Below are 57671 nucleotides of genomic sequence, written 5' to 3'. Positions count from 1 at the left end.
CGGGCGAGTCCCCCACCACCACGGACGCCGAGAAGTCGGCCCTGATCACGGCGGTGCGCGAGGCGATCGGCACCCGCGCCACGATCGTCGCCGGCGTCGGCACCCCCGACACGGCCCACACCGCCGAACTGGCCCGTGCGGCCGAACAGGCCGGCGCCGACGGCCTCCTGGTCGTCGCCCCGTACTACAACTGCCCCCCGCAGGACGCGATCGAGGCGCACTTCCTCGAGATCGCGACCGCCACCGGCCTCCCCCTGGCCCTGTACGACATCCCCGCCCGCACTGGCAGCCGCATCGAGCCGGAGACCCTGCTCCGGCTCGCCGAACACCCCCGGATCATGGCGGTGAAGGACTGCTCGTACGACTTCCTGTCGGCGCAGAAGCTGATGTCCCGCACCGACCTCGCCTACTACGCGGGCTGCGACGAGCACATCCTCGCCCTGTACGCGGTCGGCGGCGCGGGCTGTGTCAGTACGGTCGCGGGCGTGGCCCCGGACCTCGTCCGCGCCGTCCTGGACGCCTTCGACGCGGGTGAGACGGCCCGCGCCACGCGTCTGCAGCACCGGGTGACGCCGCTGATCGAGGCGATGATGGCGAACGGCCTCCCCGGCACGGTCACGGCCAAGGCCCTGCTCGCCGATCTGGGCCTCCCCGCGGGCCCGGTGCGCCCGCCGCTGCGGCCGGCCGGCTCCCGCACGACGGAGGAACTCCGCCGGACCTACGACCTGGTGACGGCCTGACACCGAGCGGGCCGGGCCCCCACCGGGTGGGTCCGGCCCGCCGGGTCGGTATCCCGGCCGCCACGCCCGTCACCGCGTACGGGCATGACGGGCGGGTCAGTTGTGGCTGTGCAGTACCTCGTTGAGGCCGCCCCAGACCGCGTTGTTCGGGCGGGCCTCGACCGTGCCGGTGACGGAGTTGCGGCGGAACAGGATGTGGGAGGCGCCGGACAGCTCCCGGGCCTTGACGACCTCGCCGTCGGGCATGGTGACCCGGGTGCCGGCGGTGACGTACAGACCGGCCTCGACCACGCACTCGTCACCGAGGGCGATACCGACGCCCGCCTCGGCGCCGATCAGGCAGCGCTCGCCGACGGAGATGCGCACATTGCCGCCGCCGGACAGGGTGCCCATGGTGGAGGCGCCGCCCCCGATGTCGGAGCCGTCACCGATGACGACACCGGCCGAGATGCGGCCCTCGACCATCGACGTGCCGAGCGTGCCGGCGTTGAAGTTGACGAAGCCCTCGTGCATGACGGTGGTGCCCTCGGCGAGATGTGCGCCGAGCCGCACCCGGTCGGCGTCGGCGATACGGACGCCCTTGGGGGCGACGTAGTCCGTCATGCGGGGGAACTTGTCGACGGACGTCACGGCGAGGTGCAGGCCCTCGGCGCGGGCGTTCAGCCGCACCTTCTCGACGTCGTCCACGGCGACCGGACCGAGCGAGGTCCAGGCGACGTTGGCGAGGTGGGCGAAGATGCCGTCCAGGTTCTGGCCGTGCGGCTTGACCAGACGGTGCGAGAGCAGGTGCAGGCGCAGATAGACGTCGTGCGCGTCGACCGGCTTCTCGTCCAGCGAGGAGATGACCGTGCGGACCGCGACGACCTCGACGCCCCGGCGGGAATCCGGCCCGACCGCCGCGGTGGCGCCGCCGCCCAGCAGTTCGGCGGCCCGCTCGGCGGAAAGCCGCTCGGTACCGGAGGGTCCGGGCCCGGCGACGAGTTCGGGGGCGGGGAACCAGGTGTCGAGGACGGTGCCGTCGGCGGCGAGGGTGGCGAGGCCGGCGGCCACCGCACCGGTGGTGCTCTGAGCAGTCGTGTCGGTCATAAGGGCAACCTAACGGCCCGGCGGCCACGGACGCGAACCGGTCCCCGGGCATCTCACGTGCCGGGCGAGCCCTCCACCGGGGCACTCGCGCGGGGACCGCCGCCGGGAGCACCGCACCCGGCCGGAGGACACCTCCCGGCACCGGCGCCGGCCCCGCGGGCGGGCGACGGTCGCCGGGCCGCTCACCCGTCCCACGGCCCGCTCCCCGGCCGCGCCGGACGCGCCCGCCGTCACTCCGCCGGGATCACCCGCCCCAGCACCTCCCGGGCATACGCCTCGTCGTACGGCGTGTCGGTCAGCAGTGCCTGGAGACAGATGCCGTCCACCAGCGCGACCAGTGCCCGCGCCGTGACCGGGTCGGTGCGGCGGGACAGCTGCCCGGCCACGCCCTCGCACCACTCGGCGGCGACGGGGCGCAGGGCGGGGCGGCGCAGGGCGGCGAGATACAGCTCGTACTCCAGCTCGACCCCAGTGCGTTCACCGGCGAGCCATTCGCCCATCAGCGCCGCGAGTTCGGTCGCCAGATCGGCGCGCGGGTCCTCGAGGCCGCCCCGCGCCGCGACCACCTTGGCGAAGCCCTCGTTGGCCTGCCGCAGTGCGGCGACCATCAGGTCGTCGAGCGTCCTGAAGTGGTACGTGGTGGAGCCGAGCGGCACGTCCGCCTCGGCGGCGACGCTGCGGTGACTGAGTCCGGCGATGCCGGCGCGGCCCACGACCCGGATCGCCGCGTCGATGATCCGCTGCCGCCGCCCGGGGTCGTGGCGCCGGGCCATCAGTGCGCGCCGCCCAGGTTGAGCACCACGACGCCGATGATGATGAGCGCGATCCCGGCGGCCTTGGCGGTGGTCAGTCCCTCCCCCAGGAACGCCACGCCGATGGTGGCGATGACGGCGGTGCCCACCCCCGCCCAGATGGCGTAGGCCGTACCGACGGCGACGGTACGGAGCGTCTGGGCGAGGAGGGCGAAGGAGACGATATAGCCGAGCACGGTCAGCAGCGAGGGCCCGAGCCTGCTGAAGCCGTCGCTGTACTTCATGGCGGTGGTGGCGCACACCTCGGCGGCGATGGCCCCGGCGAGCAGCAGGTATCCCATATGTACGAGCGTACACAGCGCAGGGGTGCCCGCACGCGAGAACGGCGACGCCCCGGGGGGGGGCGTCGCCGTTCTCGCGTGCGTGGACGAAGCGGCTGTCAGACGTTGAAGCCCAATGCGCGAAGCTGCTCGCGGCCGTCGTCGGTGATCTTGTCCGGTCCCCACGGCGGCATCCAGACCCAGTTGATGCGCAGTTCGTTGACCAGTCCGTCCGTGGCGGACTTCGCCTGGTCCTCGATGACATCCGTCAGCGGGCAGGCCGCCGAGGTCAGGGTCATGTCGACGGTCGCCACATTGGAGTCGTCGACGTGAATGCCGTAGATCAGGCCGAGGTTGACGACATCGATGCCCAGCTCTGGGTCGACGACGTCCATCAGGGCCTCCCGGAGCTCCTCCTCCGAGGCCGGCTTCATCTCCACGGTCTCGCTCATGCCGTTGTCCTTTCGGCGTCGGCGCCCAGCGCCTGGGCCGTCGCGTCCTTCCACGCCATCCAGCTGAGGAGGGCGCACTTCACCCGGGCCGGATACTTGGACACCCCGGCGAACGCGACCGCGTCCTCCAGGATCTCCTCCATCGCGTCGTCGGGCTCGATCTTCCCCTTGGACTGCATCAGCTCCAGGAAGGTCCCCTGGATCCGCTGCGCCTCGGCGAGGTCCTTGCCGACCAGCAGATCGTTCAGCACCGAGGCCGAGGCCTGGCTGATGGAACAGCCCTGCCCCTCGTAGCTGACGTCGCTGATCTTCGTACCGTCGTACTTCACGCGCAGCGTGATCTCGTCACCGCACGTCGGGTTGACGTGGTGCACCTCGGCGTCGCCGTCCCTCAGACCACGCCCGTGCGGGTTCTTGTAGTGGTCCAGGATGACGTCCTGGTACAGGGAGTCCAGCTTCACGCTCAGCCCCTCATCCGAAGAAGTTCCGTACGTACTCCAGGCCGTCGACCAGTGCGTCGATCTCGGCCGGCGTGGAGTACAGATAGAACGACGCTCGCGTGGTCGCGGGAATTCCGTACCGCAGGCAGACAGGCCGCGCGCAGTGGTGGCCGACCCGGACCGCGATGCCCTGCTCGTCGAGGACCTGGCCCACGTCGTGCGGGTGTATGTCACCGAGCGTGAACGAGATCGCGGCGCCGCGGTCCTCGGCCGTGGCCGGGCCGATGATGCGCAGGTCCGGGACCTCGGTGAGCCGCTTCACCGCGTACTCGGTGATGGCGTGCTCATGGGCGAGGACCTTGTCCATGCCGATGGCCGACAGGTAGTCGATCGCCGCGCCGAGACCGACCGCCTGGGCGATCGGCGGGGTGCCCGCCTCGAACTTGTGCGGGGCCGGCGCATAGGTCGACGAGCTCATCGACACGGTCTCGATCATCTCGCCGCCGCCGAGGAACGGGGGAAGATCCTCCAGCAGCTCCTGGCGGCCCCAGAGGACGCCGATGCCGGTCGGACCGCACATCTTGTGGCCGGTGAAGGCCACGAAGTCGGCCTGGAGGGCCTGGACGTCCAGCGGCATGTGCGGCGCGGCCTGGGAGGCGTCGATGCAGACGAGCGCGCCGACCTCCTGGGCGCGGCGCACGATCGCCTCGACCGGGTTGACCGTGCCCAGGATGTTGGACACCAGCACGAAGGAGACGATCTTCGTCTTCTCGGTGATGACCTCGTCGATGTTCGACAGGTCGAGCCGGCCGTCGTCGGTCAGCCCGAACCACCTCAGCTTCGCGCCCGTGCGCTGCGCGAGCAGCTGCCACGGCACGATGTTGGAGTGGTGCTCCATCTCCGTGATGACGATCTCGGTCTCGTGGTCCACCCGGTACGGCTCGTCGGCCCAGCCGAGCATGTTGGCCACGAGGTTGAGCGACTCGGAGGCGTTCTTGGTGAAGATCACCTCGTCGCGCGAGGGAGCGTTGACGAACTCCGCGACCTTGTCGCGCGCGCCCTCGTACAGCGCCGTGGCCTCCTCGGCGAGCACATGCACACCGCGGTGGACGTTGGCGTTGTAGCGCTCGTAGTACTGGGCGAGTGCGTCCAGTACCTGGCGCGGCTTCTGCGAGGTCGCCGCGTTGTCCAGGTACACGAGCTTCTGGCCGTCGTGGACCTGGCGGTCCAGGATGGGGAAGTCCTTGCGGATCGCCTCTGTATCGAGGAGGCCCGGCAGCTGTGTCACTCGGATGCGCCACCCTTCACGTATGCCTCGTAGCCCTCGTTCTCCAGCTTGTCGGCGAGCTCGGGACCACCCGACTCGACGATGCGGCCGTTCGCGAACACGTGGACGTGGTCGGGCTTGATGTAGCGCAGGATGCGCGTGTAATGCGTGATCAGCAGAGTGCCGACCTCGCCGGCCTCGCGGACGCGGTTGACGCCCTCGGAGACGACTCGCAGGGCGTCGACGTCCAGCCCGGAGTCGGTCTCGTCGAGGACCGCGATCCTCGGCTTGAGCAGCTCGAGCTGAAGGATCTCGTGACGCTTCTTCTCACCGCCGGAGAAGCCCTCGTTGACGTTGCGCTCGGCGAAGGCGGGGTCCATGCTGAGGCGCTCCATGGCCTCCTTGACCTCCTTCACCCAGGTGCGCAGTTTCGGGGCCTCGCCGCGGACGGCGGTGGCGGAGGTGCGCAGGAAGTTGGAGACCGAGACGCCGGGGACCTCGACCGGGTACTGCATGGCGAGGAACAGGCCGGCGCGGGCGCGCTCGTCGACGGCCATCTGCAGGACGTCCTCGCCGTCGAGGGTGACGGTGCCGCCGGAGACGGTGTACTTGGGGTGACCGGCGAGCGCGTAGGCGAGGGTCGACTTGCCGGAGCCGTTGGGGCCCATGATGGCGTGCGTCTCGCCCTGCTTCACGGTGAGGTCGACGCCCTTGAGGATCTCCTTCGTGGCGTTGTCGGCCTCGACGGTGACGTGCAGGTCTCGGATTTCAAGCGTTGCCATGGGTGCCTCAGGACTCCTGGGTGACGGAGACGAGCACGTCGTCCCCTTCGATCTTTACGGGGTATACGGGGACGGGGCGCGTCGCCGGGGGGCTGTCGGGCTTGCCGGAACGGAGGTCGAAGCGCGAGCCGTGCAGCCAGCACTCGATGTGGCAGTCGTCGACCTCGCCCTCCGAGAGGGAGACGTTCGCGTGCGAGCAGATGTCGTTGATCGCGAACACCTCCCCGCAGGTCTGCACTATGGAGACCGGCGTGCCGTCGAGTTCCACCCGCTTGGGGGTGTCCTCCTCCAGCTCGCTGAGCCCGCAGACGCGTTGGAAGGTCATCCGACCGCCGCCTCCAGCTCCTCGTCGATCTTGGCGATCAGACGCTCCTCGATGTCCGGGACGCCGATCTGCTGGACGAGTTCGGCGAAGAAGCCGCGGACCACCAGACGCCGGGCGTCCTGCTCGGGGATACCGCGGGCCATCAGGTAGAAGAGCTGCTCGTCGTCGAAGCGGCCGGTCGCGGAGGCGTGTCCGGCGCCGACGATCTCGCCGGTCTCGATCTCCAGGTTGGGCACGGAGTCGACACGGGCGCCGTCGGTGAGCACCAGGTTGCGGTTCATCTCGTAGGTGTCGGTGCCCTCGGCCTTGGCCTCGATCAGCACGTCACCGATCCACACGGCGTGCGCGTCGTCGCCCTGGAGCGCGCCCTTGTAGACGACGTGGGACTTGCAGTGCGGGACGTTGTGGTCGACCAGCAGGCGGTGCTCCTGGTGCTGCCCCCGGTCGGTGAAGTACAGGCCGAACAGCTCGGCCTCGCCGCCCGGGCCGGCGTAGGTCACGCGCGGGTGGAGGCGTACGACGTCGCCGCCGAAGGTGACGACGACCGACTTGAAGGTGGCGTCGCGGCCGACCAGCGCGTTGTGCTGGGCGACGTGCACCGCCTTGTCGTCCCAGTCCTGGACGGAGACGACGGTCAGCTTGGCGCCGTCGCCGAGGACGAAGTCGACGTTCGCGGCGAGCACCGCGTCACCGGTGTGGTCGATCACCACGAGGGCCTCGGCGAAGGCGCCGAGCTCGACCAGCTGGTGACCGTAGGCGGCGCCGCCCTCGCCGTGCACCGTGATGCGGACCGGCTCGGTGAGGACGGTCTCCTTCGGCACGGTCACGACCGAGGCCCGCTCGAAGCCGGAGTACGCCTGGGCGGCGACCCGGTCCACCGGGGTGCCGGCGCGGCCGAGCCGCGCGTCGTCGCGGCCGACGGTCTCGACGACGACGCCCTCGGGCGCCTCGACGGCGACCTTGACGCCCTCGCCGGTGACGGTGGCGGTGCCGTCGTGCAGCCCGCGCAGCCGCTCCAGCGGGGTGAACCGCCACTCCTCCTCACGGCCGTGGGGGACGGCGAAGTCCGCCACGTCGAAGGACGGGGGCGCGCTCATACGGGTGGCGACGGTCGACTCGGCGGCCACCGCGATCGAGCCGGCGGTGGTGGAGCCCACCGGTGGGGGTCCCCCCGCCGGAGCGTAGCCGGAGGTGGGGGAGTTCTGAGCCTCAGCCATGGCTGTCGTAGTGCTCGCTTTCCTTTACGTAAGGGGCCTTGACGGAACGGCGGGGCGGGGTGGCCGGTGGCCACCCCGGGCCGGTGTCAGCCGACCGCGCCTTCCATCTGCAGCTCGATCAGCCGGTTGAGCTCGAGCGCGTACTCCATCGGCAGTTCCTTGGCGATCGGCTCGACGAAGCCGCGCACGATCATCGCCATCGCCTCGAACTCGCTCAGACCGCGGCTCATCAGGTAGAAGAGCTGGTCCTCGGAGACCTTGGAGACGGTCGCCTCGTGGCCCATGGACACGTCGTCCTCGCGGACGTCCACATAGGGGTAGGTGTCCGAGCGGGAGATGGTGTCGACGAGCAGCGCGTCGCAGAGCACGTTGGACTTGGAGCCCGGGGCGCCCTCGCCGATCTCGATCAGACCGCGGTAGGAGGTACGGCCACCGCCGCGCGCCACCGACTTGGAGACGATGTTGGACGAGGTGTTCGGGGCCATGTGGACCATCTTGGCGCCCGCGTCCTGGTGCTGGCCCTCGCCGGCGAAGGCGATGGACAGCGTCTCGCCCTTGGCGTGCTCGCCCATGAGGTAGACGGCCGGGTACTTCATCGTCACCTTGGAGCCGATGTTGCCGTCGACCCACTCCATGGTCGCGCCCTCGTAGGCCACGGCGCGCTTGGTGACCAGGTTGTAGACGTTGTTCGACCAGTTCTGGATGGTCGTGTAGCGGCAGCGGGCGTTCTTCTTGACGATGATCTCGACGACCGCGGAGTGCAGCGAGTCCGACTTGTAGATCGGGGCGGTACAGCCCTCGACGTAGTGCACGTAGGCACCCTCGTCGACGATGATCAGGGTCCGCTCGAACTGGCCCATGTTCTCGGTGTTGATCCGGAAGTAGGCCTGGAGCGGGATCTCGACGTGCACGCCCGGCGGGACGTAGATGAACGAGCCGCCGGACCACACCGCGGAGTTCAGCGACGCGAACTTGTTGTCGCCGACCGGGATGACCGTGCCGAAGTACTCCTTGAAGAGCTCCGGGTGCTCCTTCAGGGCCGTGTCGGTGTCCAGGAAGATGACGCCCTGCTCCTCCAGGTCCTCACGGATCTGGTGGTAGACGACCTCCGACTCGTACTGGGCGGCGACACCGGCGACGAGGCGGTTCTTCTCGGCCTCGGGGATGCCCAGCCTGTCGTAGGTGTTCTTGATGTCCTCGGGCAGGTCCTCCCAGGACTCCGCCTGCTTCTCCGTGGAGCGCACGAAGTACTTGATGTTGTCGAAGTCGATGCCGGAGAGGTCGGAGCCCCAGTTCGGCATGGGCTTCTTCTCGAACAGGCGCAGGCCCTTGAGACGGAGCTTGGTCATCCACTCCGGCTCGTCCTTCTTCGCGGAGATGTCCCGGACGACGTCCTCGTTCAGGCCACGTCGCGCCGACGCACCGGCCTCGTCACGGTCGGCCCAGCCGTATTCGTAGGTGCCCAGACCCTCCAGCTCGGGGTGGGCAGTCTCCGTGGGGAGAGTCATGCGGGGTTCCTCCCGGACGTGCTTTCAGATGCGTGGTGGGAAATCTTGGGGATGAACGTCGTGCAGACGCCGTCGCCGTGCGCGATCGTCGCGAGCCGCTGTACATGTGTACCGAGGAGCTCGGCGAAGAATTCCGTCTCGGCCTCGCACAGCTGCGGGAACTGTTCGGCGGCGTGGGCGACCGGGCAGTGGTGCTGGCAGAGCTGTTCGCCGACCGGTGCGGTGCGCGCGGTGGCAGCGTACCCGTCCGCGCTCAGGGCCTTGGCCAGCGCTTCTGCCCGCTCCTCGGGAGCCACGCCCTCGACCGCCCTTCGGTAGGTCTCGGCCTGGGCGGCGATCCTGGCGCGGGCGAAGGCCGCGATCGCCTCGTCACCGCCCTCCCGCTGGCCGATCCAGCGCAGGGCGTCCACGGCCAGCGTGTCGTAGGACTGGTCGAACGCGTCCCGTCCACCGTCGGTCAGGGCGAACACCTTGGCCGGGCGCCCGCGCGTGCGGGCCCCGTAGACCCGGCGCTCACGGGCCTCCACGACGTTGTCCGCGGTCAGCGTGTCCAGGTGCCGGCGTACGGCCGCCTGGGTGAGACCGAGGCGCTGGGCCAGCTCGGCGACGGTCGACGGGCCGTGGTCCAGGATGGAGCGGGCGACACGGTTGCGGGTGGACCGCTCACCGGTAGCCAGCTCCTCACGGGAAGCCTCGCCGACGTTTTTCACAACGCCATTGTTGCGTAATTCATCGAAGACCGGCAAGCCGCGCCCGGACGGCCCGAGGTGCGCTGCGTCACTTAGGTGACCCTAATCCGACCTGCGGAAACGATCTTTGATCGATCAAATCGGTGGCGCCCGACAGCGACTTCCTGGAGACTCCCGCACCATGCCCACACCCGCTCCGACCGGCCCTCTCGTCACCCGCGACACCCTCACCGCACAGATGCGCGAGCTCGGCGTCCGGCCGGGTGAGACCCTCCTCGCGCACTCCTCGCTCAGTTCCCTCGGCTGGGTCAACGGCGGACCGGTCACGGTGGTCCGCGCGCTCCTCGACGCGCTGGGCCCGGACGGCACGCTGGTGGTGCCCACGCAGACCAGCCATCTCTCCGACCCCGCGCTGTGGCAGGCCCCGCCCGTCCCCGAGGAGTGGTGGGAGACCATCCGGGCCACCATGCCCGCGTACGACCCGCCGACCACGCCCTCGCGCGGGGTCGGCGTGATCCCGGAGACCGTACGGACCTGGCCGGGCGCGCTGCGCAGCGCGCACCCCCAGACGTCGTTCGCGGCGGTGGGACCCCACGCTGCGGAGATCGTCGCCGGCCACGCGCCCGACTGCCGGCTGGGCTGGGGGTACCTCCCACGCCCTTGAGGCAGTGGGGGAGCAGCCCGCTGGCGAAGCTGGAGCGGCTCGGCGCACGCGTGCTGCTGCTCGGCGCCGGATACGACGCCTGCACCGCCTTCCATCTCGCCGAGTACCGCATCCCGTCCCCGCGGGTGGAGGTCGGCCGTCCCGGCCCGCAGGGCTGGGAGACGGTAACCGAGGTGTCCATCTCCTCCGAGGGCTTCGCCGAACTGGGCCACGACTTCGAACGCGACCGTCCCGTGGTCCGCGGCACGGTGGGGGCGGCCGAGGCGCGGTTGTTCCCGGTGGCGCGGGCGGTGGCCTACGCCGAGGGCTGGCTGGCGACGCACCGCCCCCGCGAGGAGGAGTTCCCGCACCCGGCGCTCTGAGGACCGGGCCGCCTCCCTAGACTCGTGTCCCATGCGAAGTGAGCCCGTGGTCCAGGTGCAGGCCCTGGTGAAGCGCTACGGCACGAAGACCGCGGTGGACGGCCTCGACCTGGTGGCCGGGCAGGGTGTGACCGCCGTGCTCGGCCCCAACGGGGCCGGCAAGACGACCACGGTCGAGACCTGCGAGGGATACCGGCGGCCGGACTCCGGCACGGTACGCGTGCTGGGCCTCGACCCGGTACGGGAGTCGGCGGCGCTGCGGCCCCGCGTCGGCGTGATGCTCCAGTCCGGCGGCGTCTACTCGGGCGCGCGGGCCGACGAGATGCTCCGGCACATGGCGAAGCTGCACGCGCATCCGCTGGACGTGGACGCGCTGATCGAGCGCCTGGGGCTCGGCTCCTGCGGCCGGACCTCCTACCGGCGGCTCTCCGGCGGCCAGCAGCAACGGCTCGCGCTGGCGATGGCCGTGGTCGGACGCCCCGAGCTGGTGTTCCTGGACGAGCCGACCGCCGGCCTCGACCCGCAGGCCCGCCACGCCACCTGGGACCTGGTACGGGACCTGCGCGACGACGGTGTGTCCGTCATCCTCACCACCCACTACATGGACGAGGCCGAGCAGCTCGCCGACGACGTGGCGGTCATCGACGCCGGCCGGGTCATCGCCCAGGGCTCCCCCGAGGAGCTGTGCCGGGGCGGCGCCGAGAACACGCTCCGCTTCTCCGGGCGGCCGGGCCTGGACGTGGTCTCGCTGCTGAAGGCCCTGCCCGACGGCTGCACGGCCGCCGAGGTGACCTCGGGCTCGTACCGTGTCGTCGGCGACGTCGACCCGCAACTGCTCGCCACGGTGACGTCCTGGTGCGCGCAGCACGGCGTGATGCCGGACCGGATCTCCGTCGAGCGGCACACCCTGGAAGACGTCTTTCTGGAACTGACCGGCAAGGAGTTGCGCGCATGATCCCGGCACGGACGGACAACGGCCGGGGGTCCGGGGGGCGCCCCCCGGGCAGACACAGCCTGGAACCGACCGGCAAGGAGTTGCGCGCGTGACCGCGACCGGCACCTACTCACCGAAGCCGGGCGCGGCGCCCCTGACCCGCATGATCACCGCCCAGGCCGTGCTCGAGACGAAGATGCTGCTGCGCAACGGCGAGCAGCTGCTGCTGACCGTGATCATCCCCACCCTGCTGCTGGTGCTCTTCGGCACCGTGGACGTGGTGGACCTCGGTGAGGGCGAGGCGGTGGACTTCCTCACCCCCGGCATCCTCGCCCTCGCGGTGATGTCGACGGCGTTCACCGGGCAGGCCATCGCGACCGGCTTCGAGCGCCGCTACGGCGTGCTCAAACGGCTGGCCGCCTCGCCCCTTCCCCGCTGGGGCCTGATGACCGCGAAGACGCTGTCGGTGCTGGTCACCGAGGTGCTCCAGGTACTGCTCGTGACGGTGATCGCGCTCGCGCTCGGCTGGTCCCCGCAGGGCGACCCGCTGTCCGTGTTCCTGCTGCTCCTGCTGGGCACGGCCGCCTTCTCCGGGCTCGGTCTGCTGATGGCCGGCACCCTCAAGGCCGAGGCGACGCTCGCCGCCGCCAACCTGGTCTTCCTGCTGCTGCTCGTCGGCGGCGGGGTCGTCGTACCGCTGGACAAATTCCCGGACGCGGCCCAGGACGTGCTCGGTCTGCTGCCGATCTCGGCGCTCTCGGAAGGGCTGCGGGACGTGCTCCAGCACGGGGCCGGAATGCCGTGGGGCAACCTCGCCATCCTTGCCGTCTGGGCGGTCGCGGGACTCGCGGCGGCCGGGAAGTTCTTCCGCTGGGAGTGAGCCGGAATGCCCCGTACCGACCCTCGTGAAAGCGTGCACAAGCGGCGCCTTACGATGGGCGGGTGCCAAACGTGACCCGCGCCGACGCCCCGGCGGCCGCGCGCAACCCGCTCGCCTTCATCGCCGCACGCTGGACCCCGGATCCCCGGACCGTCCGCCGGGCGGCCCTCGCCGCACTCGTCATGGCAGTGATCATCGTGGTCACCGGTGGGGCCGTCCGGCTCACCGGCTCCGGCCTGGGCTGCCCGACCTGGCCCAAGTGCACCGACGACTCGATCACCAACACCAGCGAGATGGGCATCCACGGCGTCATCGAGTTCGGCAACCGCCTGCTGACGTACGTGCTGTGCGCGGCCGTCGGCTGGGCGATCGTCGCAGCCCGCTCCCAGAAGCCGTACCGGCGCAGCCTGACCCGGCTGGGCTGGGCCCAGTTCTGGGTCGTCATGGGCAACGCGATCCTCGGCGGCATCGTGGTCCTCGTCGGTCTGAACCCGTACACGGTCGCGGCGCACTTCCTGCTGTCCTCGGCGCTGATCGCGGTCGCGACGGTGATGTGGCAGCGCACCCGCGAGGGCGACGGCGCACCCCGGCCGCTGGTCGGCAAGGCCGTGCGGCAGCTGGTGTGGTTCCTGGTGGCCGCCTCCGGACTGCTGATCACGGTCGGCACGGTGGTTACCGGCGCGGGCCCGCACGCGGGTGACTCCAGCGAGGTCGCGCGGATGCCGCTGGACTGGGAGACGGTCAGCAAGCTGCACGCCGTGCTGGCGTGGATCGTGGTGACGCTGACGTTCGCCCTGTGGTTCGTCCTCAAGGCGGTCGACGCCCCCAAGGCCCCGCTGGCCCGCACCCGCGAGCTGTTCCTGATCCTGCTCGCCCAGGGCTTGGTGGGCTACGTCCAGTACTTCACCGACCTCCCCGAGGTCCTGGTCGGCCTGCACATGTTCGGCTCGTGCGTGATGTGGATCTGGGTCCTCCTGGTGCTGCTGTCCCTGCGTGAACGCCCGACGGCGACGGCCGCCCTCGACGCGCCCGAGCCGCCCGCTCAGGAGCCCGCCACGAGCCCGTCGATCGCCGGCCCGAGGTAGTCCCGGGTCAGCCGGACCCGGCGCAGGACCCACTCCCCGGCGGGCGCTGTGGCCCCGTCGTGGCGCCGCCTCCTGATGTCCGCGACGGCCTCGCCGGGCGCGCCGAGGCCGGGCAGTACCTCCAGGGCCTCCCGCTTGGAGATCAGACGACCCTCACGCAGCGTGACGGTGGCGCGGGCGATGGTCAGCAGACCGAGGTCGACCCACACGTCCTGCGTCCAGTCGGCGACCCCAGCCCGTACACCCTGCCCGCGTTGCCCGAGGCGATCAGACCCGCCACCCGCTGGGCGTCGTCCAGTGACCACGCCCCCTCCGTGACCCAGGCACCGAGCACCCGGCCGAGTGCCTCGCGGAACAGGTGGGCGCCGACGACGTGCAGCTCGGGCAGGCCGCGGGCGCCGGTGGAGAAGAGGATCTTGCCGAAGGGTGCGAGTTCCAGGATCTCCGCCAGGACGGCCGCGGCACCGGCGCCGGTGCGCAGCAGGGCGGCGCCGCAGTCGGCGTAGACGTGCGGGAAGACACCGGCGAGATGCGCGGCGTGGCGGTGGTACGGGTAGCCGTGCAGCAGGACGAGGTCGGTGCCGAGGCCCGCGGTGGCCCGGACGAAGCCGGTGAGCAGGACGGGGTCGCCGCGGTCGATGCGGGCGCCGGGCGCGCCGAGCCCGGCGTGCAGCTGGAGGGGCCGGCCCGAGGCGACCGCGATCCACAGCAGATGCCTGAGGAGCACCGGGTCGCTCAGCTCGTCCCCGGCCCGGCGCCCGGCCAGCCAGCGCCCCGCCGCGCCGCGTACCTCCCCCGCTCCGGGCGGTTCGGGAGCGAGTGACAGCCCGTGCCGCAGTCCGGCGACGGAGGTGAAGGCGACCGCGTGCGCGGCGGCGCCGTGCACGGACTCGGCGAGGTTGGCGAGGAAGGACGCGACGGTGCCGGAGGTGTCGGCGACCTGTTCGGCGAGCTGCTCCAGGCGGACGATCTCGTGCGCGTCCGCGTCGGCCGCCCGGCCCAGCTCGGTGGGCCCGGTGAGGTCGTCGGGCAGGCCGGTGTCGACGAGGTAGGCGGTGATGCCGCTGCCCCGCAGCAGCAGCCGTCCGGCCTCGCTCGTGCCCAGTTCACGCCGCCGGGCGAGGTACCGGGCGGGCGGACAGTGCGGCTCCAGGCCGAGCAGGGGCGGGCACCAGCGGCGTACGGCGAACCCGGTCTGGGTGTCGAAGAGGGTGGTGCCGGGGGCGGGCGGTCCCTCGGTACGGGCCAGCTGGGCCTCGAAGGTACCGAGGCCCAGCTCCGTACGGAGCACTCCGTGGCAATGCTGGTCCACGAGGGACGGCGGTTCGATCATCTCGGGACGCTCCCCGGGTGGACGCTGTCACTGCCTACACGTCCTAACGGGTGAACCGGTGAGTAGGTGTTGCCCGAGGTGGGTTCAGCCCTGGGAGGGGCCGCCGACCTGGATGCCCGCCATCCTGCTCCACTCGTACGGGCCCGTCCTCACCTTCGCCGCGAACTCGCCGTCGAAGTCCTCGTAGACGGTGATGCCCGCCTTCTCCACGGCCTTTCGGGCGATCTCCGTCGAGGGGGCGAAGACGTCGCCCCACGCGCCGTCCTCGCCGACCAGGACGATCCGGGCGCCGCGCTGTCCGAGGTACGCGACCTGTCCCTCGGCACCGCCGTGCGCCTTGGCGAAGCCGCCGATCTGCCGGGCGAGCCGGGCCGCCTTCTTCTCGGCCTTCGGGTCCACCTGCTGCGTGTCTGCCATGACCAGGATGCTACCGACGGGTAGATCAAACGGCGACGGGCGGGGTCCGTGGCCTTGACCACGTACGCCGCCCGCGGGGGCGTCCGGGCGGCGTCAGCGCAGGAACGGGTCCACCGCGACGGCGACGAAGAGCAGCGACACATAGGTGATGGACCAGTGGAACAGGCGCATCTCCTTGAGCTTGCCGCCCGTCACCTCGGCCTTCGCGCGGTTCAGCAGCGCGTGGGCCTCCCACAGCCACCAGCCGCCCGCCGCGAGGGCGACGGCCGTGTAGAACCAGCCGGTGTAGCCGAGCGGGGTGAGCAGCAGCGACACCGCGACCATGACCCAGCTGTAGATCACGATCTGCTTGGCGACCGCCTTGTTGCCGGCGACGACCGGCAGCATCGGCACGCCGACGCGCGCGTAGTCGTCCCTCACCTTCATGGACAGCGGCCAGTAGTGCGGCGGCGTCCAGAAGAAGATGACGAGGAAGAGGATGACCGGGGCCCACGCCATCGAGTTGGTGACGGCGGACCAGCCGATCAGCACCGGCATGCAGCCGGCGATGCCGCCCCACACGATGTTCTGCGCCGTACGCCGCTTGAGGATCATCGTGTAGACGACGACGTAGAAGAGGAGCGCGCTGAGGGAGAGCCAGGCCGAGAGCCAGTTGACGGTGAGGCCGAACAGCAGCGTCGAGACGACCGCCAGGGAGATGCCGAAGACCAGGCACTCGCGCGGGCTGACCATGCCGGTCACCAGCGGACGCTGCGAGGTGCGGTCCATCAGCGCGTCGATGTCGCGGTCGATGTACATGTTCAGCGAGTTGGCGCCGCCCGCGGACAGGTAGCCGCCGAGGCAGGTCAGCAGCACCAGCTTCAGATCGGGCACGCCCCGTTCCGCCAGGAACATCACCGGGACGGTGGTGATGAGCAGCAGTTCGATGATCCGCGGTTTGGTGAGGGCCACGAAGGCCATCAGACGGGCCCCGAACGGCCGATGTGCGGTGCTCTGACTGCTACCCAGCACTCCCGCTGGACGGGATTCAACGGCCGTCACGTACACCCCTACAGAGACATCCCAGCAAGCCTCCCCAGGTGAAGTGGGGGTAAAGGCTCGCGCGTACCACGCCACTGTAGACGTTGCCCAGACCCGGACATTCGCGGGGGTCGGCTCGTGTTGTGCGGCGCCCTCCGAGGTGCGTCTCCCGGCTCGATTGAGCACCCGGATGAGCGGCTCCGTATTCATCTGCCGAATGCGGAAACTTTCGAGCCGGAAGGCGGATCGGATGAGGTGCCCGCACTCTGGAATGACCTGGAAAAACGCATGTCCCACGGGGGTAGGCTCGACCACGCCGGTGGGTCGCCACCGGTATCCGAATCCATGTGGAGAGGAGCCCTGACTCAGGGTGAGCACACAGCCGACCACCACAGACCTCGAGTGGACCGAGTTGGACCAGCGGGCCGTCGACACCGCCCGCGTCCTGGCCGCCGATGCCGTACAGAAGGTCGGTAACGGCCATCCGGGTACGGCGATGAGCCTCGCGCCTGCCGCTTACACCCTCTTCCAGAAGGTGATGCGGCACGACCCGGCGGACGCCGACTGGGTCGGGCGCGACCGTTTCGTACTGTCCGCCGGGCACTCGTCCCTGACCCTGTACACGCAGCTGTACCTGGCCGGTTTCGGCCTGGAGCTGGACGACCTGAAGGCGTTCCGCACCTGGGGTTCGAAGACGCCGGGCCACCCGGAGTACGGCCACACCACGGGTGTGGAGACGACGACCGGCCCGCTGGGCCAGGGTGTCGCGAACGCGGTGGGCATGGCGATGGCCGCCCGCTACGAGCGCGGGCTGTTCGACCCGGAGGCCGCCGAGGGGGAGTCCCCCTTCGACCACTACATCTACTGCGTCGCCGGTGACGGCTGCCTCCAGGAGGGCATCTCCGCCGAGGCGTCCTCGATGGCGGGGCACCAGAAGCTGGGCAACCTGGTCCTGCTGTGGGACGACAACCACATCTCGATCGAGGGTGACACCGAGACGGCCGTCTCCGAGGACACCTGCAAGCGGTACGAGTCGTACGGCTGGCATGTGCAGCGGGTCGCCCCGAAGCCGGACGGCGACCTGGACCCGCACGCGCTCCACGACGCGATCGAGGCGGCCAGGAAGGTCACGGACAAGCCGTCCTTCATCGCCATGCGCTCGATCATCGCCTGGCCCGCCCCGAACGCGCAGAACACCGAGGCCGCGCACGGTTCGGCGCTCGGCGACGACGAGGTGGCGGCCACCAAGCGGGTACTGGGCTTCGACCCCGAGCAGACGTTCGAGGTCTCCGACGAGGTCATCGGCCACACCCGCAAGGCACTGGAGCGGGGCCAGGCGGCCCGCGCGGTGTGGGAGAAGTCCTACCAGCAGTGGCGGGACAACAACCCCGAGCGCGCCGCCGAGTACGACCGGATCGCCGCGGGCGAGCTGCCCAAGGGCTGGCAGGACTCGATCCCGGTGTTCGAGCCGGGCAAGGGTGTCGCCACCCGTGCCGCGTCCGGCAAGGTGCTCCAGGCGCTCGGCGCGGTGGTCCCGGAGCTGTGGGGCGGCTCGGCCGACCTCGCGGGCTCCAACAACACCACGATCGACAAGACGTCGTCGTTCCTCCCGGCCGGCAACCCGCTGCCCGAGGCGGACCCGTACGGCCGCACGATCCACTTCGGCATCCGCGAGCACGCCATGGCCGCGGAGATGAACGGCATCGCGCTGCACGGCAACACCCGTGTCTACGGCGGCACCTTCCTGGTGTTCTCCGACTACATGCGCAACGCGGTACGGCTGTCGGCGCTGATGCACCTGCCGGTGACGTACGTGTGGACGCACGACTCCATCGGTCTGGGCGAGGACGGCCCGACGCACCAGCCGGTCGAGCACCTGGCCGCGCTGCGCGCCATCCCGGGCCTGAACGTGGTCCGCCCGGCGGACGCCAACGAGACCGCGATCGCCTGGCGGGAGATCCTCACCCGCTGGACGAAGGAGTTCGGCAAGGGCGCCCCGCACGGTCTGGCGCTGACCCGCCAGGGTGTGCCGACGTACGAGCCGAACGAGGACGCGGCTAAGGGCGGCTACGTCCTGTTCGAGGCGGAGGGCGGCGACGCCCAGGTCGTTCTCATCGCCACCGGCTCCGAGGTGCATGTCGCCGTCGGGGCGCGCGAGCGGCTCCAGGCGGACGGTGTTCCCACGCGCGTGGTGTCGATGCCGTCCGTGGAGTGGTTCGAGGAGCAGGACCAGGGGTACCGGGACAGCGTCCTGCCGCCCTCCGTGACGGCGCGTGTGGCCGTCGAGGCGGGGATCGGCCTCACCTGGCACAAGTACGTCGGGGACGCCGGCCGGATCGTGTCCCTGGAGCACTTCGGTGCCTCCGCCGACGGCAAGGTGCTGTTCGAGGAGTTCGGTTTCACCGCCGAGAACGTGGCCGCCGTGGCCCGGGAATCGCTGGCCTCGGCCCAGCGCTGACGCTCACATACGACACGTAGGAGATGGAATTTCCATGACAGACGCACTGAAGCGCCTTTCCGAGGAAGGCGTGGCGATCTGGCTGGACGACCTGTCGCGCAAGCGGATCACGTCCGGCAACCTCGCCGAGCTGATGGATCAGCAGCACGTCGTGGGCGTCACCACCAACCCGACGATCTTCCAGAAGGCGATCTCCGAGGGCCACGGCTACGACGCGCAGCTGGCCGACCTCGCCGCCCGCAAGGTCACCGTCGAAGAGGCCATCCGCATGATCACCACGGCGGACGTCCGTGACGCCGCCGACATCCTGCGTCCGGTCTTCGACGCCACCGACGGGCAGGACGGCCGGGTCTCGATCGAGGTCGACCCGCGTCTGGCGCACGACACCCGTGCGACGGTCGCCGAGGCCAAGCAGCTGGCCTGGCTGGTGGACCGGCCCAACACGCTGATCAAGATCCCGGCGACCGAGGCCGGCATCCCGGCCATCGCCGAGACCATCGGCCTGGGCATCAGCGTCAACGTCACGCTGATCTTCTCCCTGGAGCGCTACCGCAAGGTCATGGACGCGTTCCTGACCGGCCTGGAGAAGGCCAAGGAGCGTGGCCTCGACCTGTCGAAGATCCACTCCGTGGCGTCCTTCTTCGTGTCCCGCGTGGACACCGAGATCGACAAGCGGATCGACGCGCTCGGCACCGACGAGGCCAAGGCGCTGCGCGGCAAGGCCGCCGTCGCCAACGCGCGGCTGGCCTACCAGGCGTACGAGGAGGTGTTCGCCTCGGACCGCTGGAGCGCGCTGGAGCGTGAGGGCGCCAACAAGCAGCGTCCGCTGTGGGCGTCGACCGGTGTGAAGGACAAGGCGTACAAGGCCACGATGTACGTCGACGAACTGGTGGCACCGAACACGGTGAACACCATGCCGGAGGCGACGCTGTACGCCACCGAGGAGCAGGGCGAGATCCGGGGCGACGCCGTCTCCGGCACCTACGAGCAGGCGCGCGCCGACCTCGACGCGATCGAGGCGCTCGGCATCGCGTACGACGACGTGGTGCGGCTTCTGGAGGACGAGGGCGTCGACAAGTTCGAGGCCTCCTGGAACGACCTGCTGAAGTCGACCGAGGCCGAACTGCAGCGCCTCGCCCCCTCGGAGGGCTGAAACCTTGTCGAGCAGCAATCCGCTGCGTGACCCGGCGGACCGACGGCTCCCGCGTATCGCGGGGCCGTCGGGCCTGGTCATCTTCGGCGTCACGGGCGACCTGTCGCGGAAGAAGCTCATGCCGGCCGTGTACGACCTGGCCAACCGGGGGCTGCTGCCCCCGGGCTTCTCGCTGGTGGGCTTCGCCCGCCGGGAGTGGGCGCACGAGGACTTCGCGCAGGAGGTCCACGACGCGGTCAAGGAGCATGCCCGGACCCCCTTCCGCGAGGAGGTCTGGCAGCAGCTCATCCAGGGCATGCGTTTCGTGCAGGGCACCTTCGACGACGACGAGTCGTTCGAGCGGCTGCGGGACACGATCGACGAGCTGGACAAGGCCCAGGGCACGGGCGGCAACTTCGCCTTCTACCTGTCGGTGCCGCCGCGTTCGTTCCCGGTGGTCATCCAGCAGCTGAAGAAGCACGGGCTGGCCGACCAGACCCACGGTTCCTGGCGGCGCGCGGTCATCGAGAAGCCGTTCGGCCACGACCTGAAGTCGGCCGAGGAGCTGAACGCGATCGTCCACGAGGTGTTCGCCCCGGACCAGGTCTTCCGGATCGACCACTACCTGGGCAAGGAGACCGTCCAGAACATCCTGGCGCTGCGCTTCGCCAACACCATGTTCGAGCCGATATGGAACCGGTCGTTCGTCGACCATGTGCAGATCACCATGGCCGAGGACATCGGCATCGGCGGACGGGCCGGCTACTACGACGGCATCGGCGCGGCCCGCGACGTGATCCAGAACCACCTCCTGCAGCTGATGGCGCTGACCGCGATGGAGGAGCCGGCCTCCTTCGGCGCGGACGCGCTGGCCGCGGAGAAGACCAAGGTGCTCGGTGCCGTACGGCTGCCGAAGGACCTGGGCCGGGACACCGTGCGCGGGCAGTACGCGGCCGGCTGGCAGGGCGGCGCCAAGGCGGTCGGGTATCTGGAGGAGGAGGGCATCGACCCCTCCTCGAAGACCGACACCTACGCGGCGATCCGCCTGGGCATCGACAACCGCCGCTGGGCGGGCGTCCCCTTCTACCTGCGCACCGGGAAGCGGCTGGGCCGCCGGGTCACCGAGATCGCGGTGGTCTTCCAGCGGGCGCCGCACTCCCCCTTCGACTCCAGTGCCACCGAGGAACTGGGCTCGAACGCGATCGTCATCCGTGTCCAGCCCGACGAGGGCGTCACCGTCCGCTTCGGTTCCAAGGTGCCGGGCACGTCGATGGAGATCCGGGACGTGTCGATGGACTTCGCCTACGGCGAGTCGTTCACGGAGTCCAGCCCGGAGGCGTACGAGCGCCTCATCCTCGACGTCCTGCTCGGCGACTCCAACCTCTTCCCGCGCACGGAGGAGGTCGAGCTGTCCTGGAAGATCCTCGACCCGATCGAGGAGTACTGGGACACCCACGGCAGACCGGCCCAGTACCCGGCCGGTACGTGGGGGCCGGTCGAGGCGGACGAAATGCTCGAGCGAGACGGACGGAGCTGGCGCCGGCCATGAAGACGGATCTCACGGACACCACGGCCAGCAAGATCAACAAGGCGCTGGTGAAGGCCCGCCGCGCCATCGGCACCCCCGCCGTCGGCATGGTGCTCACGCTGGTCATCGTGACGGACGAGGAGAACGCCTACGACGCGTTGAAGGCGGCGAGCGACGCCTCGCACGAGCATCCCTCGCGCACGCTGGTCGTCGTCAAGCGGGTCTCCCGCTCGCTCCGTGACCGCACCCGGTCCCGCCTCGACGCCGAGGTCCTGGTCGGCGCGGACGCCGGCACCGGCGAAACCGTCGTCCTGCGCCTCTACGGCGAGGTCGTCGACCACGCCCAGTCGGTGGTGCTGCCGCTGCTGCTGCCGGACGCCCCGGTGGTGGTGTGGTGGCCGGTCAACGCCCCGCTGGATCCGGCACAGGACCCGCTGGGCGCGCTGGCCCAACGCAGGGTGACCGACACCTACACCTGCGAGAAGCCGGTGGAGGAGCTCGCCGCCCGCGCCGCCGCCTACACCCCGGGCGACACGGACCTGTCGTGGACCCGCATCACGCCCTGGCGTTCGATGCTGGCCGCGGCGCTGGACCAGGTCGCCTGCGAGGTGCAGGGCGTGGAGGTGGAGGGCGAGGAGTTCAACCCGAGCTGTGAGCTGCTGGCGATGTGGCTCGCGGACCGGCTGGACGTCCCCGTCAGGCGCTCGCACTCCGGCGGCCCGGGGCTCACGGCGGTGCGGCTGGACACCGACTGCGGCCCGATCGCGCTGGACCGCGCCGACGGCTCACTGGCGACCCTGTCCATACAGGGCCAGCCCGAGCGCGCGGTGGCACTCAAGCGCCGGGAGACGGCGGAGCTGATCGCGGAGGAGCTGCGCCGCCTCGACCCGGACGACACCTACGCCTCGGCCCTGCGCTACGGGGTGGAACGCCTGAAGCCGGCGGACGGGGACGGCGCACCGGCCAAAGGAGAACGGGAGGGGATCCTTACCCCGATCGAGTCGGCTGCGAAAGTTCCCGCGTCCCAGGCGACGGCGCAGGCACCGGTGAAGAGGGCGGCGGCGAAGTGAGTACGACACCGCAGGTGGTCGTGCACCGGGACAAGGAGCTGATGGCGCGGGCGGCCGCGGCCCGCCTGATCACCAGGATCGTGGACGCGCAGGCCTCCCGGGGCTCGGCGTCCGTGGTCCTGACCGGCGGTCGCAACGGCAACGGCCTGCTGGCCGCGCTGGCCGCCGCCCCGGCCCGGGACGCGATCGACTGGTCCCGGCTGGACCTGTGGTGGGGCGATGAACGCTTCCTGCCGGAGGGCGACCCGGACCGCAATGTCACCCAGGCCCGTGAGGCGCTGCTCGACGCGGTGCCGCTGGACCCGGAGCGCGTGCACGCCATGCCCGCGTCGGACGGCCCGCACGGCACGGACGTGGACGCGGCGGCGGCCGCCTACGCGGAGGAACTGGCCGCGGCGGGCGACCCGGTGCCGGCCTTCGACGTCCTGATGCTGGGCGTGGGCCCGGACACCCATGTGGCCTCCCTCTTCCCGGAGCACCCCGCGGTCCGGGAGACGGAACGCACGGTGGTCGGCGTCCACGGCGCCCCCAAGCCGCCACCGACCCGCGTCACCCTCACCCTCCCTGCGATCCGGTCGGCCCGGGAGGTCTGGCTCCTGGCCGCGGGCGAGGACAAGGCGGAGGCGGCGGCGATCGCCCTGTCGGGAGCCGGCGAGGTCCAGGCCCCGGCAGCGGGAGCCCAGGGCCGGTCCCGCACCCTCTGGCTCCTGGACGCGGCAGCGGCCTCCCAACTCCCCCGCGCGCTCTACCCCCCTGCGACACCCTGAACAGGCCCGTCCGGCGTTCGAGGACGAGGCCCGCAGAACAAGCCCGTCCGGCGTTCGAGGACGAGGCCCGCAGAACAAGCCCGTCCGGCGTTCGAGGACGAGGCCCGCAGAACAAGCCCGTCCGGCGTTTGAGGACGAGGCCCGAAGGGCCGGCAAGGGGGCGTCCGGGGGGCGCAGCCCCCGGGGACGGGAAGGGAAGGGGCGGCGGGGGCGAAATCCCCCACCGCCCCGCCCCCTACTTCACCGACCCCGCCATGACCCCCTGCACGAAGTGCCGCTGGAACGCGAAGAACACGACCACCGGCACGATCAGCGACAGGAACGCCCCCGGCGCGAGCACATCGATATTGCTCCCGAACTGCCGGATCTGCGACTGCAGTTGCACCGTCAACGGCTGCGAGGAACTGTCCGCGAACAGGAGCGCGACCAGCATGTCGTTCCACACCCACAGGAACTGGAAGATCGCCAGGGAGGCGATCGCCGGCCGCCCCACCGGCAGCACCAGCCGGGTGAAGATCCGCCACTCGCTCCCCCCGTCCATCCGCGCCGCCTCCAGCATCTCCTTCGGCATCTCGGCGAAGTAGTTCCGCAGCAGGAACACCGCGAACGGCAGCCCGTAGGCCACATGGAAGAGCACGACGCCGGGAATCGTCCCGAACAGCCCCAGCTGCCCGAAGAGTTTGGCGACCGGCAGCAGCCCGATCTGCACGGGCACGACCAACAGCGCGACGACGACGAGGAACACGGCGTCGCGCCCCGGGAAGTCCAGCCAGGCGAAGGCATATCCGGCGAGCGCCGCCACCACCACGACCAGCACGGTCGTCGGCACCGAGATCAGCACGGTGTTCCAGAACGCCTGGGTGATGCCCGAGTTCTCCAACAGCGCCGAGTAGTTGTCGAAGGACAGCTGCCCCGGGCCGGTGAACACGGTCCACCACCCGCCCTTCGCCGTGTCCTCCGCCGACCGCAGCGAGGAGAGGAACAGACCCGCCAGCGGAGTCATCCACACCAGCCCGATGACCACCAGGAACGCCTGCACCACCGCGTTGCCCAGCGCACGCCGCACCGCGTTCATCGCTCACTCCTTCGGAAACGGCGGACGTTGAACACCATGGCCGGGATGACCAGGAGCAGCAGCAGGACACCGAGCGCGCTGCCCAGCCCCTGGTCGTTGCCGCCGCCGAAGGACACCAGCCACATCTGCGTCGCGAGCACGGTCGCGTCCTCCTGCACGGGCCCCGGCGCGATGATGTAGACGAGGTCGAAGACCTTCATCACGTTGATCACCAGGGTCACGAAGACGACGGTGAGGACCGGGCCCAGCAGCGGAACGGTGATCCGGCGGAAGATCTGCCACTCGTTGGCACCGTCCATGCGGGCCGCCTCCAGCGCGTCCCGGGGCAGGGCAGCGAGCCCCGCGCCGATCAGCACCATCGCGAACCCGGTCCAGATCCACAGGTACGCCCCGATGATCGCGGGTGTGACCAGCGCCGGACCGAGCCACGAGATCCCGTCGTAGGGCGCGGCGAAGTTCGACGACGGGAGTTTCAGGGCGTAGGAGCCGCTGTCCAGCCCCGTGAAGCGGAACGAGCCGTCGGCCGCGGTGGTCGTCCGTGCGACCGTGCCCCCGTCGCGCACCGCTTCGACGGTGACTCCGGGCAGTCCGCTCTCCTCCCGGTCCACCACGCCCGGCTCGCCTCCCCCGCCGGGCGTGAAGTCGAGGTACACCACACCGCGCACCTCGTCGGCGCCGGCCTTCCCGGCCGCCGCCGCGGAGGCGGGTCCGGCGTCGCCCGGCAGGTCCTTGGGGGCGACCCCGACCAGCCCCAGCACGGCCGTCGTCCCCCCGGGCGAGACCTCCGCCCCGGTGACGTACGACCCGTCCGCCCCCTTGGTCAGCCCCTCGCCCTCCCGCGCGCGGGCGGTCGGATACGAGGAACTGCCCTCGAAGACGTCGTGGACGGAGACGGCGGCGGCGTTGAGCACGCCCTTGTCCGGGTCCTCGTCGTAGGCGAGCCGGAAGATGATGCCGGCCGCGAGGAAGGACACCGCCATCGGCATGAACAGCAGCAGCTTGAAGGCGGTGGCCCAGCGGACCTTCTCCACCAGGACGGCCAGGATCAGACCAAGACCGGTCAGCAGCGTCGGCGCGACCACGACCCAGACGGCGGTGTTGCGGACGGCCTTGAGCGTGGTCGGGTCCCGGAACATCTCGGCGTAGTTCCCGCCGCCGACGAACTCGTTGCCGGAGGCGTCGAAGAAGCTGCGGCCGATGGAGAACAGCACCGGGTACACCACCAGCGCGCCCAGCAGCAGCAGCGCGGGGAAGGCGAACAGCAGGGCGATGACCCGCCCCCGGCGGCGCAGGCGCCTGCCGCGCGCGCCGCCGGGGTGCACCGGTGCCGGAGGACTCTCGTCTTTCAGCAGTGTGGCGGTCATGGCCGTCAGTTCCCGTACGCCTTGGCGGCGGCCTTCTCGAGCTCGGCCGCGGTCTTCGCCGGGTCGGCCGGGTCGCGCAGGAAGTCCTGGAGGATCTTCCACTCACCTGCGCCCTTGGTGCCGCCGAAGGCTGCGGGCGCCTGGTCGGACATGTCGAAGCGGACCGAGTCGCCGGCCTCGATCAGGGACTTGGCGGTGGCGCGGGTGACGTCGTCGCCGTAGGAGGAGGGGTCGAGCTTGCTGTTCGGGGAGAGGAAGCCGCCCGCCCCGGCCCACACGGCGGCGGCCTCGGGGGTGGCCAGGTACTCCAGGAGCGCCATGCCGGCCTTGCTGTTCTTGCCGTCCTTCAGGACGACGGCCGCGTCGCCGCCGCTGACCACGGGCGCCTTGCCGTCACCGACCGCCGGGAAGGGGAAGAAGTTGGCGTCGGTGCCGATGGTCCTGCCGAACTGGTCCTTGGCGACGCCGGCGACGAAGTCGCCCTCGTAGACCATGGCGGCCTCGGCCTCGGGGCCGAAGACCTTCTCCACCGAGCCGGGGAAGTCGGTGTTGAGGGCGCCCTTCTGGCCGCCCGCGATCAGCTGCTTGTCCTTGAAGAGCGTGCCGAGGGTGGTGAGCGCCTCGACCACCGTCGGGTCGGTCCACTTGATCTCGTGCGCGGCGAGGGCGTCGTACTTCTCGGGTCCGGCCTGGGAGAGGTAGACGTTCTCGAACCAGTCGGTGAGGGTCCAGCCGTCCTGTCCGGCGACGGAGAAGGCGGCGAGTCCGGAGTCGGAGACGGTTCGTCCGTCCTTCAGCATGGCGTCGAAGGTCTTCGGCGGGGTGACGCCGGCCTGTTCGAGGGCCTCGGGGCTGTACCAGACGGTCGACTTGTGGGCGGCCTTGAAGTAGAGGCCGTACAGGGTGCCGTCGACGCTGCCGTAGTTCCGCCAGACCTCGGCGAAGTTGTCACCGACGGTGGACTCGACCTTCTTGTCCAGCGGCTTGAGCCAGCCCTGCTCCGCGAACTGCTTGAGCACGCCGACCTGCGGGACCATGACGACGTCGGGGGCGTTGCCGCCCTCGATCTTGCTGCCCACGACGGTGGAGACGTTGTCGCCGGTGGAGACGAACTGGGTCTTGGCACCGGTCTTCTCGGTGAAGGCGTCCAGCACCTTCTGGAAGTTCTTCTGCTCGCTGCCGGACCAGACACCGGCCACGGTGACGGTCTGGCCGTCGAGCGACTTGTCGCCGCCGCCGGCCGCGACGGGGTCGCCGCCGCCGCAGGCGGTCGCGCCGAGCGCGAGGACGAGGGCGGTGCATCCGGTGAGCAGGGTGGTACGTCGTCGCATCATCATCGATGTCCCTTCGGGATACGGGAGTTGCACGGGCGTTGCCGGACTTGCTGTCAGGAGCCGTCGATCCACCAGGCGGCGGTGGATCCGGGAAGCACCCCGGGCGGGCAGGGGCCGCTGGCGAGCAGCGGGGTGCCGGGGACCGGAGCGGGTACGGGAGCGGACGTGAAGTTGACGGCGCAGACGAGGTCGTCGGCGCGGGTGAAGGCCAGGACCCCGGGCTGGGTGTCCAGCCAGCGCAGCGTTCCCTCGCCCAGCTGGGGCAGTGCCCCGCGCAGTTGCAGACCGTCGCGGTAGAGGTGCCAGGAGGAGCGGGTGTCGGCGAGGGCGCGATGGGTGGCGTACTCGGCGAAGTACTCCGGCTGCGGCAGCCAGGGTTTGGCGCCCTCGGCGCCCGAGGTGAAGCCGAACGGAGAGGCATGCCCCGACCAGGGCAGCGGCACCCGGCAGCCGTCCCGTATCCGCGCACGGCTGCCGGTGCGGCGGAAGATCGGGTCGGTGAGCACGTCGTCGGGCAGGTCGACGACCTCGGGCAGGCCCAGTTCCTCGCCCTGGTAGATGTACGCGGCTCCGGGCAGCGCCAGCATCAGCAGCGCGGCGGCGCGGGCGCGGACGGCACCGAGGCCGCTGCCCTCGGGGGCGGGCTCGCCGTAGCGGGTGACGGTGCGGACCTGGTCGTGGTTGTTGAGCACCCAGGTGACGGTCGAGCCGGTGCCGGCGATGTCCTCCATGGCCTCGGAGATGACCTTGCGGAAGGCGTCGGCGTTCCAGGGCGCGCCGAGCAGATCGAAGAAGAATGCCTGGTGGAGCTCGTCCGGGCGGACGTACCGGGCGTGCTCGCGGGCGGTGGGCACGGAGACCTCGCCGACCAGGAGGCGTTCGCGGCCGTCGCGGGCGGTGTACTCCTCGCACACGGCGCGCCAGTGCCGCCACACGTCGTGCACCTCGGGCTGGTTCCAGGCCAGCGGGTTGACCGAGTCGCGGGTGCGGGCGTCGGCCTCCGGGTCCGGGGAGTCGGGCAGCTCGGGGTGTTTGAACAGACCGGCGGCGACATCGATACGGAAGCCGTCGACGCCCCGGTCCAGCCAGAAACGGAGGGTGCGGTCGAAGTCGGCGGCGACCTGGGCGTCGCGCCAGTTCCAGTCCGGCTGCTCGGGGGTGAACATGTGCAGGTACCACTGGCCGGGGCTGCCGTCGGGCTCGGTGACACGGGTCCAGGCGGGTCCGCCGAACATGGCGTGCCAGTTGTTGGGCGGCTCGGCGCCGTCCGGTCCGCGGCCCTCCGCGAAGTGGAACCGGGCGCGTTCGGGGCTGCCGGGGGCCGCGGCGAGGGCCGCGCGGAACCAGGGGTGCTCGCTGGAGCAGTGGTTGGGGACGATGTCCAGCAGGACCTTGATGCCGAGCCTGCGGGCGGCGGCCGTCAGCAGGTCGAACTCGGCGAGATCGCCGAAGACCGGGTCGACGTCTCGGTAGTCGGCCACGTCGTAGCCGTGGTCGTGCTGCGGCGAGGGGTAGAAGGGGCTCAGCCAGATCCCGTCCACGCCGAGCTTCTTCAGGTACGGCAGTCCCGCTCTGACTCCGGCGAGATCGCCGATGCCGTCACCGGTGCTGTCCAGAAAGCTGCGGACGTACACCTGGTAGATCACCGCGTCGCGCCACCAGTGGTGCCTGTTCACCCCATCGACCTGTCTGTGAGGACCGTTGTTCGTTATGCATGCATGTTAGGTAGCGGTGTCGAGAGGGTGTCAATGAAGTTGCGTAAGCTACCGAGCGGTTGGGGCGAACGAACCGGGACATACTCACGCAGATCGCGCACAGTTGAGACGTCCGCGTTACTTAACAAGTAACTAGGAGGGCCGGAATCGGCCTACCGCGAGGAGACCGCGGCGAGCTCGCCCGCCAGTCGGCGCACCGCGGCCTCGGGCGTCTGCCGCCCGGTCATCGCGTCGTGCACCACCGCCTGCACCACCAGGCTCACCTGGTCGTAGTGCGGGCTCTTGGGGCGCGGAGCGGCGGAGCGCACGCTCTCGCGCAGGGTCGGCAGATACGGGAACCGCCGGATCAGCGCCGGATCCTCGTACACGTCGGCCCGTACGGGCGGCAGCGCGCCGCGCGTGAGCACCTGGCGCTGGACGCGCTCGCTGGTGAGGTACGCGATCAGACGCGCGGCGGAGTCGGGGTGCCGGGCATGGCTGCTGACGGCCAGGTTGGAGCCGCCGAGGACGCTGGTGCCCGGGCCGTCCGGTCCCGGCAGCGGTACGGCGCCGACCCTGCCCGCGACCGCGGAGCCGGGGGCGGACGCGGCGACGTAGGCGTAGGGCCAGTTGCGCAGGAAGAGCAGCCGGCCGTTCTGGAAGGCCTGTTTGGACTCCTCCTCCTTGTACGCCAGCGCCTCCTCGGGGATCCAGCCCTCGCGGACACCGCGGGCCAGGAAGCCGATGCCCTCCCTGGCCGCCCGGGAGTTCACGGTGACCCGCTCCCCCTCGTCACCGAGGATGGTGCCGCCCGCCGAGTAGACGGCCTCGGCCGCGTTCACGGTCAGCCCCTCGTAGGGGAGGAACTGGCCCGCATAGCCGTCGAGACCGTACGCCGGGGCGAGGGTCTTCGCGGCCCGTTCCAGCTCGGCCCAGGTGCGCGGCGGCGGGACGCCCGCCGCGGCGAGGACGTCCTTGCGGTACAGGAGCAGCCCGGCGTTGGTGACGTACGGGACGGCGTACAGCCGGTCGCCGTAGGTCGCCGTGGCCACGACCGGGGGCAGGAAGGTGCCGAGCGGGAAGCGGTCGCGGGGCAGCGGGCGTATCCAGCCCGCCGCGGCGAACTCCGAGGTCCAGCTGACGTCGATGTTGAGCACGTCGAACCGGCCGCGCTCACCGCCGCGCAGGTCCGTGATCATCTGCGCGCGGGTCTCGTCGGCGGAGTCGGGCAGTTCGACGAGGGTGACCCGCTCCCCGGGGTGGGTGCGGTTCCAGCCGTCGAGCACCGAACCGAGGTAGCCGGTGAGATCACCGGCGGTGGCCAGGGTGAGCGGTCCGCGACCGCCCCCGCCGGCCTCGTCGGCCCGCGCGCCGGAGGCGACGTAACCGGTCAGGACGACGACCAGGACGAGAAGGCCCCTACCCGCGGCATGGATCCACCGCATAGGTTCCTCCCTGTACACCCGGCCCCCGGACACCATCGTCCGGGATTCAGAGGCCATGTATACCTGTTAGGTATGCGCGATACTAGGTCCCGCGGCACATTATCCGGCAACGCGCGAGGAGGAGAGCACGAGTGCGGCTTGCCCTCCTGGCGCTGCTCGCCCGCGGCCCCGCCCACGGCTACGAGCTGAAGCAGGACCTTGAGCAACTGCTGGGCGCCGCGTACCCTCAGCCGAACGTCGGCCAGATCTACGTCACCCTCGGCCGCCTCGAGAAGACCGGACTGATCGAGGGCGAGGACGTCGCGCAGTCGAGCCGGCCCAACAAGAAGGTCTACCACCTCACCGACGCCGGGCGGGAGGCGCTGCGCGCCTGGTACGAGGAGACGGCGGACGAGCCGCGGGTGCGGGACGAGTTCTTCATGAAACTGGCTCTGGCCCCGCAGACCGGTCTCGCCGACCAGATCACCCTGATCAACAGGCAGCGGCGACAGTACCTGAACACCATGCGGCAGCTGTCGAAGCTGGCCGCCGCCGAGGACCGGAACAACCGCATCTCCCACCTGCTGATCGAGGGCGCCATGCTGCATCTGCAGGCCGACCTCGACTGGCTGGAGCGGTGCCAGGAAGAGCTGGAGGAACTTCAGTGAGCGAGAGCACCGCTGAAGTGCTGCGCGCCGAGGGCCTGGTCAAGACGCACCACGGCGAGGGCGCCCCGGCGCAGGCCGTGCGCGGGGTCGATCTGCGGGTGACCCGGGGCGAGTTCGTGGCGATCACCGGCCCGTCCGGCGCCGGCAAGTCGACGCTGCTGCATCTGCTCGGCGGGCTCCAGCGGCCGGACTCCGGCAGCCTCTGGCTGGACGGTGAGCGCACCGACGGCTACAGCGAGGCCCGCTGGGCCGTGGAGCGGCGCCGGCGCATCGGGATCGTCTTCCAGTTCTTCAACCTCGTCTCCGATCTGTCGGTCGCCGACAACGTGGAGCTGCCCGCCCTGCTCGCCGGGGTGCCACCGAGGAAGGCCCGCGCCGGGCGGGAGGAACTCCTCGCCGAGCTGGGTCTCGAAGGCAAGGAACGGAGCATGCCGGGCGAGCTGTCCGGCGGTGAGCAGCAGCGGGTCGCGCTGGCCCGGGCGCTGGTCAACCATCCGCCGCTGCTGCTGGCCGACGAGCCCGCGGGCAGCCTGGACAGCAAGGGCACCCGCGAGGTGATGCGGCTGCTGTCCCGCTTCCACCGGCGCGGCCAGACCATCCTGCTGGTCACGCACGACGCCCGGCTGGCGAGCGCCGCGGACCGGGTGATCAGCTTCTTCGACGGCCGGATCGTCGACGACGCGGAGCTCGGCGACGGCACACCGCCGCGCCGGGCCGGGACCTCGGGTGTGCTGGAGCTCAGGGACTGACATGCGCCGCCACGACCGTCCTTCGAGGGGCTGACCGCCGGTGCGAGCCACTCTGCGCTGGGCGCACTCCGATCTGCGGACGCACCGCGGTGAGGCGCTGTTCCTGGTCCTCGCCACCGCGGGCATCGTCGCGTCCCTGCTGCTGGCCGCGGCCCTGTTCGGATACGCCACGAACCCCTGGCAGCGGGTCTTCACCCAGGCGCACGGCGCCCACGTCACGCTGCACACCACCGCCTCCGCCGACGCCGGGAGGCTGGCCGGTCTGGACGGTGTGGAATCCGTCGCCGGCCCCTACCCGACGGCCTCGCTCACCCTCGCCTCGCAGGGCGGCCGCGCCTCCGTGGAACTGCGCGGCACCTCCACCGAGCCGCGGGTGGGCCGGCCGCTGGTCACCGCCGGGCACTGGCTGGACCCGGCCACCCCGAACGGAGTGGTGCTGGAGAGCCGGCTCGCCCGCGCGCTGCTGACGGCCCCCGGCGACACGCTCACCGTGCCCGGCACCGCGCGAAGGCTGACCGTGGTGGGCATCGCCGAAAGCGCCGAACCGCGCTACCGGCCGGGTGAGCGGACCGGCCTGGTGTGGGCCCTGCCGTCCGCTGTGACGGACCCGGGCGGCCAGGTGGTGGGTCTGCGCCTGACCGACCCGGGCGACACCGGGTACGCGGTGCAGCGGGCGGTGACCGAACTGGGCGCCGGGGCGATCGGCGAGGTGGCCACCTGGCAGCAGGCGCGCGCCGAGGCACAGGGCGACAACCGGCTGCTCGGCCAGGTGCTGGGACTGTTCGGGCTGGGCGCGCTGGTCGCCGCCGGGTTCGCCGTGCACGGGGCGATCGCCACCCGGATCCGGGGGCACCTGCGCGACCTGTCCATCCTCAAGGCGATCGGCTTCACGCCCGGCCAGGTCGTCCGTGTCTTCCTGGTCCAGCACCTGGTCTACGCCCTGCTCGGGGCCGTGGCCGCCGCCGCGCTCACCGAGGCGCTGGGCAGCGCGGTGCCGGGCCGGCTCGGCGACGCGGTCGCCGTGTGGCAGGGGCTCCCCGGGCACACCGTGGCCCTGTTCACGGTGCCGGTCGGGGCCGTGCTGTTCATCGGCGCGACCACCGGCCTCGCCGCCTGGCGGGCGGGCCGGGTGCCGCCGGTGCCGGTACCGCGGCCGGCGGCGTCCCCGGCAGGCCGGCTGAGCGGTGTGGCCCGGCGGGCGCTGGGAGCGCGGGTGCCGCCGGCGCTGGTCCTGGGCTTGCACAAGGCGTTCACCCGCCGGCCGCGCTCGCTGGGCGCGGTGGGCAGGCTGGCCCTGCCGCTGCTGCTGATCGTCGTGGCACTGAGCGCCTGGACCACCATCGACCGCTTCCACAGCAGCCCCGAGCGGATGGGGCTGCCCACCGCGCTCGGGGTCCGCGCGGACGCCTCACTGGGCGACCGGGAGGCACGCGCCCTGCTGGAGCGCGATCCCCAGGTCGCCGCGGCCTACCCGGGCGTCGAGGTGGCCGCACTGGTTCCCGGCCAGACCGCCACCATCGCCCTGCGCGGACTCGGCACCCACCGGGAGCCGTACCCGTTCACGCTGGCCGAGGGCCGTGCCGCGCGGGGGCCGGACGAGGCGGTGGCCGGGCAGGGGCTGCTCGACCTGCTGCATGTCCGGGTGGGCGACTGGGTGCGGATGACCGTCGGCGACCAGCCGCAGATCCTGCACATCGTCGGCCGCAGCATCGAGCCGGAGAACGCCGGCCGGGTCATCTCCACCTCGCTCGACACCCTGCGCGCCAACGACCCGGACCTGCGGCCGAGTCTCTACCAGCTGCGGCTGGAGCCCGGCGCCGACCCGGACGCGGTCGCCGCCCGGCTGGCCTCGGCGGGCCGCGGCCACCTGGACGTGCACACCGTGGCCAATCCGGCGGACGGGCTGTCCCCGCTGCGCGCGGTGGTGCTCGGGCTGATCGTGGTCCTCGCGCTGATCGGGCTGATCGAACTGCTGACGGCCATCGGCGGCACGGTCCGTGAGGGCGAACGCGATCTGCTCGCGCTCAAGGCCGTCGGACTCTCCCCCCGTCAGATCACCGCCGTCACGGTCACGGCCACCGCCGGTACGGCCCTGGCGGCCGTGCTGCTCGCCATGGCCCTGGGACTGCCGCTGGCGCACTGGCTGATCGACGAGCAGGGGAGATCGAGCGGTATCGGCGCCGGGATCGCCCAGGGGCCCTCCCCCGTACTCCTGCTGCTGCTCGGAACGGCCGCGGTGCTGGGCGCGGCCGCCCTCGCCGCCCTCCCGGCCGCACGCGCGGCCCGCCGCCGCCTCGCCGACACCCTGAGCGCGGTCGCCTGAGCCTTTCCGGGGGCGTACGGCCACGTGCTTCTTTCGCCCCCGCCGCCCCTCCCCGTCCCAACCCTGGGGCTCCGCCCCAGACCCCGCTCCTCAAACGCCGGAGGGGCTGACTTCAGCCCCTCCGGCGTTTGAGGAGCGGGGGTCCGGGGGCAGCGCCCCCGGGGACGGGAACGGGAAGGGGCGGCGGGGGCGCACATCGCCGCCCGCCACCCGCTCACCGCCGCCCGCGCAGCTCCCGGTAGGTGGCGACCAGGGCCTTGGTGGAGGCATCCAGCCCCGGAACATCGGCACCCTCGGTGAGCGCCGGCTCGACCCGCTTGGCCAGGACCTTGCCCAGCTCCACCCCCCACTGGTCGAAGGAGTCGATGTTCCAGATCGCGCCCTGGACGAACACCTTGTGCTCGTACAGCGCGACGAGCTGACCGAGCACGGACGGCGTGAGCTCGCGCGCGAGGATCGTGGTGGTGGGGTGGTCGCCCTTGAACGTCTTGTGCGGGACGAGTTCCTCCGGCACCCCTTCGCCGCGCACCTCGTCCGGGGTCTTGCCGAAGGCGAGAGCCTGCGTCTGGGCGAAGAAGTTGGCCATCAACAGGTCGTGCTGTGCCTTGAGTTCGTCGCTCAGCTCGGCAACGGGCTCGGCGAAGCCGATGAAGTCGGCCGGGATCAGCTTCGTCCCCTGGTGGATCAACTGGTAGTAGGCATGCTGCCCGTTGGTCCCCGGGGTTCCCCAGACGACCGGGCCGGTCTGCCAGTCCACCTCGCGTCCGTCCCGGCCGACGTACTTGCCGTTGGACTCCATGTCGAGCTGCTGGAGGTAGGCGGTGAACTTCGACAGGTAGTGCGAGTACGGCAGCACCGCATGCGACTGCGCGTCGTGGAAGTTGCCGTACCAGACGCCCAGCAGACCGAGCAGCAGCGGCACGTTGGACTCGGCGGGGGCGCTGCGGAAGTGCTCGTCGACGACGCGGAATCCGTCGAGCATCTCCCGGAAGCGGTCCGGGCCGATGGCGATCATCAGCGAGAGGCCGATCGCGGAGTCGTAGGAGTAGCGGCCGCCCACCCAGTCCCAGAACTCGAACATGTTCGCCGTGTCGATGCCGAAGTCCGCGACCTTCTCGGCGTTGGTCGACAGGGCGACGAAGTGCTTGGCCACCGCCTCCTCGTCGCCCAGCGCGCCCAGCAGCCAGGTCCGCGCGGAGGTGGCGTTGGTGACCGTCTCGATGGTGGTGAAGGTCTTGGACGCGACGATGAACAGCGTCTCGGCCGGGTCCAGGTCCCGGGTCGCCTCGTGCAGGTCGGCACCGTCCACGTTGGACACGAAGCGGACCACGAGGTCACGGTCGGTCCAGGCGCGCAGCACCTCGTACGCCATGGCGGGGCCCAGGTCGGAGCCGCCGATGCCGATGTTGACGACGTTGCGGATGCGCTTGCCGGTGTGACCGGTCCACTCGCCGGAGCGGACCCGGCCGGCGAAGTCGGCCATCTTGTCGAGGACGGCGTGCACGGCCGGTACGACGTTCTCCCCGTCGACCTCGATCACCGCGTCCGGGGCGGCGCGGAGCGCGGTGTGCAGCACCGCCCGGTCCTCGGTGGTGTTGATCTTCTCGCCGCGGAACATGGCGTCGCGCAGCCCGAACACGTCGGTGGCGGCGGCCAAATCCCGCAGCATCCGCAGGGTCTCGTCGGTGACCAGGTGCTTGGAGTAGTCGACGTACAGGTCACCGACCCGGAGGGTGTACCCGGTGCCGCGGCCGGGGTCGGCGGCGAACAGCTCGCGCAGCCGCACCTCGCCGAGCTCCTCACGGTGCTTGGCCAGTGCGGTCCACTCGGGCGTCTGGTTGAGCCTCGGACGGCCGTCTGCGTTCATCTCGGACTTCTGCCTTCTTCCTTGGGTGTCCCCGCTGTGCCGGCTGTTCCCAACCTAGTTGATCAGCGGCGAAGAAGGCCGGAGGAGTCCGGAGTGCGAACGGCTCCGCCAAGAGGCCGGGGCCCGTCCCGCAGGTCCTGGGTGTGCCCGGCCGGTCAGGCCCTAGATCTCGCCCCGCAGCTTGGCGAGCGCCTCGGCGAGGATCGCCTCGCCGTCCGCGTCACTGCGGCGCTCCCGCACATAGGCGAGGTGGGTCTTGTAGGGCTCGGTGCGCGGCGGGTCCGGGGGGCTGTCGCGGTCCTGCCCGGCCGGAAAGCCGCAGCGGGGGCAGTCCCAGGTATCGGGCACCTGCGCGTCGCTCGCGAAGCTCGGCTGTGTCTCGTGCCCGTTGGAGCACCAGAAGGAGACGCGCAGCCGCGGCGCGGACTCGCCGCGCTCGGCCTCGCCCATCGGCCCCGCCCCGACCCGGCTTCCCCGGATCGCGTTGCCACTTGCCACGGTCGTAACTCCCTGCGTAATGGTGCCGCGAAGCGAGTCGGCCTTCCGCTTCGCCGCGGGCGGCTCAGTCTACGTAAGGCCCAACGCACGTCCAGTGACAGGAGTTACCTTCCCGCATCCAGACGTAGGCCCCATGATAGGCCGCGCTCAGCGGCGCGTACCGAACATGGGGCCTTACGTGGAAATGCGAGCGGAATTCGCCCTCGGGTCAGTTGTTCACCTTCATGGTGATGCCGAGCACGACGATGCACGCGAACCAGAGCAGACCGACCACGACGGTGATCCGGTCGAGGTTGCGCTCGGCGACCGAGGAGCCGCCGACGGAGGACTGCATACCACCACCGAACATGTCGGAGAGGCCGCCGCCCTTCCCCTTGTGCATCAGCACCAGCAGCATCAGCAGCAGGCTGAAGACGATCAGGGCGATGGAGAACCCCATAACCACGGCTGGACCAACTTCCTCGGATTCGGATGGACGACGCGGGGCCCAGCACACTGCTGGACCCCGCAAGGGTACGACGAATCGCCGTTACCGCATACTCACTGGTCGCGGAATCGGACGATCTTGACGAACTCGTCGGCGTCCAGCGACGCGCCGCCCACCAGGGCACCGTCGATGTCGGCCTTCGCCATGATCTCGGCGACGTTGCCGGACTTGACCGAGCCGCCGTACTGGATGCGGACCTGGTCGGCCAGCTCCTGGCTGTAGAGCTCGGCGATCTTTCCGCGGATGGCGGCGCAGACCTCCTGGGCGTCGTCGGCGCCGCAGACCTTGCCGGTGCCGATGGCCCACACCGGCTCGTAGGCGATCACGATCGTCTCGGCCTGCTCGGCCGGGAGGTCCTTCAGACCGCCCTCGACCTGGGCGAGGGTGTGGGCGACGTGGTTGCCCGCCTCGCGGACCTCCAGTTCCTCGCCGACGCAGAGGATGGGGGTGATGCCGTGCTTGTAGGCGGCCTTCACCTTGGCGTTCACGGTCTCGTCGGTCTCGGCGTGGTACTGGCGGCGCTCGGAGTGGCCGACGGCCACGTAGGCGCACTTCAGCTTGGCCAGCATGGGACCGGAGATCTCGCCGGTGTAGGCACCGCCGTCGTGCGCCGAGATGTCCTGGGCGCCGTACTTGATCTTCAGCTTGTCGCCGTCGACCAGCGTCTGCACGGAGCGCAGGTCGGTGAAGGGCGGCAGGACGGCGACCTCGACGGCCTCGTAATCCTTGTCGGCCAGGGCGAAGGCGAGCTTCTGTACGTGGGCGATGGCCTCGAGGTGGTTGAGGTTCATCTTCCAGTTGCCCGCCATCAGCGGCGTGCGGCTGCCTTTTTCCGTTGCGGTCATGTGAGGGTCAGTCCTCCAGTGCGGCGAGGCCGGGGAGCGTCTTGCCCTCGAGGTATTCGAGGGAGGCGCCGCCTCCGGTCGAGATGTGGCCGAATGCCTGCTCGTCGAAGCCCAGGGTACGGACCGCGGCGGCGGAGTCTCCGCCGCCCACCACGGTGAAGCCCGGGGAGTCGATGAGGGCCTGGGCGACCGCCTTGGTGCCCTCGGCGTAGTCGGGGTGCTCGAAGACGCCCATGGGACCGTTCCAGAAGACGGTGCCGGCGTCGGCGAGCTTCGAGGCGTACAGCGTGCGGGTCTTCGGGCCGATGTCCAGGCCCATCCGCCCGGCCGGCATGGCGTCCGCGGCGACGGTGGCCGGGTCGGCCGGCGCCTTGGTCTTCATGTCGGGGAACTCGGCGGCGACCAGTGTGTCCACCGGCAGCACCAGTTCGACGCCGGTCTTCTCGGCGCGCTCCAGGTACTCCCGTACGGCGGGGATCTGGTCCTCCTGCAGCAGGGACGTGCCGATCTCGTGGCCCTGGGCCTTGAGGAAGGTGTACGCCATGCCGCCGCCGATGAGGATGCGGTCGGCCTTGCCGAGCAACTGGTCGATGACGGCGAGCTTGTCGGAGACCTTGGCGCCGCCGAGGGCGACCACGTAGGGCCGCTGGACCTCGTCGGTGAGCTTCTTCAGGACGCCGACCTCGGTGGCGATGAGGTGTCCGGCGTAGTGCGGCAGCCGTGCCGGGAGGTCGAAGACCGAGGCGTGCCTGCGGTGCACCGCGCCGAAGCCGTCGCCCACGTACGCGTCGGCGAGCGCGGCCAGGCTGTCGGCGAAGGCGCCGCGCTCGGCGTCGTCCTTGCTGGTCTCACCGGCGTTGAAGCGCAGGTTCTCGAGGACCGCGACCTGTCCGTCGGTGAGTCCGGCGACGGTGGCGCCGGCCGACTCGCCGACGGTGTCGGTGGCGAAGGCGACGTCGACGCCGAGGAGTTCACCGAGGCGCGCGGCGGCCGGGGCGAGTGAGTAGGCGGGGTCCGGGGCGCCCTTGGGGCGGCCCAGGTGCGAGGCCACGATCACGCGGGCGCCCGCCTCGGCGAGTGCGTTGACGGTGGGCACCACGGCGCGGATCCGGCCGTCGTCGGTGATGGTGGTGCCGTCCAGCGGCACGTTGAGGTCGGCGCGGACGAAGACCCGCCGGCCGGCGACACCTTCGGAGAGGAGTTCGTCGATCGTCTTCATGGGGGCTCCCTGGCTGGGGCTCGTGTTCGGCTGGAGCTCGTGTTCGCTCGTGATCGCTCGTGATCGGAAGAGAGCGGCTGTTCCGATACGTGCGTCAGGGCTCGGCCCGCGCGTTGCCGCACCGGCCGAGCCCTGCACTCATATCAGGCCGTCCGCTCCACGATCAGAGCTGGTTGCCCACGAAGACGGTCAGGTCGACGAGACGGTTGGAGTAGCCCCACTCGTTGTCGTACCAGCCGATGACCTTCACGCTCTTGCCGTCCTGAACCATGGTCAGGGACGAGTCGAAGGTGCAGGACGCCGGGGCGTTGACGATGTCGGAGGAGACGATCGCGTCCTCGGTGTACTCGAGGACGCCCTTCAGCTCGCCCTCGGCGGCCTTCTGGAAGGCGGCGTTGACCTCTTCCGTGGTGACCTCGCGGGAGAGCTCGACGACCAGGTCGGTGACGGAGCCGGTCGGGACCGGGACGCGCATGGCCATGCCGTCCAGCTTGCCCTGGAGCTGCGGCAGCACCAGCGCGGTGGCCTTCGCGGCGCCCGTGGTGGTCGGGATGATGTTCTCGGCGGCGGCACGCGCGCGACGCAGGTCCTTGTGCGGGAAGTCCAGGATCCGCTGGTCGTTGGTGTACGCGTGCACCGTCGTCATCAGGCCCTTGACGATGCCGAAGTTCTCGTCCAGCACCTTCGCCATCGGCGCCACACAGTTGGTGGTGCAGGAGGCGTTGGAGATGACGTGGTGGTTCGCCGGGTCGTACTGGTCGTGGTTGACGCCCATCACGAGGGTGATGTCCTCGTTCTTCGCCGGGGCGGAGATGATGACCTTCTTGGCGCCACCGGTGATGTGCTTCTCGGCGTCTTCCTTCTTGGTGAAGATGCCGGTCGACTCGATGACGATGTCGACGCCCAGCTCGCCCCACGGGATGTCGGCGGGGTTGCGCTCGGAGAGGACCTTGACCGTCTTGTCGCCGACGGTGATGGTGTTCTCGGTGTGCGAGACCTCCTGCTTGAGGCGGCCCAGAATGGTGTCGTACTTCAGCAGGTGTGCCGTGGTCGCCGTGTCACCCAGGTCGTTGACGGCCACGATCTCGATGTCGGCGCCCTGCTCCAGCAACGCGCGGAAGTAGTTGCGACCGATGCGGCCAAACCCGTTGATGCCTACGCGGATCGTCACGAACCGATCTCCTCGTTGGTACGCCGGCTCTGACGCCGGCGAGCTGTATTTGGGATGTCCCCGACCGATGTCGACCCTACCTCTCCGGGGCCCCGGCCGTGACATCGACTTGTCCCGTACCCGGCGGGGCGGCCCGTACCCGCCAGTAGGGTACGGACCGCCCCGCCGGTGGCCCTTTCTCGCCACATGTCGCCCCGGATCGCCGGTCTCCGCCGGCGCCCGTGTCACCCGTCGAGGGCGGCCAGCGCCCTCCTCAGCAGCGCGGCCCGGTCGGCCGGGGACGTCAGGTGTTCCAGGCCGAAGCCCAGCAGCACGGTGTCGTCGGTGGTGACCGCCCCATGGGTCCGGAACAGCGCTCCGGTGCGTGTCCAGTCCTTCAGGACGGCGGGGCTGCCCGCGGGCGGCCCGGACGCCGTCCAGACGCCGAGTGAGGTCTCGAATCCCTCCGTCCCCGCGGCCGTTCCGCCGAGGACCAGGGACGCCTCGTCGGCGAGGACTCCGCGGCCGCCGCTGCCCGGGTCGGTGACGTAGGCGAGGGACACCTCGACCGCCTTGCCGGCATAGGCGCTCAGGTCGAACTCGACCTGCCGCCAGCCGCCGGAGGACCCGGTGAGGCTGTTCCAGGACCCGGTGGTGCCGGTCGCGGAGCAGCCCTCGTCGGACAGCGTCAGGTAGTGCTCCAGCCAGGGGTGCCCGGCCATGTAGAACCCGGCCGCGCACTCGGTCGGAACGGTGGTGCGGGTGGCGCCGCCCGCCTCGGGCAGGGTCGTCCAGTCGTCCGCGCCTGCGGTGTGCGCCTCGACGACGACGTTGTCGTAGCCGGGCTCCGTGTCCCACAGCATCCAGGCGCGCAGGGTGGGCCGCTCGGCCGCGGTGGTGCCGGTGAGGTCGACGGTGCGGGTGAGGCGCTTGTAGGCGTCGTCGGTGTGCACGGCGGCGGCCATGTACGCGCCTGCGTAGGGCCCGTACGGGTTGACCGTGCCGGGGAACTGTCCGGCGCCGGCGCTCGCGAACCGCGGGTACCGCTCGGCGGGCAGTTCATCGGACGTGACGCCGTAGGTGCCGGCCCTGTCCAGCGGGTTGCCTGGCGCGTCGCCGAGCGGGCCGGTGAAGCCGTTCAGCCCTCCGGCGCCGGTGAACCCGGTGACGCCCGGGGTCGAGGTGCGGCTGTAGGCGCCCAGGTAGTACTGGCTGAAGTCGTCGGAGAGCGTGCCGCCGCCCAGGTCGACGCTGCCGCCCGCCTGCTCGCCCGCCTCGATCAGCCGGCCGCCCTCGTTGAGGAAGGCCCGCAGCTGGAGCTGGGTGGCGACGCCCGGGGTGGCCGCACCGGTGTGGTGCACGACCGTGCGGAAGTGGCTCAGCACGCCCAGCGCGTCCGGGGCACCCCGCTCGGCGACGTCCCAGACCGCCGCACGGTGTCCGTCGGCCCTGAGCGCGTCGACGTACGTCCGCGTGTGGGCTGCCTTCGCGCCCTCCTCGGAGACGACGAGGACGTCCGCGCGGGGGCGTTCGGCCACGGTGTAGGTGAAGTGCTCGCTCGCGACCTTGGTTCCCCGGCGGGCCTCGCCGGTGAACCAGACCTCGACCGTGTCGCCTGGCTCGCCGTGCCTCACCTTCGCCCGGTACTCGTCGAAGTAGAGGTTGTCCTCACCGCCGTACCGCTCGCCGCCCCTGAAGCGCCTGAGGTCCACGTCGTGCGTACGGCCGCCGTTGACGCGGTACTTGAGCTCCTTGTCCCGGACGGCCTTGCGGGCGACGACGGAGACCTCCTGACCGGCACCGCGCGCGTACGACGTGGCGAAGGTGGCCGGGGTGAAGTCCGCGGCCTTCAGACCGACCGAGGAGGACGGCCGGTCGGGGTGGGCGGCGGACTCGGCGACGGAGAGCGCGAACGGGATGTTCTTGGCGAACTCCCGCTGGATCAGCCTCTCGTCGTCGGGGAAGTTGAAGCCCGACCGGCAGTCGCGCGCGTTCCACTCGTCGTCGGGGTCGGCGTCGGACACGGTCTGGCAGGTCGACATCTCGGGGGTGAACATCGCCATGCCGTTGACGTTGGCCGCGTGACCGTCGGCCTCACCGTTGGTGGTGTAGAGCTCCGAGGAGAGCTGGGGGTGGTAGCCGGGGATCGCGGAGTTGCCGGGCGTTCCGGCGAGGGCTTTGTAGAGGACGTCGTCGGGGGTGGGGGTGGCCACCTGCCAGCCCACTCCGTAGAGGAGGAGTTCGGCCGCGGAGTGGTAGTTGATGCCGTAGGTGAAGCCGATGCGCTTCTGGAAGGCGTCGATGGCCTTGGTCTCGGGCTCGGAGCCGGGGCTCGCGCCGCGGTAGGTCTGGCTGGTGGGGTTGGGGGACGAACCCTCGTCGTCGTAGCCCCACTTGTAGGCGAAGTTGCGGTTGAGGTCGACGCCGTCGCCGGTGCCGATGACGCCGTCGCCGTTGACGTCCCGCAGGTTCTTGCGCCACAGGCGGTTCGCCTCGTCGGCGAAGGTGTGGTCGTAGCCGTCGGGGTTGGCGGAGAGGACGAACCACAGTTCGGTGGTGTCGACGATCCTCTTGATCCGCCTGTCCGTCCGGTAGGCGTCCAGGTAGTGGTGCATCAGCCGCCGGGTCATCTCCGGGGTGATCCACTCACGCGCGTGCTGGTTGGACATGTAGAGCACGGCCGGCCTGGAGCCGTCCTTGGTCCTGCCGGCCTTCCTGGTGAGCTTCAGGGCGAGGATGTCCTGGCCCCGCACCGTCTTTCCGATGGAGACGACCTTGGTGAGGTCGGGGTGCTCCCGCGCGGTACGGAGGATCTCCTCCTTGAGGCCGCCCTTCGCGCCGTACGGGCGGAACACGCCTTCGGCGGCGTCCTCGACCCGGGTCTCCGCACGCGCGGAGAGCGTGTGCTCGGTGAGGTCGACGCCCTGTTTCTCCAGTTTCCGCGCCTGTCCGTCGGTGAGGTAGACCTCGACGGTGGCGGTGCCCTTGTCGGGCACCCGCTCGCCGAGTTCGTGGCCGTCCTGGCCGGCCGCGAGGAGCAGGGAGACCTGCTTCCGGGTGACGTCGGCACGGAAGACCTTGACGTCCTCGGGGTCGGAGGCCGCGGGGTCCCCGGGCTGTGCCTGGGCGATGGGTGCGAAGCCCGCTCCGCCGATCAGGAGCGTGCCGACAGCGAGGATCGATCTCGCTCTGTGTCTCATGAACCCCCCAGAGAGTGGTCCGCCACAGCGGCGGGAAGATGCCAGGCTCATGACACAACATGATCGAGTCAAGGGTGCCGCCACGACACACGACCCCCGGCGCGGTCACCCAAGTGGGCGACCGTGCCGGGGGTCTGATCACACGTCAGGCAGCTCGGCCACCGTGCGCGTCGGCTGTCACCCGGCGCGGCCACCGTGCGGGTCGGAGGTCACACGAACCGGAGGTCACACGGGGGCGGCCGTCACACGGGGCGGCCGTCAGACGACGAGTTTGTCGTCCAGTTCCTCGCCGATGTTGGCGTCCGTGCCCGGGATGCCGAGGTCGGAGGCGCGCTTGTCGGCCATCGCCAGCAGCCGGCGGATCCGGCCGGCCACGGCGTCCTTGGTGAGCGGCGGGTCGGCGAGCGCGCCCAGTTCCTCCAGGGATGCCTGCTTGTGCTCCATGCGCAGCCGGCCGGCCGCGGCGAGGTGCTCGGGAACGTCGTCGGCGAGGATCTCCAGGGCGCGCTGGACCCGGGCACCGGCCGCGACGGCCGCGCGGGCGGAGCGGCGCAGGTTGGCGTCGTCGAAGTTGGCCAGCCGGTTCGCCGTGGCACGCACCTCGCGGCGCATCCGGCGCTCCTCCCAGGCCAGCACCGACTCGTGGGCGCCGAGCCGGGTGAGCAGCGCCCCGATGCCGTCGCCGTCCCGGACCACCACCCGGTCCACACCGCGGACCTCGCGGGCCTTGGCCGGGATGTGCAGCCGGCGGGCGGCACCGACCAGGGCGAGCGCGGCCTCCGGACCGGGGCAGGTCACCTCCAGGGAGCAGGACCGGCCGGGCTCGGTGAGGGAGCCGTGCGCCAGGAACGCCCCGCGCCAGGCCGCCTCGGCGTCGCAGGTGGCCCCCGAGACCACCTGCGGGGGCAGACCTCGGATCGGGCGGCCCCGGCCGTCCACCAGACCTGTCTGGCGGGCCAGCTGGTCACCGCCCGCGACCACCCGGACGACGTAACGCGAGCCGCGGCGCAGTCCGCCCGGGGCCATCACGATCAGTTCGGAGCTGTGGCCGAAGATCTCCAGGATGTCGCGCTTGAGCCGGCGCGCCGCCATCGCGACGTCCAGCTCCGCCTCGATCACGATGCGCCCGCTGACCAGGTGAAGGCCGCCGGCGAACCGCAGAATGGCGGAGACCTCCGCCTTTCTGCAGCAGGTACGGGTGACGGGGAGCCGGCTGATCTCGTCCTTCACCGCTGCCGTCATCGCCATGGGCCGATCCTTCCATGCATCCGAAAAATACGGTCGTACGCGGCGGCCAACAGTTCCGGGTCGTGCCGGGGGCTTCCGTCGGGCCGGGCCACCGGGGCCAGCTCGACCGCGGCGCCGAACCGCTTGGCGGCCTCGGTCAGCGAATCGCGGTCGGGCACGGCGGCCTCGTCGGCCAGCACCACGTCCAGGGCGAGTTTAGGGGCGTGTCGTCCCAAAACCTCCAAATGACGCTGCGGTGAGAAGCCCTCGGTTTCTCCCGGCTGCGGCGCGAGGTTCAGCGAGAGCACCCGCCGGGCCTTCGTCTCGACGAGGGCGTCCAGCAGTTCGGGCACGAGGAGATGCGGGATGACCGAGGAGAACCAGGAGCCGGGGCCGAGCACCACCCAGTCGGCGTCGAGGACCGCCGCCACCGCCTCGGGGACGGCCGGCGGGTCGTTCGGCACGAGGTGCACGGACTGCACCTCGCCCGGGGTGAGGGCGACGGTGGCCTGTCCGCGGACCGTGTCGACCTCGTCGGGACGCTCCGGGTCATGGCCCCTGACGAGGGCCTGGAGTTCCAGCGGCACGGCGGACATGGGCAGCACGCGCCCGTGGGCGCCGAGCAGCAGACCCACCAGGTCCAGCGCCTGGACGTGGTCGCCGAGCTGCTCCCACAGGGCGACGATCAGCAGATTGCCCACCGCGTGCTCGTGCAGATCGCCCTGGGACTGGAAGCGGTGCTGGATGACGCGGGCCCAGGTCTGGCCCCAGTCGTCGTCCCCGCACAGTGCGGCCAGGGCCTTGCGCAGGTCCCCCGGGGGCAGCACGCCCAGTTCGTCACGCAGACGTCCGCTGGAGCCGCCGTCGTCGGCGACGGTGACGACGGCGGTGAGGTCACCGGTGATCCGGCGCAGGGCGGCGAGCGAGGCGGACAGGCCCATGCCGCCGCCGAGCGCCACGACCTTGGGCTGGGCACCCCTGCGGCGCGGCCGGGCGCCACGGCTCTCGACCGGGCGGCCGGCGCGGCCCTCGGGGACCGCTCTGCGCAGCCGGCTCAGCCGCGGAGTACGTCGTGTCATTCCCGTCCCATGTCCCGGTGGACGACCACCGTCTCCACACCCTCGGCGACGAGCCGGGCGGCGAGCTTCTCCGACATGGCGACCGAGCGGTGCTTGCCACCCGTGCAGCCCACAGCGATGGTCACATAGCGCTTGCCCTCACGGCGGTAGCCCGCTGCGATCAGCCGCAGCATCTCGGCGTACCGGTCGAGGAACTCCTTGGCGCCCGGCTGGTTGAAGACGTACGACGCCACCTCCTCGTTGAGGCCGGTGAACTGGCGCAGCTCCGGAACCCAGTGCGGGTTGGGCAGGAACCGCATGTCGACGACCAGGTCGGCGTCGACCGGGAGGCCGTACTTGAAGCCGAAGGACATGACGGTGGCCCGCAGCTCGGGCTCCTCGTCGCCGGCGAACTGGGCGTCCATCTTGGCCCGCAGTTCGTGCACGTTCAGGCTGGAGGTGTCGATCACCAGGTCGGCGTCGCCGCGCAGCTCGCGCAGCAGCTCCCGCTCGGCGGCGATGCCGTCGACGATACGGCCGTCGCCCTGGAGGGGGTGCGGGCGGCGCACGGACTCGAAGCGGCGCACCAGGGCGTCGTCGGAGGACTCGAGGAAGACGGTCCGCCGGGTGACGCCGCGCCCGTCGAGGTCGGCGAGGGACTCGCGCAGATTGTCGAAGAAGCGCCGGCCGCGGACGTCGACGACGACCGCGATCCGCGCCACGTTGCCCTGGGAGCGCGCGCCGAGCTCCACCATGGTGGTGATCAGCGCGGGCGGCAGGTTGTCCACGACGAACCAGCCCAGGTCCTCCAGACACTTCGCCGCGGTCGAGCGGCCGGCCCCGGACATGCCGGAGATGATCACCAGTTCGGGGATGCCCGCCTCGGGCGTCCCGTCCTGTTCCTTGCCCGTTTCCACCTGTGCTCCGTTGTTCCGGCGGGCGCTCCCGCTGGTCTCGGTCCCGCCAGTGTGCTGCCTCGCCCCGTCCTGCTCCGCCGCGGGCCGCCCTGTCTCGTGCTCGGTCATCGTTCCTGCCCCCGTCCTTCGTCCGGGGCGCCCGTGGGCACGGGCTCCCCGGGAGAACCCGTCGCCTGCCCGGGTTCTTCCGTGTCATCCATGATCTCGCCCGTCGCCGTGTTCACCGCGGGGGCGGCGGGTTCCGCCCGAGCGAGGGTCCCGGCGATCGTCTCGGCCGTCTTGCGGCCTATACCCGGCACCTCGCAGATCTGGTCGATTGTCGCCGATCTCAGCTTCTTCAACGAACCGAAGTGCTTGAGCAGCGCCTGTTTGCGGGTATCGCCGAGACCGGGCACCTCGTCCAGCGGGCTGGAGCGGAAGCGTTTGGCACGCTTGGTGCGCTGATAGGTGATCGCGAAGCGGTGCGCCTCGTCACGCACCCGCTGAAGCAGATAGAGGCCCTCGCTGCTGCGGGGCAGCACCACCGGGTCGTCGTCGCCCGGCAGCCAGACCTCCTCCAGCCGCTTGGCGAGACCGCACACGGCGATGTCGTCGATGCCCAGTTCGTCCAGCGCCCGCCGGGCCGCCGCGACCTGCGGGGCGCCGCCGTCGACCACGACGAGCTGCGGAGGGTAGGCGAAGCGCCTGGGGCGGCCGTCGTCCTCGGTGAGCGTGTGCGCGGGCGGTTCGGCGAGGCCTCCCTCCGGTGCCGCGGTGCCGGGATCCTCACCGTCGGTCCACTCCCCCGTCCGCTCCTTCTCCGCGAGGTAGCGCCGGAAGCGGCGGGTGATCACCTCGTGCATGGAGCGGACGTCGTCCTGCCCCTCGCCGTGCCAGAGCCGCGTGTCGCCGGCACGGCCCTTGATCTGGAAGCGGCGGTACTCGCTCTTGCGGGCCAGCCCGTCCTCGAAGACGACCATGGAGGCCACCACGTCGTCGCCCTGGAGATGCGAGATGTCGTAGCACTCGATCCTCAGCGGGGCGCTGTCCAGGTCCAGGGCCTCGGTGATCTCCTCCAGCGCGCGCGAGCGCGTGGTCAGATCGGAGGCGCGCTTGGTCTTGTGCAGCACGAGTGCCTGCTGCGCGTTGCGCTCCACGGTCTCCATCAGGGCCTTCTTGTCCCCGCGCTGGGGGATGCGCAGGGACACCTGGGACCCGCGCCGCCCGGTGAGCCACTGCTGGACCGGCTCCACCGGGTCCGGCAGGGCGGGGACCAGGACCTCCCGGGGGACCGCGTCGCCCGTCTCCTCGCCGTAGAGCTGCTGCAGGGCGTGCTCGACCAGGGCGCCGGTGGTGATCTCCTCGACCTTGTCGGTGACCCAGCCGCGCTGGCCGCGCACGCGTCCGCCACGCACGTGGAAGATCTGGACGGCCGCCTCCAGCTCGTCCTCGGCGACCGCGATCAGGTCGGCGTCGGTCGCGTCGGCGAGCACGACCGCGTTCTTCTCCATGGCCTTCTTCAGGGCCCCTATGTCGTCGCGCAGGCGCGCCGCCCGCTCGTACTCCATCTCCTCGGCCGCCTCGGCCATCCGCCGCTCCAGACGCCGGAGGTAGGCGCCCGTGCGGCCGGCCATGAAGTCGCAGAACTCCTCGGCCAGTTCGCGGTGGTCCTCGGCGGAGACCCGGTCCACGCAGGGCGCGGAACACTTGTCGATGTAGCCGAGCAGACACGGCCGGCCGGTGCGGGCCGCGTTCTTGAACACGCCCGCCGAGCAGGTGCGCACCGGGAAGACGCGCAGCATCAGGTCCACCGTGTCCCGGATCGCCCACGCGTGCGCGTACGGGCCGAAGTAGCGGACGCCCTTCTTCTTGTGACCCCGCATCACCTGCACGCGCGGGAACTCCTCGTTCATCGTCACCGCGAGGTACGGGTAGCTCTTGTCGTCGCGGTACTTGACGTTGAACCGGGGGTCGTACTCCTTGATCCAGGAGTACTCCAGCTGGAGCGCCTCGACCTCGGTGGACACCACCGTCCACTCCACGGACGCGGCCGTGGTCACCATGGAGCGCGTACGGGGGTGGAGCCCGGACAGGTCCTGGAAGTAGTTCGCCAGGCGCTGGCGCAGGCTTTTCGCCTTTCCGACGTAGATCACCCTGCGGTGCTCGTCGCGGAACCGGTAGACCCCCGGTGAGTCGGGGATCTCACCCGGTTTGGGGCGGTAGCTGGAGGGGTCGGCCATGTCTCACACCCTACTTGCGGGGACCGACAGGGCGGCGGGGCTGTGGGCGGCCGGGAGCCCGGTGCGGTGCGGAGGGGTTACGCCGGGTGGGAAGCGGGAAGGTGGGGGGTCCGTCCCTCGGGCGATCGGCTTACGGCCACACGGGCGGGCAGGACGGTCAGGGCGGTCACGAGTCGGAGGGCTGGTCGGATGCGACAGACGCGGATCGAGAAACCACGACGACCGGCCCGGTCCCGCCGGTACGCGGACGAGACGTCCGCGCTCCTCGAGTCCCTCGACCCTCGCGATCCGGACATCGTGCGCGCGAAGCGCCTGCGATCGCGCCTTCAGGACCGGGACGGAGCACACGGCTCCTAGAGCGGCTGCCGGACCGGTTCCGGAACGGTTACGGACCCGTCCGGACCTGCACCGGACCGGCACCGGACCTGCTCCTGGACCGATTTCCGGACCGGACGAACAGCACATCGCGGCACTTTTCCGGGGGTCGCACCGCCCGACGGCCGGTGCGACCCCCGGGCAGGTGTGCGCCGGTGTTGGGCCTCAGGTGTTGTCGGGACTTGGTCAACACGCTTCAATGCGGTGGAACTCGGGGCCCTGAACGGCGGCGTACGGATGTGAAGGTTCCGTCACGCCGACGGGGGGCGGGCTCCGGGATGCCCCGCGCGAACGGTCTGACCAGCCGTTGTGGACATTCACAGAAAGGCCCCTGCATGCCGCACGCCACACAGCACGCGGACGCCGCCACCGCGGAACTGGACTCGGCCCTGCGTGGCGGCCCGTTCCACGTCGCCCTGCGCGCCGCGATAGCCGCGCGGGGACTGCCGCTGCAGCGGGTGCAGCACCATCTGTCGCGCCATGGCGTGAAGGTGGGCGTCACCAGCCTGAGCTACTGGCAGCAGGGCGCCCGTCGTCCGCAGCGTCCGGAGTCGCTGCGTGCCGTACGGGCACTGGAGGAGATCCTGCGACTGCCGGAGGAGTCCCTGATCCGGCTGCTCGCCGAGTCGGACGAACGAGCGGCGGACCGCCGCTCCCCCGGCCGTTCCTACCGCTCCCTCGTGGAGGCCTCGGGCGCCTTGGAACGCCTGCTGGCCGACTTCGGCATGCCGCGCGACGGAGGGCTGCACACCGTGGGACACCACGAACGGGTCCGGATCGGAGCGCACCGGGAGCTGGCGGAGTGCGAGTCGCACCACATCGTGCGCGCGCACCGGGACGGCGTGGACCGCTACGTGGCCGTCCACCACGGCGACCCCGGCTCGGCACCGGAGCGGATGACCGTGCACGCCATGGAGAACTGCCGTACCGGACGCGTCCGCCGGCACCACGACTCCGGGGTGCTCGCCGTCGAACTGCTCTTCGACACCCGGCTGCGGGCAGGCGACACGTTCCTCTTCCGCTACGCCGTCGAGGACGGCACGGCCGGCGTCTCGCGCGAGTACGTGCGCGGGGCGGACTCCCCCGGCGGCCAGTACGCGCTCCAGGTGCGCTTCGACTCCGGGGCGCTCCCGGTGAGCTGCCACCGCTTCACCCAGCAGTCGGCGGCGGCACCGCGCGGAGGGCGTCAGGAGCTGCCGCTCAGGGGGCGGCACCAGTCGGTGCACCTCGTGGAACCGCGCGTGCGGACGGGTTACGTGGGGATCGCCTGGGACTGGGACTGACTCCGGTCAGGCCTGCGGGCGGGCGACCAGCGTGCCGTTCTTCACCTCGACGGCCAGCGGCTTCAGGGGCGCCACGGCCGGCTCACGCAGCACCTTGCCGGTGGTGACGTCGAACTCGCTGCCGTGGCAGGGGCAGATCAGCCTCGTCCCGTCCAGCTTGTTGATGGGGCAGCCCGCGTGTGTGCAGAGGGTGTCGTACGCCTTGAGGGTGCCGTCACCGCTCCGGCTGACCACCACGTTGTGATCCCGGTACAGCTTCGCGCCGCCCTCGGCGACCTCGCTCTCCGGCCCCAGCTCGACGGGCCCGCTCAACGGAGCGGCCCTGTCGTCGCCCCCGCCCCCACACGCGCTGAGCCCCAGCCCTGCGACGGGGGTGAGGGCCGCGCCCTTCAGGACGGTACGGCGGCTCGCGGCGGGTCGGGCGGACATGAATCTCCCCTGGTAGGACAACACCATCTCCCGCGACCCTACCGACCCCCGCCCCACCCCACCGCGCCTCCCCCCGCCCTCGCACCCCGCATCTCCGCAACCCCACAGCGCCCACCACCTCACCTCCCGCCCCGCGCTTCCGTAGCTCCACGCCACCGCGACCCCGCTTCCACCGCTTCCACCGCTTCCACGGGCAGTCGTGCCGCAGGGCGATGGGGTCCCCCCGCTCGAGCGAAGCCGAGAGTGGGGGAGGGTGGGCGCGATGGCACCCAGCAAGCGCCGGGTTGCGCAACACCCCCGCCCAGCACCAGCACCAGCACCAGCACCAGCACCACGCATGCGTAAACGATTGCGTAAGCGTTTACGCGCCCCCACCGGATCGGATACCGTCCCCCTCACCGAGCACCTGAAGGGGACGACAAAGCAGGGAGTTCCATGGCAACCATGTCGGACGTGGCCCGCAGCGCAGGCGTCTCCGTCGCCACCGTCTCCCACGTCCTCAACAACACCCGCCCGGTGCTCCCCCACACCCGCCAGGCCGTGCTCGACGCCGTCGAGGAACTCGGCTACACCCCCAACACCCTCGCCCGCTCCCTGGTCACCTCCCGGACCCGGTCGATCGGCCTGGCTGTGTCCGCCATCAGCAACCCCTACTTCACCGAGATCCTGCAAGGCGTCGAGGCCGCCGCCCTGGAGCACGGCCACAGCCTCCTCATAGCGGACCCGCACGACGACCCGGACCACGAACGCAAGGTCGTACAACTACTCCACGAACGCCGTGTGGACGGCATGATCGTCGCCCCCTCTCCCCGGCCCCACGAGCTTCTCGCCTACCTCGGACGTCACCGCGTGCCCACCGTTTTCCTGGACCGGCTGGTCGGAACACCCGAGGCCGGCGAGGGCCTCCGCTTCGACCAGGTCTGCGCGGAGAGCACGGCGCCGACAGCCCATCTGGTGACCCACCTCGCCGGCCTCGGCCACCGCCGCATCGCCCTCGTCGCCGGCCTGCCGGGACTCAGCACGACCGCCGAGCGGATCACCGGCTACCGGGACGGGCTGGCGGAGGCCGGTCTGCCGTACGACGAGCGGCTCCTGGTGCACGGCGACTCCGACACCGCCGGCGCGCAGCGGGCCGTCTCCGGCCTGCTGTCCTCCGGCGCGCTTCCCACGGCGCTGGTCACCGCCAACAACGCCATGACGATCGGCGCGCTGCGCGCCCTGCGGAACCACGGCCTGTCCGTGCCCGGGGACATCGCGCTGTGCTGCTTCGACGACTTCGCCTGGGCGGATCTGTTCTCGCCCCGTCTCACCGCCATCGCCCAGCCGAGCAGAGAGATCGGCACCCGGGCCGTGCAGGTGCTCCTGGAACGCGTCGCCGAACCGGACCGGCCCGCGCGGACCGAACAGCTCGCCTGCGCCTTCGTGCACCGCACGTCCTGCGGCTGCCCGGGCGACCCGGTGAGCCCCATGAGCCCGATCGGCGCGATGAGTCCGGTGCGTCCGAGTCCGACCGCTCCGGAGAAGGGAAACCCCACATGATCGTCGTAGCCGGTGAGGCCCTGATCGACTTGGTACCGCAGGGCGCGGGCGCCCTCGCGGCCTTGACGCCGGCGCTCGGCGGCGGGCCGTTCAACACGGCGGTGGCGCTGGGCCGCCTGGGCTCCCCCACCGCCTTCTGCTCCCGGATGTCCCATGACGCCTTCGGCGAAGCGCTGCTGGACCGGTTGCGGGAGACCGGAGTGGACGTGTCGTCGGTGCAGCGCGGCGACGAGCCGACGACGCTCGCCGTGGCCGTGGTCGACGAGGGCGGCTCGGCAGCGTACTCCTTCTACGTGGAGGGAACCGCCGACCGGCTGTTCACCACCCCCGGGACGCTGCCGGCCGGCACCCGCGCGGTGTCCTTCGGCACCTGCTCGCTCATGCTGGAGCCCGGTGCGAGCGCCTACGAGGAGCTGATGCGCGCCGCTTCCGCGCGCGGTGTGTTCACGGCCCTGGACCCGAACATCCGGGCGGGTCTGATCCCGGACGCCGACGCCTACCGGGCCCGTTTCAGGAGCTGGCTGCCGTCCGTGTCCCTGCTGAAGCTGTCCGAGGAGGACGCCGGCTGGCTCGGCGGGTCCCCCGACGAGTGGCTGGCGGCCGGTCCGGCGGCGGTCGTGGTCACCCGGGGCGGCGACGGGCTGACCGCGTACACCCGTGACGGCGGCGCGTACGCGGTGTCCGGTGAGCGGGTCGCGGTGGTCGACACCATCGGCGCCGGTGACACGGTGAACGCGGCGCTGCTGCACGGCCTGGCGGTCCGTGACGCACTCAGTGCCGAGGGGATCTCCGCGCTGGGCCCGGAGGGCTGGCGGAGCCTGCTCGGCTTCGCGGCCCGCGCGGCGGCGATCACCTGCTCCCGCGCCGGCGCGGAACCGCCGTACGCCCATGAACTGGACGCCGGGGACGCCTACGCCTGACGCACGCACGCGCCGTGCCGCACGGGACGGATGGTCCCGTGCGGCACGGCGCGTGGTGCCGCGAGGCGTGCCGGTCAGGCCTTGGCGGCCCGCGTCGTCTTCTTCGCGGCGGCCTTGGTGGCCGTCTTCCCGGCCGCGCCGCTGTCGACCGCCTTGGTGGTGGTCTTCCTGGTACCGGCCTTGGCGGCGACCGTCTTCTTCGCCGCGGTCTTGCGCGGCGCACGCACCTGCGGGGCGTCGCTGATCCGCTCCGCGCCGAGAACATCCCTCAGGAACTTGCCGGTGTGGCTGGCCGGGACGCCGGCCACCTGCTCGGGCGTGCCCTCCGCGACCACCAGACCGCCGCCCGCACCGCCTTCGGGGCCCATGTCGACGACCCAGTCGGCCGTCTTGATCACGTCGAGGTTGTGCTCGATGACGATGACCGTGTTGCCCTTGTCGACCAGGCCGGACAGGACCGTCAGCAGCTTGCTGATGTCCTCGAAGTGCAGGCCGGTGGTCGGCTCGTCCAGGACGTAGACCGTGCGGCCGGTGGAGCGCTTCTGCAGCTCGCTGGCGAGCTTCACCCGCTGCGCCTCGCCGCCGGACAGGGTGGTCGCGGCCTGGCCGAGCCGGACGTAGCCGAGACCGACGTCGTTGAGCGTCCTCATGTGGCGGGAGATCGCCGGGACGGCCTCGAAGAAGTGCATGGCCTCTTCGATCGGCATGCTCAGGACATCGGCGATGGACTTGCCCTTGTAGTGGACCTCCAGGGTCTCCCGGTTGTAGCGGGCGCCGTGGCAGACCTCGCACGGGACGTACACGTCCGGGAGGAAGTTCATCTCGATCTTGATCGTGCCGTCGCCCGCGCAGTTCTCGCAGCGGCCGCCCTTGACGTTGAAGGAGAACCGGCCCGGCAGGTAGCCGCGGACCTTCGCCTCCGTCGTCTCGGCGAACAGCTTGCGGACGTGGTCGAAGACGCCGGTGTACGTCGCCGGGTTGGAGCGCGGGGTGCGGCCGATGGGCGACTGGTCGACGTGGACGACCTTGTCGACGAGGTCGTCGCCGTCGACACGGGTGTGCCGGCCGGGCACGCTCCGGGCGCCGTTCAGCTCGCGGGCCAGGTGCGTGTACAGGATGTCGTTGACCAGCGTGGACTTTCCGGAGCCGGAGACGCCGGTGACCGCGGTGAACACGCCCAGCGGGAAGGACACGTCGATGTCCCGCAGGTTGTTCTCCCGGGCGCCGTGCACCGTGAGCCGGCGCGACGGGTCGTGCGGGCGGCGGATGTCGGGCAGCGGAATGGCCTTCTTGCCGGAGAGGTACTGGCCGGTCTGCGACTCCGCGTTGGCCAGCAGTTCCTTGAACGAGCCGCTGTGCACGACCTTGCCGCCGTGCTCACCGGCACCGGGACCGATGTCGACGATCCAGTCGGCGACCTTGATGGTGTCCTCGTCGTGCTCGACGACGATGAGCGTGTTGCCCATGTCGCGCAGCCGGACGAGGGTCTCGATCAGCCGGTGGTTGTCGCGCTGGTGCAGGCCGATGGACGGCTCGTCGAGGACGTAGAGCACGCCGACGAGTCCGGAGCCGATCTGGGTCGCCAGGCGGATGCGCTGGGCCTCACCGCCGGAAAGGGTGCCCGCGGCGCGATTCAGTGAGAGGTAGTCCAGACCGACGTCGACCAGGAACCGCAGCCGCTCGTTGACCTCCTTGAGCACGCGCTCGGCGATCTTCTTGTCGCGTGCGGTGAGCTTCAGCTTGCCCAGGAAGTCGGCGCAGTCGCTGATGGACATCGAGGAGACCTCGGCGATGGACCTGTCCATGACCGTGACGGCGAGGACGACCGGCTTGAGGCGGGTGCCCTCACAGCCGGGGCAGGGCACCTCGCGCATATAGCCCTCGAAGCGCTCGCGGCTCGAGTCGCTCTCGGCCTCGCTGTGCCGGCGCTTGACGAAGGGGACGGCGCCCTCGAAGGCCGTGGTGTACCTGCGCTCGCGCCCGTAGCGGTTGCGGTAGCGGACCTCGACCTGGGTCTTGTGCCCGTGCAGCAGGGCCTTCTTGGCCCGCTGCGGCAGGCCCGCGAAAGGAATGTCCGTACGGAACCCCAGCGCGTCCGCGAGGGCCCCGATGAGACGACCGAAGTAGTCCTTGGTGTGGCCGTGCGACCACGGGTGTATGGCGCCCTCGTCGAGGCTCTTGTCCGGGTCGGGGACGATCAGCTCGGGGTCGACCTCCATGCGCGTGCCGATGCCGGTGCACTCGGGGCAGGCGCCGAAGGGCGAGTTGAAGGAGAAGGAGCGGGGCTCGAGCTCCTCGAAGGACAGGTCGTCGTACGGGCAGTACAGATGCTCGGAGAACATCCGCTCGCGCTCGGGGTCGTCCTCGGGGAGGTCGACGAAGTCGAGCACGACCATGCCGCCGGACAGCCCGAGGGCGGTCTCCACGGAGTCGGTGAGGCGGCGCTTGGCGCCGTCCTTCACGGTGAGGCGGTCGACGACCACCTCGATGGTGTGCTTCTCCTGCTTCTTCAGCGTGGGCGGGCTGGAGAGCTGGACGGTCTCGCCGTCCACCCGCGCGCGGGAGTAGCCCTTGGTCTGGAGGTCGGAGAAGAGGTCGACGAACTCGCCCTTGCGCTCGCGCACCAACGGGGAGAGCACCTGGAAGCGGCTGCCCTCCGGCAGCTGCAGGACCCTGTCGACGATGGCCTGGGGCGACTGGCGGGAGATCGGCCGGGAGCACTCGGGGCAGTGCGGCTTGCCGATGCGCGCGAAGAGCAGGCGCAGGTAGTCGTAGACCTCGGTGATGGTGCCGACCGTGGACCGCGGGTTGCGGGAGGTCGACTTCTGGTCGATGGAGACCGCCGGGGAGAGGCCCTCGATGAAGTCGACGTCCGGCTTGTCCATCTGGCCGAGGAACTGCCGGGCGTACGAGGACAGCGACTCCACGTAACGCCGCTGCCCCTCGGCGAAGATCGTGTCGAAGGCCAGCGAGGACTTGCCCGACCCCGACAGGCCCGTGAAGACGATGAGCGAGTCGCGCGGGAGGTCGAGCGAGACGTTCTTGAGGTTGTGCTCGCGCGCTCCACGGACGATGAGACGGTCGGCCACGCCGGTCCGCACCTTTCTTGAGAGAAGTGACAGGGGCGGGGCCCCCGTCTTTCCCAGACTAGGGGGAGCCACTGACAACGCCGGTTCGGATTCACGGGTTGTCAACAAACCCCGGCTCTCCAGCATGCCCGACGCCACACCCGAGCCTATAGCACGTGCATTCGATTTAGTGGCGCACTGCACCACCTTCACCCGAAGGTGTGACGGAGCTAAGGTCAGCACCATGATTGATCACGCTGATGACCTGGCGTCCCTACAAACGGCTACCGACCGGCTGCTCACCGCGCTCGGCGCACTGGACAACGCGGCTGTGACCCAGTCGTCACGCCTGCCCGGCTGGACCCGCGGCCATGTACTGGCCCACCTGGCCCGCAACGCGGACGCTCTGGTGAACGTGCTGGAGGGCCGCCCCATGTACCTCTCCGGCGAGGCCAGGGACGCCGACATCGAGCGGGACGCCCCCCGCCCCCTCGACGTCCACCTCGCCGACGTGCGGGACAGCGCGGAGCGCTTGCGCGCGGTGAGTGCCGCCCAGGCCGACTGGTCCCGCACGGTGGAGCTGCGCAACGGGGTCACGGACCGCGCGGAGCGGGTGCCGTTCCGACGGTGGATCGAGGTGGAGCTGCATCACGTGGACCTCGGGATCGGCTACGAGCTGGAGGACCTGCCGGAGAGGTTCACCGAGCGGGAGATCGGCTTCCTCGCCGCGCGGTTCAGCGGTCACCAGGACGTGCCGCCGACCACCCTGGCCACCGTGGACGGCCGGACCTGGACGACCGGCGGCGGGTCGGACGGCTCCCCTGTCACGGTGGAGGGAACGGCCGCCGATCTGCTCGGCTGGCTCGCCGGCCGCAGGGACGGGGCCGGGCTGGCGGTGAAGGGCGGCGGCCTTCCGTCGCTCCCCCCGCTCTGAGGTCTGTCCCGCCCCGGTTCCGGCGATAGGCTGACCGTCATGACGTACAGCGGTCGGGTGACGGTCGGCGGCCCAGCCGACGTGCACGAACTCAAGGACCTGATGATCACCAAGGTCGCGGTCGGCCCCATGAACAACAACGCCTATCTGCTGCGTTGCCGGGCCACCGACGAGCAGTTGCTGATCGACGCGGCCAACGACGCGGAGACCCTGCTGGGCACCATCGGTGACGACGGCATCGCGTCCGTCGTCACCACCCACCGGCACGGCGACCACTGGCAGGCGCTCGCCGAGGTCGTGGCGGCCACCGGCGCCCGCACCCACGCCGGCCGGGACGACGCCGAGGGCATCCCGGTGCCGACCGACGTGCTGGTCGACGACGGCGACACCGTCCGGGTGGGGCAGGTGGAACTCACCGCGCGTCACCTGGTCGGGCACACACCCGGCTCGATCGCCCTGGTCTACGACGATCCCCACGGGCACCCGCACGTGTTCACCGGGGACTGCCTGTTTCCCGGGGGTCCTGGCCGGACGACACGTCCGGAGGAGTTCGACACCCTGATGGACGGCCTGGAGG

Annotated in this window: 49 protein-coding genes and 2 pseudogenes (2 of these 51 cut by a window edge); 18 read left to right on the top strand and 33 right to left on the bottom strand. The window is 70.9% G+C overall.

Features of this window, described 5'->3' with window-relative positions:
* On the top strand, nt 1-740 hold the 3' portion of the coding sequence (gene dapA, locus ACIF9R_RS05310; RefSeq protein WP_399974610.1) for a 4-hydroxy-tetrahydrodipicolinate synthase. Its footprint begins 139 nt before the window's first position; only the last 740 of its 879 coding nucleotides appear in the window; its start codon lies beyond the left edge, outside the window; the stop codon is at nt 738-740.
* 96 nt (nt 741-836) lie between these two features.
* Here dapA and dapD read toward each other — a convergent pair whose 3' ends face one another.
* The 11 genes from dapD to ACIF9R_RS05255 all read right to left on the bottom strand — a co-directional run bounded on the left by dapD (nt 837) and on the right by ACIF9R_RS05255 (nt 9599).
* Nucleotides 837-1826, bottom strand: coding sequence for a 2,3,4,5-tetrahydropyridine-2,6-dicarboxylate N-succinyltransferase (gene dapD / locus ACIF9R_RS05305; protein ID WP_399974607.1), 990 nt, complete (start codon nt 1824-1826; stop codon nt 837-839).
* A 230-nt stretch (nt 1827-2056) separates the two neighbouring features.
* Nucleotides 2057-2599 carry a TetR/AcrR family transcriptional regulator gene (locus tag ACIF9R_RS05300; protein WP_399974605.1) on the bottom strand — a complete coding sequence of 181 codons (543 nt, stop codon included), beginning with the start codon at nt 2597-2599 and terminating at the stop codon, nt 2057-2059.
* Entirely contained in the window at nt 2599-2919 is a 321-nt protein-coding gene (locus ACIF9R_RS05295) for a DMT family transporter (protein WP_399974603.1), read from the bottom strand. The genes ACIF9R_RS05300 and ACIF9R_RS05295 overlap by 1 nt, the downstream gene beginning before the upstream one ends.
* Before the next feature lie 98 nt (nt 2920-3017).
* Complete coding sequence (locus ACIF9R_RS05290; protein WP_129309783.1) at nt 3018-3350, bottom strand: metal-sulfur cluster assembly factor; 333 nt, start codon at nt 3348-3350, stop codon at nt 3018-3020.
* Nucleotides 3347-3811, bottom strand: a complete 465-nt coding sequence (gene sufU / locus ACIF9R_RS05285) for a Fe-S cluster assembly sulfur transfer protein SufU (RefSeq protein WP_399974599.1) — start codon at nt 3809-3811, stop codon at nt 3347-3349. The genes ACIF9R_RS05290 and sufU overlap by 4 nt, the downstream gene beginning before the upstream one ends.
* Before the next feature lie 10 nt (nt 3812-3821).
* Nucleotides 3822-5078, bottom strand: coding sequence for a cysteine desulfurase (locus ACIF9R_RS05280; RefSeq protein ID WP_399974596.1), 1257 nt, complete (start codon nt 5076-5078; stop codon nt 3822-3824).
* Entirely contained in the window at nt 5075-5839 is a 765-nt protein-coding gene (sufC, locus tag ACIF9R_RS05275) for a Fe-S cluster assembly ATPase SufC (RefSeq protein WP_399974593.1), read from the bottom strand. Before sufC ends, ACIF9R_RS05280 begins: the two co-directional genes overlap by 4 nt.
* Before the next feature lie 7 nt (nt 5840-5846).
* On the bottom strand, nt 5847-6164 hold the full coding sequence (locus ACIF9R_RS05270) for a non-heme iron oxygenase ferredoxin subunit (RefSeq protein WP_399974590.1): 318 nt from the start codon (nt 6162-6164) through the stop codon (nt 5847-5849).
* Entirely contained in the window at nt 6161-7381 is a 1221-nt protein-coding gene (sufD, locus tag ACIF9R_RS05265; protein WP_399974588.1) for a Fe-S cluster assembly protein SufD, read from the bottom strand. Before sufD ends, ACIF9R_RS05270 begins: the two co-directional genes overlap by 4 nt.
* 86 nt (nt 7382-7467) lie before the next feature.
* Nucleotides 7468-8889: a Fe-S cluster assembly protein SufB gene (sufB, locus tag ACIF9R_RS05260; RefSeq protein WP_399974586.1), complete on the bottom strand. Its 1422-nt coding sequence runs from the start codon at nt 8887-8889 to the stop codon at nt 7468-7470.
* Nucleotides 8886-9599 (bottom strand): helix-turn-helix transcriptional regulator, encoded by a 714-nt coding sequence (locus ACIF9R_RS05255; RefSeq protein WP_399974583.1) that lies wholly within the window; start codon nt 9597-9599, stop codon nt 8886-8888. Before ACIF9R_RS05255 ends, sufB begins: the two co-directional genes overlap by 4 nt.
* Nucleotides 9600-9759: 160 nt before the next feature.
* Between ACIF9R_RS05255 and ACIF9R_RS05250 the strand changes: the two are divergent.
* The 4 genes and pseudogenes from ACIF9R_RS05250 to ACIF9R_RS05235 all read left to right on the top strand — a co-directional run bounded on the left by ACIF9R_RS05250 (nt 9760) and on the right by ACIF9R_RS05235 (nt 13503).
* Nucleotides 9760-10604, top strand: a pseudogene (locus tag ACIF9R_RS05250) (aminoglycoside N(3)-acetyltransferase).
* 31 nt (nt 10605-10635) lie between these two features.
* A complete protein-coding gene (locus tag ACIF9R_RS05245) occupies nt 10636-11559 on the top strand; it encodes an ABC transporter ATP-binding protein (protein ID WP_399974581.1) in 924 nt (307 codons plus the stop codon).
* Nucleotides 11560-11647: 88 nt separating this feature from the next.
* Entirely contained in the window at nt 11648-12418 is a 771-nt protein-coding gene (locus tag ACIF9R_RS05240; protein ID WP_399974578.1) for an ABC transporter permease, read from the top strand.
* A 71-nt stretch (nt 12419-12489) separates the two neighbouring features.
* A complete protein-coding gene (locus ACIF9R_RS05235; RefSeq protein ID WP_399974948.1) occupies nt 12490-13503 on the top strand; it encodes a heme A synthase in 1014 nt (337 codons plus the stop codon).
* Here ACIF9R_RS05235 and ACIF9R_RS05230 read toward each other — a convergent pair.
* From ACIF9R_RS05230 to ACIF9R_RS05215, 4 genes and pseudogenes are all read right to left on the bottom strand, one after another.
* A pseudogene (locus tag ACIF9R_RS05230) lies at nt 13461-13724 on the bottom strand (nucleotidyltransferase); the annotation flags it as partial. The gene ACIF9R_RS05235 and the pseudogene ACIF9R_RS05230 overlap by 43 nt on opposite strands.
* Complete coding sequence (locus ACIF9R_RS05225; protein WP_399974576.1) at nt 13688-14836, bottom strand: amidohydrolase family protein; 1149 nt, start codon at nt 14834-14836, stop codon at nt 13688-13690. The pseudogene ACIF9R_RS05230 and the gene ACIF9R_RS05225, both read right to left, overlap by 37 nt.
* 84 nt (nt 14837-14920) lie before the next feature.
* Complete coding sequence (locus ACIF9R_RS05220) at nt 14921-15253, bottom strand: hypothetical protein (RefSeq protein WP_399974574.1); 333 nt, start codon at nt 15251-15253, stop codon at nt 14921-14923.
* Between the two features lie 93 nt (nt 15254-15346).
* The gene (locus tag ACIF9R_RS05215; RefSeq protein ID WP_399974572.1) at nt 15347-16300 is read right to left on the bottom strand and encodes a heme o synthase; all 954 of its coding nucleotides are present in this window, start codon (nt 16298-16300) and stop codon (nt 15347-15349) included.
* A gap of 343 nt (nt 16301-16643) precedes the next feature.
* On the opposite strand from ACIF9R_RS05215, the gene tkt reads away from it, so the two are divergent.
* Genes tkt through pgl form a run of 5 tightly spaced genes read left to right on the top strand, consistent with a single transcriptional unit; the run spans nt 16644 to nt 23228 of the window.
* Nucleotides 16644-18731 (top strand): transketolase, encoded by a 2088-nt coding sequence (tkt, locus tag ACIF9R_RS05210; RefSeq protein ID WP_399974569.1) that lies wholly within the window; start codon nt 16644-16646, stop codon nt 18729-18731.
* A 34-nt stretch (nt 18732-18765) separates the two neighbouring features.
* Nucleotides 18766-19884 carry a transaldolase gene (tal, locus tag ACIF9R_RS05205; protein WP_399974567.1) on the top strand — a complete coding sequence of 373 codons (1119 nt, stop codon included), beginning with the start codon at nt 18766-18768 and terminating at the stop codon, nt 19882-19884.
* Between the two features lie 4 nt (nt 19885-19888).
* Complete coding sequence (gene zwf / locus ACIF9R_RS05200; RefSeq protein WP_399974564.1) at nt 19889-21412, top strand: glucose-6-phosphate dehydrogenase; 1524 nt, start codon at nt 19889-19891, stop codon at nt 21410-21412.
* Nucleotides 21409-22461 carry a glucose-6-phosphate dehydrogenase assembly protein OpcA gene (opcA, locus tag ACIF9R_RS05195; RefSeq protein WP_399974561.1) on the top strand — a complete coding sequence of 351 codons (1053 nt, stop codon included), beginning with the start codon at nt 21409-21411 and terminating at the stop codon, nt 22459-22461. The genes zwf and opcA overlap by 4 nt, the downstream gene beginning before the upstream one ends.
* Complete coding sequence (gene pgl / locus ACIF9R_RS05190) at nt 22458-23228, top strand: 6-phosphogluconolactonase (RefSeq protein WP_399974558.1); 771 nt, start codon at nt 22458-22460, stop codon at nt 23226-23228. Before opcA ends, pgl begins: the two co-directional genes overlap by 4 nt.
* A gap of 235 nt (nt 23229-23463) precedes the next feature.
* Here pgl and ACIF9R_RS05185 read toward each other — a convergent pair whose 3' ends face one another.
* The 5 genes from ACIF9R_RS05185 to ACIF9R_RS05165 form a co-directional block, all read right to left on the bottom strand.
* Nucleotides 23464-24303 carry a carbohydrate ABC transporter permease gene (locus tag ACIF9R_RS05185; protein ID WP_399974555.1) on the bottom strand — a complete coding sequence of 280 codons (840 nt, stop codon included), beginning with the start codon at nt 24301-24303 and terminating at the stop codon, nt 23464-23466.
* Nucleotides 24300-25667 (bottom strand): ABC transporter permease subunit, encoded by a 1368-nt coding sequence (locus ACIF9R_RS05180; RefSeq protein ID WP_399974553.1) that lies wholly within the window; start codon nt 25665-25667, stop codon nt 24300-24302. The genes ACIF9R_RS05185 and ACIF9R_RS05180 overlap by 4 nt, the downstream gene beginning before the upstream one ends.
* 5 nt (nt 25668-25672) lie before the next feature.
* Nucleotides 25673-27001, bottom strand: a complete 1329-nt coding sequence (locus tag ACIF9R_RS05175) for an ABC transporter substrate-binding protein (protein ID WP_399974945.1) — start codon at nt 26999-27001, stop codon at nt 25673-25675.
* Between the two features lie 53 nt (nt 27002-27054).
* Nucleotides 27055-28677: an alpha-amylase family glycosyl hydrolase gene (locus ACIF9R_RS05170; RefSeq protein WP_399974551.1), complete on the bottom strand. Its 1623-nt coding sequence runs from the start codon at nt 28675-28677 to the stop codon at nt 27055-27057.
* 191 nt (nt 28678-28868) lie between these two features.
* Nucleotides 28869-30140 carry an ABC transporter substrate-binding protein gene (locus tag ACIF9R_RS05165; protein WP_399974548.1) on the bottom strand — a complete coding sequence of 424 codons (1272 nt, stop codon included), beginning with the start codon at nt 30138-30140 and terminating at the stop codon, nt 28869-28871.
* A gap of 131 nt (nt 30141-30271) precedes the next feature.
* Here ACIF9R_RS05165 and ACIF9R_RS05160 point away from each other — a divergent pair, with 131 nt between their 5' ends.
* From ACIF9R_RS05160 to ACIF9R_RS05150, 3 genes are read left to right on the top strand one after another with little or no spacing between them, the layout of a single operon-like run.
* Nucleotides 30272-30787, top strand: a complete 516-nt coding sequence (locus ACIF9R_RS05160) for a PadR family transcriptional regulator (RefSeq protein ID WP_399974546.1) — start codon at nt 30272-30274, stop codon at nt 30785-30787.
* The gene (locus ACIF9R_RS05155; protein WP_399974544.1) at nt 30784-31536 is read left to right on the top strand and encodes an ABC transporter ATP-binding protein; all 753 of its coding nucleotides are present in this window, start codon (nt 30784-30786) and stop codon (nt 31534-31536) included. The genes ACIF9R_RS05160 and ACIF9R_RS05155 overlap by 4 nt, the downstream gene beginning before the upstream one ends.
* 40 nt (nt 31537-31576) lie before the next feature.
* Complete coding sequence (locus tag ACIF9R_RS05150; protein WP_399974541.1) at nt 31577-33859, top strand: ABC transporter permease; 2283 nt, start codon at nt 31577-31579, stop codon at nt 33857-33859.
* Between the two features lie 214 nt (nt 33860-34073).
* Here ACIF9R_RS05150 and pgi read toward each other — a convergent pair whose 3' ends face one another.
* The 11 genes from pgi to uvrC form a co-directional block, all read right to left on the bottom strand.
* Complete coding sequence (pgi, locus tag ACIF9R_RS05145; RefSeq protein WP_399974539.1) at nt 34074-35726, bottom strand: glucose-6-phosphate isomerase; 1653 nt, start codon at nt 35724-35726, stop codon at nt 34074-34076.
* Between the two features lie 162 nt (nt 35727-35888).
* A complete protein-coding gene (locus ACIF9R_RS05140) occupies nt 35889-36224 on the bottom strand; it encodes an RNA polymerase-binding protein RbpA (protein ID WP_399974537.1) in 336 nt (111 codons plus the stop codon).
* A gap of 208 nt (nt 36225-36432) precedes the next feature.
* Nucleotides 36433-36663: a preprotein translocase subunit SecG gene (gene secG / locus ACIF9R_RS05135; RefSeq protein ID WP_037938704.1), complete on the bottom strand. Its 231-nt coding sequence runs from the start codon at nt 36661-36663 to the stop codon at nt 36433-36435.
* Nucleotides 36664-36764: 101 nt separating this feature from the next.
* The gene (gene tpiA, locus ACIF9R_RS05130) at nt 36765-37520 is read right to left on the bottom strand and encodes a triose-phosphate isomerase (protein WP_399974942.1); all 756 of its coding nucleotides are present in this window, start codon (nt 37518-37520) and stop codon (nt 36765-36767) included.
* Between the two features lie 43 nt (nt 37521-37563).
* Nucleotides 37564-38775 (bottom strand): phosphoglycerate kinase, encoded by a 1212-nt coding sequence (locus ACIF9R_RS05125; protein WP_399974534.1) that lies wholly within the window; start codon nt 38773-38775, stop codon nt 37564-37566.
* 163 nt (nt 38776-38938) lie between these two features.
* The gene (gap, locus tag ACIF9R_RS05120) at nt 38939-39946 is read right to left on the bottom strand and encodes a type I glyceraldehyde-3-phosphate dehydrogenase (protein WP_399974531.1); all 1008 of its coding nucleotides are present in this window, start codon (nt 39944-39946) and stop codon (nt 38939-38941) included.
* Between the two features lie 224 nt (nt 39947-40170).
* Nucleotides 40171-43125, bottom strand: coding sequence for a M14 family zinc carboxypeptidase (locus ACIF9R_RS05115; protein ID WP_399974529.1), 2955 nt, complete (start codon nt 43123-43125; stop codon nt 40171-40173).
* Nucleotides 43126-43383: 258 nt separating this feature from the next.
* Nucleotides 43384-44373, bottom strand: a complete 990-nt coding sequence (whiA, locus tag ACIF9R_RS05110; RefSeq protein ID WP_399974526.1) for a DNA-binding protein WhiA — start codon at nt 44371-44373, stop codon at nt 43384-43386.
* Nucleotides 44364-45431, bottom strand: a complete 1068-nt coding sequence (yvcK, locus tag ACIF9R_RS05105; protein WP_399974523.1) for a uridine diphosphate-N-acetylglucosamine-binding protein YvcK — start codon at nt 45429-45431, stop codon at nt 44364-44366. Before yvcK ends, whiA begins: the two co-directional genes overlap by 10 nt.
* Nucleotides 45428-46435: an RNase adapter RapZ gene (gene rapZ / locus ACIF9R_RS05100; RefSeq protein WP_399974521.1), complete on the bottom strand. Its 1008-nt coding sequence runs from the start codon at nt 46433-46435 to the stop codon at nt 45428-45430. Before rapZ ends, yvcK begins: the two co-directional genes overlap by 4 nt.
* Nucleotides 46432-48546 carry an excinuclease ABC subunit UvrC gene (uvrC, locus tag ACIF9R_RS05095; RefSeq protein WP_399974519.1) on the bottom strand — a complete coding sequence of 705 codons (2115 nt, stop codon included), beginning with the start codon at nt 48544-48546 and terminating at the stop codon, nt 46432-46434. The genes rapZ and uvrC overlap by 4 nt, the downstream gene beginning before the upstream one ends.
* A 710-nt stretch (nt 48547-49256) precedes the next feature.
* On the opposite strand from uvrC, the gene ACIF9R_RS05090 reads away from it, so the two are divergent.
* Nucleotides 49257-50204, top strand: coding sequence for a hypothetical protein (locus ACIF9R_RS05090; protein WP_399974516.1), 948 nt, complete (start codon nt 49257-49259; stop codon nt 50202-50204).
* Between the two features lie 6 nt (nt 50205-50210).
* Here the strand turns inward: ACIF9R_RS05090 and ACIF9R_RS05085 are convergent, their stop codons facing one another.
* The gene (locus ACIF9R_RS05085) at nt 50211-50633 is read right to left on the bottom strand and encodes a Rieske (2Fe-2S) protein (protein ID WP_399974514.1); all 423 of its coding nucleotides are present in this window, start codon (nt 50631-50633) and stop codon (nt 50211-50213) included.
* A gap of 435 nt (nt 50634-51068) precedes the next feature.
* Between ACIF9R_RS05085 and ACIF9R_RS05080 the strand changes: the two genes are divergently transcribed.
* Both ACIF9R_RS05080 and ACIF9R_RS05075 read left to right on the top strand, forming a co-directional pair.
* Nucleotides 51069-52172 carry a LacI family DNA-binding transcriptional regulator gene (locus tag ACIF9R_RS05080; RefSeq protein ID WP_399974511.1) on the top strand — a complete coding sequence of 368 codons (1104 nt, stop codon included), beginning with the start codon at nt 51069-51071 and terminating at the stop codon, nt 52170-52172.
* Nucleotides 52169-53092 carry a carbohydrate kinase gene (locus ACIF9R_RS05075; RefSeq protein ID WP_399974508.1) on the top strand — a complete coding sequence of 308 codons (924 nt, stop codon included), beginning with the start codon at nt 52169-52171 and terminating at the stop codon, nt 53090-53092. The genes ACIF9R_RS05080 and ACIF9R_RS05075 overlap by 4 nt, the downstream gene beginning before the upstream one ends.
* Nucleotides 53093-53166: 74 nt before the next feature.
* On the opposite strand, the gene uvrA is transcribed toward ACIF9R_RS05075, so the two are convergent.
* Entirely contained in the window at nt 53167-56181 is a 3015-nt protein-coding gene (gene uvrA, locus ACIF9R_RS05070) for an excinuclease ABC subunit UvrA (RefSeq protein ID WP_399974505.1), read from the bottom strand.
* Nucleotides 56182-56404: 223 nt separating this feature from the next.
* On the opposite strand from uvrA, the gene ACIF9R_RS05065 reads away from it, so the two are divergent.
* Both ACIF9R_RS05065 and ACIF9R_RS05060 read left to right on the top strand, forming a co-directional pair.
* Entirely contained in the window at nt 56405-57094 is a 690-nt protein-coding gene (locus tag ACIF9R_RS05065) for a maleylpyruvate isomerase family mycothiol-dependent enzyme (protein WP_399974502.1), read from the top strand.
* A gap of 39 nt (nt 57095-57133) precedes the next feature.
* Nucleotides 57134-57671 carry the 5' portion of an MBL fold metallo-hydrolase gene (locus tag ACIF9R_RS05060; protein WP_399974500.1) on the top strand. Its footprint extends 116 nt past the window's final position, so the window shows 538 of its 654 coding nt (coding positions 1-538); its start codon is at nt 57134-57136; the stop codon falls past the right edge of the window.

This window comes from Streptomyces sp. NPDC086080 (assembly GCF_044540255.1).
GTDB lineage: Bacteria > Actinomycetota > Actinomycetes > Streptomycetales > Streptomycetaceae > Streptomyces.
The sequence above is the reverse complement of the archived record's forward strand: the minus strand, read 5'-3'. Positions and strand labels throughout refer to the sequence as shown.

Coding starts and splice junctions, on each gene's coding strand:
- sufD (WP_399974588.1), bottom strand. CDS start 7,381: ATGGCTGAGGCTCAGAACTCCCCCACCTCCGGCTACGCTCCGGCGGGG.
- ACIF9R_RS05180 (WP_399974553.1), bottom strand. CDS start 25,667: ATGACCGCCACACTGCTGAAAGACGAGAGTCCTCCGGCACCGGTGCAC.
- tal (WP_399974567.1), top strand. CDS start 18,766: ATGACAGACGCACTGAAGCGCCTTTCCGAGGAAGGCGTGGCGATCTGG.
- sufB (WP_399974586.1), bottom strand. CDS start 8,889: ATGACTCTCCCCACGGAGACTGCCCACCCCGAGCTGGAGGGTCTGGGC.
- ACIF9R_RS05115 (WP_399974529.1), bottom strand. CDS start 43,125: ATGAGACACAGAGCGAGATCGATCCTCGCTGTCGGCACGCTCCTGATC.
- tpiA (WP_399974942.1), bottom strand. CDS start 37,520: ATGGCGGGCAACTGGAAGATGAACCTCAACCACCTCGAGGCCATCGCC.
- opcA (WP_399974561.1), top strand. CDS start 21,409: ATGAAGACGGATCTCACGGACACCACGGCCAGCAAGATCAACAAGGCG.
- ACIF9R_RS05295 (WP_399974603.1), bottom strand. CDS start 2,919: ATGGGATACCTGCTGCTCGCCGGGGCCATCGCCGCCGAGGTGTGCGCC.
- ACIF9R_RS05090 (WP_399974516.1), top strand. CDS start 49,257: ATGCCGCACGCCACACAGCACGCGGACGCCGCCACCGCGGAACTGGAC.
- ACIF9R_RS05290 (WP_129309783.1), bottom strand. CDS start 3,350: ATGAGCGAGACCGTGGAGATGAAGCCGGCCTCGGAGGAGGAGCTCCGG.
- ACIF9R_RS05085 (WP_399974514.1), bottom strand. CDS start 50,633: ATGTCCGCCCGACCCGCCGCGAGCCGCCGTACCGTCCTGAAGGGCGCG.
- ACIF9R_RS05175 (WP_399974945.1), bottom strand. CDS start 27,001: ATGATGCGACGACGTACCACCCTGCTCACCGGATGCACCGCCCTCGTC.
- yvcK (WP_399974523.1), bottom strand. CDS start 45,431: ATGACACGACGTACTCCGCGGCTGAGCCGGCTGCGCAGAGCGGTCCCC.
- pgi (WP_399974539.1), bottom strand. CDS start 35,726: ATGAACGCAGACGGCCGTCCGAGGCTCAACCAGACGCCCGAGTGGACC.
- ACIF9R_RS05165 (WP_399974548.1), bottom strand. CDS start 30,140: ATGCGGTGGATCCATGCCGCGGGTAGGGGCCTTCTCGTCCTGGTCGTC.
- ACIF9R_RS05225 (WP_399974576.1), bottom strand. CDS start 14,836: ATGATCGAACCGCCGTCCCTCGTGGACCAGCATTGCCACGGAGTGCTC.
- secG (WP_037938704.1), bottom strand. CDS start 36,663: ATGGGGTTCTCCATCGCCCTGATCGTCTTCAGCCTGCTGCTGATGCTG.
- ACIF9R_RS05270 (WP_399974590.1), bottom strand. CDS start 6,164: ATGACCTTCCAACGCGTCTGCGGGCTCAGCGAGCTGGAGGAGGACACC.
- ACIF9R_RS05125 (WP_399974534.1), bottom strand. CDS start 38,775: ATGAAGACGATCGACGAACTCCTCTCCGAAGGTGTCGCCGGCCGGCGG.
- ACIF9R_RS05065 (WP_399974502.1), top strand. CDS start 56,405: ATGATTGATCACGCTGATGACCTGGCGTCCCTACAAACGGCTACCGAC.
- uvrC (WP_399974519.1), bottom strand. CDS start 48,546: ATGGCCGACCCCTCCAGCTACCGCCCCAAACCGGGTGAGATCCCCGAC.
- ACIF9R_RS05245 (WP_399974581.1), top strand. CDS start 10,636: ATGCGAAGTGAGCCCGTGGTCCAGGTGCAGGCCCTGGTGAAGCGCTAC.
- ACIF9R_RS05185 (WP_399974555.1), bottom strand. CDS start 24,303: ATGAACGCGGTGCGGCGTGCGCTGGGCAACGCGGTGGTGCAGGCGTTC.
- ACIF9R_RS05220 (WP_399974574.1), bottom strand. CDS start 15,253: ATGGCAGACACGCAGCAGGTGGACCCGAAGGCCGAGAAGAAGGCGGCC.
- ACIF9R_RS05075 (WP_399974508.1), top strand. CDS start 52,169: ATGATCGTCGTAGCCGGTGAGGCCCTGATCGACTTGGTACCGCAGGGC.
- sufC (WP_399974593.1), bottom strand. CDS start 5,839: ATGGCAACGCTTGAAATCCGAGACCTGCACGTCACCGTCGAGGCCGAC.
- ACIF9R_RS05080 (WP_399974511.1), top strand. CDS start 51,069: ATGGCAACCATGTCGGACGTGGCCCGCAGCGCAGGCGTCTCCGTCGCC.
- ACIF9R_RS05300 (WP_399974605.1), bottom strand. CDS start 2,599: ATGGCCCGGCGCCACGACCCCGGGCGGCGGCAGCGGATCATCGACGCG.
- dapD (WP_399974607.1), bottom strand. CDS start 1,826: ATGACCGACACGACTGCTCAGAGCACCACCGGTGCGGTGGCCGCCGGC.
- rapZ (WP_399974521.1), bottom strand. CDS start 46,435: ATGACCGAGCACGAGACAGGGCGGCCCGCGGCGGAGCAGGACGGGGCG.
- whiA (WP_399974526.1), bottom strand. CDS start 44,373: ATGGCGATGACGGCAGCGGTGAAGGACGAGATCAGCCGGCTCCCCGTC.